Source organism: Aquimarina amphilecti, from assembly GCF_900109375.1.
Taxonomy (GTDB): domain Bacteria; phylum Bacteroidota; class Bacteroidia; order Flavobacteriales; family Flavobacteriaceae; genus Aquimarina; species Aquimarina amphilecti.
The window spans coordinates 633,648-691,318 of sequence record NZ_FOAB01000002.1; the positions used below are offsets into that span (position 1 = coordinate 633,648).

Genomic DNA, 57,671 nt, shown 5'->3' on the forward strand with positions numbered 1-57,671 from the left:
GAAAGCAATAAGCTTTCTTTAGAATAACATTCAGGACAATTGTTGTTAAGAACAGTTTCCTTTAAAACAATATACTCGGTTTTCACTTTATAAGGTTTGTAATCTATAACGGATATAAGAGAATTATGTTATAGAGGAGGTGTCGGATTTAATTAATGTAATCTGAAAAGTAGTACCCTTGCCTATTTCTGATCTTAAAACTCTAATTTTACCTGAATGATAATCTTCAATGATTCTTTTTGCAAGCGAAAGACCAAGTCCCCAGCCTCTAGTCTTAGAAGTATAGCCAGGTTCAAAAATTTTAGTAAACTTACTTTTAGGAATTCCTTTTCCAGTATCTGTAATTCTAATAAACACACGTTTCGTATCCTGAGATAAATCAACATTTAAATCTCCTTTTCCGCGCATAGCGTCAATAGCGTTTTTCACCAAATTTTCAATAGTCCAGCTATATAATTGAGAGTTTAAATGGACAGGAATAGGCTCTTCAAGTAAATTGATTGAAAAATTAATCAACTTAGAACTTCTGGATTGTAAATATGTATAAGCTTCACTTGTTTCTTGAACAATATCCACTTCTTCTAATTTAGGAATAGATCCTATTTTAGAAAAACGCTCAGTTATTACTTTTAATCTAGAAATATCTTTCTCTATTTCTACTATATATTCTGGATTTACATTTTCTACTTTTAAAATTTCGTTCCATCCAACCAAAGAAGAGAGCGGAGTTCCAATTTGGTGTGCAGTTTCTTTGGCCATACCCGCCCAGAGTTTGTTTTGCTCACTCGCTTTAGAAGTGGTAAAAAAGAAATAAATAACACCAATTAATAAAAATATAATTAGTGCAATTGCTATTGGGTAGTATTTTAATTTATTAAGAATAGAAGAGTTTCCGTAATACACATATTGAACTGTTCCTTTAAGATCTAGAACTATTGGTTCGTTTTCGGATTTCATACGTTCTAAATAATCTACTAGATCTTCTTCAGTAGTATTATCGGGCAAGTTGAGTGTCGTGCTTGCTATGTTTATTTCCCCAGACGGACTTTTGATAAAATCACCTTCAGAATTTGTTATTATTGTAGGGATAGTAGTGTTGGTACGATTAATAAGGTTAGATAATTCTAAATATTCGTCTAGACTAAGATCACTAGTTCCATCTATTCCCGAGCTACTTAAGGCCTTAAAAGATTGCGCCCAAACTTGCATTTTAATATTTTCATCCTTTTTTAATCGTTGAAGAAATAAAGATGTATTCCATAATACAAGACCTGTAATTACAAGAACCGCAAATATTATAAAGTAACTGGCTAGATTACGTTCGTCGGAAAAATTCATAAAAAATGTGTTACCAAACTCTAAATATAAACGTTTTAAAACTAATTTATTGTTTCTAAACTAAGGTAAGTAAAACCAATTGATTGAACTCTAAGAGCTATAAAGTTTAAGTATCTTTGTATAATAGTTTTTATTTATGATACGTATAGACCCCTCAGAAGTTTCCACAGGAAAATTACACGGAATGATGCTTGGAGCAATTGGTCCTAGGCCTATAGCTTTTGCTAGCACTATTGATGAAGAAGGTAATCCTAACCTTTCTCCATTTAGTTTTTTTAATGTTTTTAGCGCTAATCCTCCAATTCTTATTTTTTCGCCGGCAAGAAGAGTTAGAGACAATTCTACTAAGCATACCTTAGAAAATGCAATAACTACAAAGGAAGTAGTTATCAATATTGTTAATTATGATATTGTTCAGCAAATGTCATTGTCTAGCACGGAATACCCAGATGAAGTAAATGAATTTGACAAAGCTGGTTTAACAATGTTACCTTCCGAGAAGATAAATTCTTTTAGAGTAGCGGAAGCTCCTGTTCAGTTTGAATGTAAAGTGAACGAAATAGTCTCCTTAGGTAACGAAGGAGGAGCGGGTAATCTTGTTATTTGTGAAGTATTACTAATGCATGTAAAAAAAGAGATACTCGATGATGATGGTAAAATTGATCAATATAAAATTGATCAAGTAGCACGTATGGGAGGTAATTGGTATACAAGAGCGAATATGGGTATGTTCGAAGTTCCAAAACCATTAAGTACGATCGGTATTGGTATAGATGCTCTACCGGAGGACATAAAAAATAGTACTGTGTTTACAGGAAACGATTTAGGAAAATTAGGTAATGTAGAAAGAATACCTACGAATACTGAAGTCGGAGATTTTGTTAATAACAATAGTGATATTAAGGGTAAAATTCAGGATGCTAACCTAATAGAAATTCATAAATTTGCACAGCAGTATTTGGATAAGGATGATATTAATACTGCTTGGAATATTTTAGCAGCAATACAATAATTAAAAAGATGGAAGTACAAGGTAAAGTAAAAATGGTCGGTGAGACACAAACTTTTGGAAACAATGGTTTCAGAAAACGTGAGGTAGTTGTTACTACAGAAGAACAATATCCGCAACATATAATGGTAGAGTTTGTTCAGGATAAGTGTGATTTATTAAACAGCTTTCAAGTAGGTCAAGATGTGAAAATTAGTATTAATTTACGTGGTCGCGAATGGGTGAATCCTCAAGGAGAGACTAAATATTTTAATTCAATCCAAGGGTGGAGAATAGAAAATTTACAAGCAGCTGCTCCTTCTGGTTCAGCGCCAATGCCACCAGCAGATGCATTTGAGCCTGCTACAAATCTAAAAGAAGAAGATCATGATGATTTACCATTTTAGGTAAATAATAATTATAGATATAGCACTAAACCCTTATGTAAATGGAGGTTTTGTCAAAGTGCAAAAGCAAAAAGTCCGATACTTATGTATCGGACTTTTCATATTGTGGTTTTAGGTTAACCTTTTAATAAAACTCAAAAAAGCAATGATGAACAAAATTTATCTTAAAAGGTTCTAACAAATATTGCGATTTTTTTGGTCAATTCAAACAACTAATTGATATTTAACGTTGTAGAAACGTTAGAGCATTCAGATTTGTATATACTTAATGATTCCATAAATTTTCCACCCGTATCTGCCGCTAATAAAGACGGGTTGTTAGCAATAGGAGGAGATCTTTCCATCCCTAGATTATTACTTGCATATTATAGTGGTATTTTTCCTTGGTATGATGATGATCAGCCAATTTTATGGTTTAGTCCTGATCCTAGGATGGTACTTTTTCCTGAAGATCTTAGAGTAAGTAAAAGTATGAGGAAACTACTTCGAAAAAATTCTTTCGAAGTAACCTTTAACAAAGATTTTGAACAAGTCATTAATAACTGTGCTACTATTAGTCGCTCTGATCAATTAGGTACTTGGATAACATCAGATATGAAACGTGCTTATACCGTGCTTCATAATAAAGGATATGCAGTTTCTGTAGAAGTATGGGAAGGATCAGAATTGGTTGGAGGTTTATATGGGATATGGCTGAGTGATAAAAAAATATTTTGTGGTGAGAGTATGTTTTCTAAAGTTAGTAATGCATCTAAATATGGATTTATTAAGTTAATTGAGTTTTTAAAAATAAAGGGAGTACGATTAATTGATTGTCAGGTTTATACAGATCATTTGGCAAGTTTAGGAGCGAAAGAGATCTCAAGAGATGCTTTTATGAAATATTTAAAGTAGTTTTATATCTATTTAAATTTTACTCTGTATGATTATTCATAATCTTGAAACTGAAAACTCTATTTTAAATCAATTTATTAGTGAAATTAGAGATCAGGTAATTCAAAAAGATACGATGCGTTTTAGAAAAAATATAGAACGCATTGGAGAAGTTTTGGGTTATGAGCTTAGTAAGACTTTGGAGTACACTAAAAAAACGGTTCAGACACCTTTAGGAGTAAAAGAAATTTTTCAACCAGAAAAAGCACTTGTTTTGTGTTCAATATTAAGAGCAGGTCTGCCACTGCATCAAGGACTTCTTAATTATTTTGATACTGCTGAGAACGCATTTATATCGGCGTATAGAGATCATTCTGATAATAGTGATGATTTTGAAGTGGTTGTCAATTATTTAGCATCACCTTCTTTAGCAAATAAAATACTGTTATTGGCTGACCCTATGCTTGCTACAGGAAAAACTTTAGAGAATACTATAAATGCTATGAAAAGCCATGGAGAACCAAAACAAATTCATATTATATCTGTTATTGGCTCTCGTAAAGGTGTCGAATATATTGAAGATGTTTTTCCAAAAAACACCCATCTTTGGATAGCTGCTATAGATGAAGAATTAAATAGTAAAGGTTATATTATTCCTGGATTGGGTGATTCAGGAGATTTATCATATGGGATAAAATTATAAAACTATTACCTTCTATTAGGATAGCTTTGTGATAGTTTTTTAAGAACCTTAATAGTTTTTTCACTATACTCCGTATTAACAAAAATATGATCATGATAATAACCTGCGACGACATTGCAACTTATTTCATTAGCTGCTAATTCCGATGAAAATATTGCAGTAAGACCAACTGCATCCAGAGAAGAATGAATTTTTAGTGTAATCCAAGAAGCAATAAACTCGTATTCTAAGTTAAGGTTATCAGCTTTTTCACGTTTTAGAATTAGTGTAATTCCTTCAGGTTCTTTAAATTCACAAATAATGTCTTTCCTATCAATTAAATCGGTCGTTTTGACTGTGGTAAATACATACTCTCCATCATGTAGTTCAGGAGACATTTTTTGAATGAGTGTAGTTAAATTTTTTTCTCCAGTCATTTTCTACACTTCTTTATATCTAAAACAATCAACTGTATGATCGTTTACCATTCCGATAGCCTGCATAAATGCATAGATTACAGTAGATCCAACAAATTTAAAACCACGTTTTTTTAGGTCTTTACTAATAAGATCAGAAGTTTCCGTATTCGCAGGGCATTCTTTATGATGCTTCCAAGTATTTACAATAGGTTTCTGATCTACAAATCCCCAGATGTAAGAATCAAAACTTCCGAATTCTTCTTGGATTTTTATAAAATTTTGAGCATTTGTAATTGCAGAATTTACCTTTAATTTATTTCTGATAATACCTGCATTTTGAAGTAATTCTTCTTTTTTATTTTCATTGTATTGAGCTACAATTTTATAATCGAAATTATCAAAAGCAAGTCTAAAATTGTCACGTTTTTTTAGAATAGTGATCCAACTTAATCCAGCTTGAAACGTTTCCAAAACTAAGAATTCAAATAAAAGTTGTTCATTATGTAAAGGAACTCCCCATTCGTTATCGTGATAGAACTCATATAAAGAATCTCCCATACACCATCCGCATTTATGCTTTTCCATGATTTCCGTTTTTATCATTTAATTTTTTAAAAATACATTATTCTCGTAAATGTTTGCAATTGGTACCGAATTGTTTTTCTGTTAAATTAAGATTGTCATTTAGAAGAAAAGGAAAATCTTATTTAAAAATAAAATAAAGGATGATGTGTGTTTTTGAAAAGCTATTCGGTTATTTGTTGTAAAATAATATGTGTAAGTTTTATGCTTTTATATCGTCTTATTGGATAAGATATAAGTAAAATTATGGAGACAACTACAATGACAATACATGAATTAATAGAAGAGGGAATACACAATTCATATTCCTATCAAGAATACAGAAATATAGTAAGTAATTTGTTAGCTGAGGGGAAATCTACAGGACATGAACAGTCTGATGCACTTACTAATTATAGTATGTTAAATGATCGTAGAATGAAGCGATTAGATAAAACTATAAAAATTAGTGAAGCTATTGCAGATACAGTTTCAAAAGCTGAAACTAACATTACTTGGTTAGTGTTAACAGAAGGTTGGTGTGGTGATGCAGCGCAATCTTTACCAGTAATCAATAAGCTTTCTGAAATGAATGAAGGGATTGATTTTAGAGTTGTATCCAGAGATGATAACGATGCGCTAATGAATAACTTTTTGACTAATGGAGGGAAGTCTATCCCTAAGTTAATAGCATATAATAAGGATACGCAAGAAGTAATTAATACTTGGGGGCCAAGACCATCAGTAGCTACTAAAATGGTAAATGATTATAAAGAGATACATGGAGGTTTAGATCCACAATTTAAACAAGATTTACAGGTTTGGTATAATAAAGACAAAGGACAAAATGTAGCGGAAGATTTGGTAAAATTATTATAGTTTACCCTCCATAATTGAAATAGTAGGTAATAAAACCTTTTTGTTCTTTTAAATCTGAGGATGAAAATAAAGCATCTTGCGCATAATCTAACGCATTGTCAAAAAGACATTCATTCCTAGTAGTAGATTTCTTTTTGTCAATTTTAGCGTCAATTACGTAGCCATTTTGGTTCACTTCAATTTTCACAACAACTTTTCCACTTCCATTACAGGTGTAAATGGGATTAGGAATATCTTTCTTTTCTCTTCCTTTTAAGGTAAATGTAACTGAACTGTTTCGGTTGTTGACCTCTTCAGTAATTGGTTTCTCTTCTTTTTTTGCTTCAGGAACTTCTTCTGTTGTGATGTCTTCTTCGATTGCTTCTTGGCCTTCGGTAAGTTGATCACTATTAGAGGTTTCTTCTGTTGCCTTGGCAGTCTCAGTGAGGGATTTTATTCTTTGTTCGAAATCTTCAGAATCTTCAAAATCTTCATTAAAGGCATCGTGAGTTCTTTTAGAAGCGATTAATTGTCGATCTTCTTCTTGTGGAATTTCCGGTTCTTCTTCTTTAGTAAGTTCTTCCATTAATTCTTCTGGAATTTCCATAAGAATCTCAGATTGTTCCTTTTTTTTGTTGACCATGTTAATGTTATAGAGCGTTAAAACGAAAATACCCATCAGCATTGATGTGATTATTAAGGCTTTATGTTTTTCTATAAATTCCATAGGTATCTATAACTACTTTTTTTCTACTATATTTTACGCAGTTTCAATTTCTGCACGTATCTGTTTCTCAAATGTTTCTGGACTAATGGCATCGTTTACTGAGAATTCACCTATTTTAGTTCTTCTTAAAATACTTAGATGACCACCACTATTTAATGCTTTTCCAAAATCGTGCGCTAATGATCTAATATAGGTTCCTTTTCCGCAAACTACTTTAAAATCTACTTCCGGCAATTCTATTCTTGTTATTACAAATTCCGAAATTGTAATCTTTCTGGACGCTATTGTTACTTCTTCTCCCTCACGAGCATATTCGTATAATCTTTTTCCATCTTTTTTTAAAGCAGAAAAGACAGGAGGATATTGATCAATTTCACCAATAAATTGTTTGGTGGTGGTATGTATAATTTCATTCGAAATATGATCTATAGGAAAAGTTTTATCCACTTCTGTTTCTAAATCATAAGAAGGAGTTGTCGCTCCCAGAGTAATTGTTCCTGTGTATTCTTTGGTTTGTCCCATAAACTCTTGTATTCTTTTTGTGAATTTACCGGTACATATAATTAGTAATCCAGAAGCAAGAGGATCTAAGGTTCCTGCATGCCCTACTTTTATTTTCTTAATCCCGAAGTTTTTACGAATAAGCCAACGTAGTTTGTTAACAACCTGAAAGGATGTCCATTGTAAAGGTTTGTCGATCAGTAGGACTTGACCGTCTTTATAATCTTGTTCGGTTAACATTATTGGGGACTATTTAATAAAACCAAAAATGATGGCTACAACGCCAACAATAATACAATATAAGGCAAAATATGATAATTTACTCTTTTTTACTAAAGAAATCATCCAAGTACAAGCAAAAAGACCTGATATAAATGCAGCAATGAACCCAAGAATTAAAGGTGTGTTGTTTTCTGTAGAAAAATTTAAATCTCCACTCAATAAGTCTTTACCAATTTTACCAAAAATTAGAGGAATTACCATTAAGAAAGAGAATCTAGCCGCTTTTGTTTTATCATTACCGAGTAATACAGAGGTAGAGATAGTAGCTCCACTTCTAGATATTCCTGGCAACATAGCAATGGCTTGAGCAATTCCTATAATAAATGCATTAGGAGCAGTAACTATTTTGTTAGTGTCCTTTGCTTTATCCGCTAGCCACAATAAAATAGCTGTAATAATAAGCATAAAACCTACTAAAAGTATATTTCCATCAAAAAGCTGTTCTAGCTGTTCTTCAAAAAATAATCCAACTAATACTGCAGGAATCATTGAAACGATGATCCTTATGGAAAACATGGTTTCGTCATTCTTTTTGAACTGTAGAAGACCTTTGATAATTTGAAAAATATCTTTTCTAAATATAACAATAGTACTAAGTGCAGTTGCAAAATGTAAGACTACTGTAAATAGTAATGATTCTTCAGGAACACTTTCGTTACCTAAAATGGCTTTTCCAAGCTCTAAATGACCACTAGAAGAAACAGGCAAGAATTCTGTGAGTCCTTGAATAACGCCTAAAATAATTGCATCAATAGTTTCCATAAGGAACAATTTGTAAAATTCGATGCAAATATATAATTACCAGAAGAGAAATTGTTTGTTTGTTAGTTTTTCTTCTTATCAGGATTCAATAAAATAGCATATACCTCTATCCCAAAACCAATTAAAACGACCATAGGAGCTAATCGGATTCTTCTGAAATTGTAAATATCAGGATTAAATACGTTAGGGTCATCACTTCCTCCTCCTGCCATAAGAATAAATCCTAATGCAATTACTGCAATACCTATTGCCATTACTACATAATTCTTTTTGCCAAAAACGAAATCTGGTTTATATGTTGAAGTATTATTAGAATGTTTGCTCATGAATATCGTTATTAATTTCATTAAAAATCACCTGATCGTCGATCATTAGTTTAGCTACGTGTCCCATGATCTTGTCAGGTGTAAATATAGTCCATCTGTGAATAGGATACAAAACGACTTTTTTATGCAGGATTTTATCCTGCAAATCTTCTATGTTCAATCCATATTCTAAACCACGATTGATGTAATAATAATGAGTGTCGTTTTCTAAAGTAATAGCGATATCAAAACCACTTTGTTCTTCTATTTTAGAAACAATTCCCGTAATTTTTATTACGTCATCTGGTTGTACGTTACGTATAGGTTTAAAAGTTTGAAAAGCAATTGTTATAAATGCTATAAAAAGAATAGAAGCGCAAGCAAACCATATTTTTCCTATTTTTTTCATAGATTTTAAGTTTTAGAAGGTGTTACCTTTATTTTCTTTGTTTTAAAAATAATTAATATCGCACCGGCAATAATAAAAGGAATACTAAGGATTTGTCCCATATTTAATGACATACTATCCTCAAAAGCTACTTGATTTTCTTTAGAAAATTCGATAATGAATCTAGCAGAAAACATTAACATTAGAAATATGCCGAAGACGACCCCATTTTGTTTAGAAAATATTTTCTTCTTATTGATAAACCAAAGAATTACAAATATAATTAGAAAAGAAAAAGCTTCATACAACTGAGTAGGATGCCTAGCGATTAAATCATCTTTCATAAAAATAACTCCGTAATTACTATTGGTTGGTTTACCATAGATTTCTGAATTCATAAAGTTTCCAAATCGAATAAAAGCACACCCAATAGGAATAACTATAGCCGTTTTGTCCATAATCCATAAAAAAGGTAGCTTAGTTTTTTTTATGAAAACCGTAATAGCAATTAAAATTCCAATTGCGCCGCCGTGACTCGCTAAACCTGTAAAACCGGTAAAAGTCCAACCGTCAGAAGATATTTTGAACGGAAGGAAAATTTCTAAAGGATGTTGTGAGAAATATTCAAAATCATAAAATAAGCAATGTCCCAGTCTTGCACCAACAAGAGTACCAATGAATATGTAGTTAGCAAGTGTATCTAAATTTTTTAAAGAAATGTTTTCCGAAATAAATATTTTCTTTAGAATTCGGTAGCTCAATAGTAGCCCAATTACAAATAACAATCCGTAATATTTTAGTGGAAAAACACCAAAAAGGGTAGTGATTTCTGGGTCAACGTTCCAATAAATTGGTTCCATGAACTTTACTCTTTAATAATATAATTCATCAGTTCTCAGATTCAGAAAACGTTGTGTAGCAAAAAATGTACTAATCCAAGTAATTAAAATTCCAATACCAAAAACTCCTCCGAATAACCCAATCAAAAGTATCTTATCGCTAAGTAATGTTAGTTCTGGAAAAGCCTTATCCAAATAATATAAAACTACAGCAACTCCAATCAGGGCAACAATAGCACCTATCATTCCTAAACGAACACTTTTCCAAACAAAAGGTTTGCGAATAAATCTTTTAGTTGCGCCTACCATTTGCATCGTTTTAATAATAAATCGCTTGGAATAAACAGAAAGTCTGATCGAACTATTGATAAGAAGTACTGCGATAAAAGTAAAAATCCCGCTAATCAATAATACCCAAAAACTTATTTTCTTGATATTATCGTTTAATAAAGAAATTAAAGGTTTATCATATGTTACTTCGTCAACAAAATCTTTTTTGGTTATGGCAGTAGTAATTTCATCAATTTTCACTTGATCAACAAAATCAGCTTTTAAGTACACATCTATGGAGTTTTGTAATGGGTTATATCCTAGAAAATCCATAAAATTTTCTCCAATATCTTTACTGTGTTCTTCGGCAGCTTCATCCTTTGAGATATAAGTAGTTGATTTGGTATACTCTGCGAGTGCTAAACTTTTCTCCATCTGTTTAATCTCTACTTCTTTGGCAGTATCCTTTAAATAAATAGTAAGTGCAATTTTTTCTTTAAAATGATCTGCCACCTTTTTGGTGTTTAGTACCAAAAGTCCTAATAGCCCAAGTAGAAAAAGTACCAGAGAAATACTAATAACCACAGAGAAGTAAGAGGATATTAGTCTTCGTTTCTGATATTTTTCAAAAGATGAGCTCATAGAGATTTGTTTTGCAGGTAAAAATAATAAATTAATCCTGTTACGGAAACAGGATTTCAGTATTAAGAGGTATAATTAATTTTTACTATTTAGATAACGAATAATAAGAGTAAAAATTTTTCAATTTCAGGTATATTTTGTCTTAAATATCTTTTAACTACTAAAACTCTGTCAGGTTATTTGATTTTGTTTCGTAATTCCACAGATTTAAGTAGAACTACAACATTAAATGAACCAAAATACTCAGTTGTTAAGCTGCGATAAGAGAGGGTGTTAAATTTATAATTCATTAAAACTTAAAACCATTATGAAAAAAAACATCAAAACGTTAAAGCTTAAAAAAACAAAGATTTCTTTACTTAATTTAAATAAGATTAAAGGAGGAGGAATTAGTCTAGCAAGTCGCAGAGCACTCTGCCATACTACTGCTACTCAACTTTGCTAAAGTAAAGATTTTTATTAAGTGATAAAATGGCGATAATTGATATTATCGCCATTTTCTTTTTTTTGAAATCTTAATAAAGAGTATATTCCATACAAAGGAATTTTTAATAATGGTCTAATGTTTAAATTGAAGATTGACCTATTTAATCAAATAATCTATAAATATGCATACAGTAGTCATAGGTCTTGGGGGTGTTGGAGGATATTTTGGAGGTAAAATATCTCATTCTGGACAAAAAGTATCCATGATTGCTAGAGGAAACCACTTCAAAATAATACTTAAGAATGGATTAAAGGTTAAAAGTATTGACGGGAATTTCGAAACTAAGCCTTTTTTAGTAACGGATGATATCAAAAAAGTTGATAAGGCGGATCTGATATTAATCTGTACTAAATCTTGGCAGGTTATAGAAGCTGCAGAACTTATTAAGCCAATTCTGAAAGAAAATACAGTTATAATTCCTTTGCAAAATGGCGCTGATAATGCTGAGAAAGTGATGTCTGTAATTGATAAAAAACATGTATTAGGCGGATTATGTAAAATTTATAGCAAAATAGAATTTCCAGGAATTATTTCGCATTTTGGTCATACTCCAGAGGTTGTTTTTGGAGAATTGAATAAAAATAGGTCAGATCGTTTATTAAGAGTAAAAGAAGTTTTTGATAAAGCAGGGTTTAAGAGTAAGATTTCAGAGAATATTCAAGTAGATATATGGAGTAAATTTATGTTCATTGCTACTGTTAGTGGTTTAGGAGCATTGACTAGAGCTACCATAGGAGAAATGTATGCGCATCCAGAATTGAATAAAATGCTTAGGGATACAGCTTCAGAGATATATCAAGTTGCTCTAAAAAAAGAAGTTGCAATGCCTCCAAACATAGTAGATGGGATCATGAATTTTATTGGTAAACAACCATATATGGCAACAGCTTCTGCGCAACGTGATATTATGGAGAGTAGACCTTCTGAGTTAGATAATTTTAATGGGTTTATTGTAAAAGAAGGCGAGAAACTACAAATTAAAACACCTACGAACACATTTGTTTATAGTTGTTTACAGCCAATGGAGGCAAAAGCTAGAAAGGCTAAAAACTAAAGTAAAAAAGTGTACTTAACTCGCATAAAATCGTAAATTTGCGGTCTTAATTTCAGATCATGAGTTACGATTTTAATACGATTGAAGCCAGATGGCAAGCCTATTGGGCAGAGAATGGAACGTTTAAAGCTGAAAATAACAGTAGTAAGCCAAAATATTATGTGCTTGATATGTTCCCTTATCCGTCAGGAGCTGGACTACACGTTGGTCACCCATTAGGATATATTGCTAGTGATATCTATGCACGATATAAACGTCACAAAGGTTTTAATGTATTGCATCCGCAAGGATATGACTCATTTGGATTACCAGCAGAACAATATGCTATCCAGACTGGTCAGCACCCTGCAATTACAACCAGAGAAAATATTGCTCGCTATCGCCAACAATTAGATAAAATTGGTTTTTCTTTTGATTGGAGTCGAGAAGTAAAAACCAGTGATCCTACATTTTATAAGTGGACACAGTGGATCTTTATTCAACTTTTTAATTCCTGGTATGATAATAATGATGATAAAGCAAGGTCTATTTCTGAATTAGAAAAACTGTTTTCTGAAGAAGGGAATATAAATGTGAATGCAGTTTGTGATGAAGATGTTATTGCATTTACGCCTGATGAATGGAATAGTTTTTCTTCTAAGGAAAAGCAAGAAATATTGCTGAAATATAGATTAACCTATCTTGCAGAAACAGAGGTAAACTGGTGCCCACAACTGGGAACAGTTTTGGCAAATGATGAAATTGTAAATGGAGTTTCTGAGCGTGGAGGTTATCCTGTGATTCGTAAAAAAATGACACAGTGGAGTATGCGAATTTCTGCATATGCACAACGTTTGTTGGATGGATTAAATACTATTGATTGGCCACAACCTTTAAAGGATTCTCAAACGAATTGGATTGGTCGTTCAGAAGGAGCAAGTGTGACTTTTAAGGTAAAAAATCATGATGAGGTGATTGATGTGTTTACCACACGTCCTGATACTATTTTTGGGGTTAGTTTTATGACATTGGCTCCAGAACATGAATTGGTAGCTAAAGTTACTACTTCAGAACAAAAAGAAGCGATAAAGACATATATAGAAGCTACAGCAAAACGCAGTGAACGTGAGCGTATGGCTGATGTAAAAACAATCAGTGGGGTTTTTACAGGAGCGTATGCAGAGCATCCATTTACCAAAGAACCTGTGCCGATTTGGATTGGCGATTACGTGCTAGCGGGATACGGAACTGGAGCAGTTATGGCGGTACCTTGCGGAGATCAACGAGATTATGATTTTGCAAAACATTTTGGTATTGAAATTCCTAATATTTTTGAAGGTGTAGATATTACTGAGGAAGCCTTTGCGGATAAAGACAATACGATTATTGCTAATTCTGATTTCTTAAATGGATTGAAATATAAGAAAGCAGTAAAAACTGCGATTTACGAATTAGAGAAATTAGGTCAAGGAGAAGGTAAAATTAATTATAGATTACGTGATGCGGTGTTTAGTCGTCAGCGCTATTGGGGAGAACCGTTTCCTGTATATTATGTAGACGGAATGCCACAGATGATTGAGCTAAAACATTTACCAATAGAATTACCTGAAGTAGAAAAATATTTACCCACAGAAACCGGAGAACCGCCATTAGGTCGTGCGGATGTTTGGGCTTGGAATACTGAAAGTAATACCGTTGTTTCTAATGACCTAATAGATCACACTAGTGTGTTTCCTTTAGAATTAAATACCATGCCGGGTTGGGCGGGAAGTTCGTATTATTTTAATAGATATATGGACCCTAATAATGAAGAAGAGGTATTCTCTCAGGATGCTATAGAGTATTGGAAAGAAGTAGATCTTTATATAGGTGGAAGTGAGCATGCAACCGGTCATTTATTATATGCGCGTTTTTGGCAGAAATTTTTATTTGATAGAGGAATTGTTCCTGTGGATGAATTTGCAAAGAAGTTGATCAATCAAGGAATGATTTTGGGTACTAGTGCTATAATTTATAGAGTTAGCGGTACTAATAAATATGTTTCCAAAGGATTAAAAGATCAATATAATGTAGAAGAACTTAGGGTAGATGTAAATATGATAAATGCCTCTGATGAATTACTGCCTGAAGATTTAAAGAATTGGCAGCCGCAGTTTAAGGATGCTGAGTTTGAATTGGAAGATGGTAAATACATTGTTGGTAGAGAAGTTGAAAAAATGTCTAAGAGGTGGTTTAATGTAGTAAACCCAGACGGTATTTGTGATCAGTATGGAGCCGATAGCTTACGATTATATGAAATGTTTTTGGGGCCATTGGAACAAGCAAAACCTTGGAATACAGCAGGAATCACTGGTGTACACGGGTTCCTAAAAAGGTTATGGAAACTATACCATAATGGAGATGTGTTTGGTGTGACTGATTCAGAACCCACAAAGGATAGCTTAAAGACGTTACATAAAACAATTAAAAAAGTAGAAGAAGATATAGAGAACTTCTCTTTTAATACTTCGGTGAGCACCTTTATGATTGCAGTAAATGAGCTAACAGCTCAGAAATGTAATGCAAAGGCAATTTTAGAACCATTATTGGTTTTAGTTTCTCCCTATGCTCCGCATATAGCAGAAGAGTTATGGTCAAAATTAGGAAATACAAGTTCTATTGCTACAGCTTCATTTCCAATTTTTGAAGAAAAGCATTTGGTAGAAAGCACAAAAAAATACCCTATCTCCTTTAATGGTAAGATGCGTTTTACGATGGAACTTCCATTAGATATGAGTAAAGATGATATTGAAGCTGCAGTAATGGCTCATGAAAAAACACAACAACAATTGGATGGACGAACACCTAAAAAAGTGATCGTAGTGCCAGGTAAGATTGTGAATGTGGTTGGGTAAAAAAGAATAGAGAGTATTAGTAAAAGAGAAAAGATAAAATTGTAATCATTTTATCTTTTTTTCTATTCTGCTAAAAATGAAATATGATTGACTCAGTAGAAATTCTTGGATTTGTTGCAGCAACTTTGACTACAGCTGCTTTTTTGCCACAGGTGTATAAAACTTGGAAAACTAAATCTGCTGAAAGTTTATCCCTATCGATGCTGTTAATTTTTGTGACTGGAGTGTCATGTTGGTTAGGTTATGGCCTTTTGATAAAAAGTTTACCTATAATTTTATGCAACCTGATTACTTTAATATCTGGCTTTTTATTGCTCTATTTTAAAATTCGCTATAAAAACTAAGGAAAACTACCAATCCTGATTGTTTTTTAACAAGTTTTGCTAAGTTTTATTAAATTACGGATAAGATATTTTTTAAGTGTATTTTATTGGTTTATTTCAAGAAAACTTCTATTTTCGACCCAAAAATAAGAATATGATAATTGGTGTTCCTAAGGAAATCAAGAATAACGAGAACAGAGTAGGTGTTACACCTGCAGGTACGATGGCACTCGTTGGACATGGTCACACTGTTTTCATTCAGCAAAATGCTGGTCTTCAGAGTGGTTTTAGTGACGAAGAATATATAGGTGCTGGCGCAAAAATATTACCTACGATAGAGGAGGTATATGCAATTGCAGAAATGATTATAAAGGTAAAAGAGCCTATAGAGCCAGAATATAAATTGATCAAGAAAGATCAGTTATTATTCACTTATTTTCATTTCGCGTCAAGTGAGCCTTTGACTAATGCGATGATCGAGAGTGGGTCGGTTTGTATCTCTTATGAAACAGTAGAAGATCCTGATCGCAGCTTACCTTTATTAACTCCAATGAGTGAGGTAGCAGGACGTATGTCGATCCAGCAAGGAGCTAAATATTTAGAAAAACCTTTAAAAGGAAGAGGAATTCTTCTTGGAGGTGTACCTGGAGTTGCTCCAGCTAAAGTATTAGTGCTTGGTGGTGGTGTTGTTGGTACGCAAGCTGCAAAGATGGCAGCGGGAATGGGAGCTGATGTTACTATTCTTGATATTAGTATGAAAAGATTGCGTTATCTTGATGATGTAATGCCTGCTAATGTAAATACTGAATTTTCTAACGAATATACGGTTCGTAATCACATAAAAACTTCTGATTTAATTATCGGAGGCGTATTGATACCTGGAGCAAAAGCACCTAAGCTGATCACTCGTGATATGCTTAAAGATATGCGCGCTGGGACTGTATTAGTAGATGTTGCTGTGGATCAAGGTGGTTGTTTTGAGACAACAAAACCTACAACACATCAAGATCCTGTATATATTATTGACGATGTAGTACATTATTCTGTGGCAAATATGCCAGGAGCAGTACCTTATACATCAACTTTGGCACTTACGAATGTTACTTTGTCATATGCAATTCAATTGGCAAATAAAGGTTGGAAAGCTGCCTGTGCAGAGAATGAGCCACTTAAAAAAGGATTGAATGTGATCAATGGAGATGTGGTGTATCCTGCTATTTCAGAAGCATTTAACCTTCCTCTGGAAGATGTAAATAACTATTTAAGTTAAACTCGACTTATTGGCTAACTCAAGTTTATTTAACTGAAAACCTCGTCTTTATGGCGAGGTTTTTGCTTTTATTATTGTAAATTTAATAACAAAAAAGTTTTAATTATGATGGGATATTATGTCATAGCGGGAATTATCTTCTTGGTTAGTTCATTTGTAAGTAGCAAGCTAAAAAGCAAATTCAAACATTACTCCAAGGTACACCTTCAGAATGGAATGAGTGGAGCGGAGATTGCAACGAAAATGTTACAAGATAATGGGATACGAGATGTAAAAGTAATTTCTACACCAGGAATGCTAACAGATCACTATAATCCAAGAAATAAAACCGTTAATTTAAGTGAAGGAGTCTATAATCAGAGAAACGCAGCAGCAGCAGCAGTAGCGGCTCATGAAGTTGGACATGCCGTTCAACATGCAACTGCTTATGGATGGTTAACGATGAGATCTAAGATTGTTCCAGCGGTTGGTATTGCCAGTAAGCTATCAAACCTTGTTATTATGGGAGGTTTGGTTTTGTCTGCTACTGGTTCCTTGCTTGGAAACACAATTTTTCTAGTAGGGATTATTTTGTTTGCAGTGACTACCTTATTTGCCTTTATAACATTGCCAGTGGAATATGATGCAAGTAATCGTGCTTTAGCTTGGTTAGAAGATAATAGAATGGTAAATCAAGAAGAATATAATGGGGCAAAAGATGCGTTAAAATGGGCTGCGAGAACATATGTTGTAGCTGCTTTAGGTTCTCTTGCGACGTTGTTGTATTTTATTTCAATTTTTATGGGTAGAAGGGATTAGGTAATATAGAAAGATATTACACTTGGTCTTGTTTTTATTTCTGTATCTTTTGGCACTAATTTTAGATGTAAAATAAATTGGCGAAGAAGGTAATTGTCATTGGTGCTGGGCCAGCAGGATTAAGTGCTGCTTATACGCTTAGCAAAAATGATATAGATGTAGAAGTTTTTGAAGCATCTTCCAATATAGGGGGAATGTCTAGAAGTTTTGATCTTTGGGGTCAAAGAGTAGATTTGGGACCTCATAGATTCTTTTCTAAAGAACCTAAAATCAACAACTTCTTTGATGAAATAGTAAAAGATGATTATACATTGGTAAATCGTCTTACACGTATATATTACAAAAAACGGTTTTTTGATTACCCTCTTAAATTACTAAATGTATTGGGGAACCTATCTATCGCTACTATTTTTAGTATTTTATTTTATTACGGGAAACAACGTTTATTTCCTGTAAGAAATCCAGAAACCTTTGAAAAATGGGTTACTAATCGTTTTGGGAAAAAGTTGTATACTATTTTTTTTAAATATTATACAGAAAAACTGTGGGGTATACCTTGTTCTAAAATTGATGCCGATTGGGCTGCACAGCGAATAAAAGGACTTTCTTTATTTGAAGCAGTGTGGAATGCCTTTAAAGGAAATAAAGGAAATAAACATAAAACTTTGGTGGATGAGTTTTCATATCCCAAAAATGGTACAGGTACTCTATATGAACGTTCAGCTATTTATGTCGAGGAGAATGATGGCGTTATACATAAAAATAAACCTGTTCAGAGTATTGTTATAGAGAATAATCAGTGTAAAGGAATAATAACAATAGATGGAGAGAAACATGAAGCTGATTATGTAATATCATCTATGCCGCTAACCTCTTTGCTTAAAGGAATGGATTCTGTTCCAAAAGCGGTTTTAGGTGCTTCTAATAAGTTGTATTTTAGAAATACAATTTTGGTGTATTTAGAGATAGATAGGGATGATTTATTTGAAGATAATTGGATTTATGTACATTCACCAGAAGTTAAGCACGGGAGAATTACTAATTTTAGAAATTGGTGTCCAAGTTTAAATAAAGGAAAAAAAAGCACTATTCTTTGTTTAGAATTTTGGGCGTTTGATTCGGATTCAATATGGAGTGCAGATGATAAATACTTAAGTGATTTAGCGATTAGAGAGTTGAAAGTTTTAAAGTTGATCAATGAATCAGAGGTTGTAAATAATGCCAAAATTGTGAGGGTTCCTAAATGTTATCCTGTGTATGAAATTGGGTATAGGAATCATTTAGATGTTATTGAAAATTATTTAGATAATATAGAAAAGCTTATTCCAATAGGTCGGTATGGAGCTTTTAAATATAATAATCAGGATCATTCTATTTTAATGGGAATTCTTGCTGCAGAAAATATTATCAATAATACAAATGTTGATTTGTGGAAAATTAATACGGATACAGAATATCAGGAAGATGGTGATGTTAAAGATGTGCTAATTCAATGATTTATTTCTTCTTTTCTCAATGTAGTGAGTTTTTAGGGAAGTTGTTAAATCGCTAAAACCCAATGCAGATATAATTAAATAACTTGGAAGAATAGGCACGAAAAACCGTGAAGCTCCTAAAGGACCTGTTAGTGCAACGATGTATAAAATAATAAATAAGACTGTGCCTAATATGAAATTTATTTTACGATAATTCTTAACCCAAAACCAAATAAACCCAATACCTTTTAAAAGGTTAAAAATTAAAATAATACTCAAGATAAAAAGAAGCAGTACGGGTTGTTTACTTAGAAACATTATTGCTCCTTTAATACCATTGCTGTTAATATGATGGAGCAGTCCGACTTCAGGATTTTCTGAATGCATTTTAAAAAAATTGAATAGATCAAATCTTCCTGGGTCAATAAATATTCTTATGCATCCTTTCATGTGAAATATGCTATAGCTTATGATGTCGCCTTTAATGTGAGAGATTACCTCTTTTTTAATAAAATTTTGTTGCCTGCTATAGTCATCAATTACTAATGCTTCTTGTTTGATTTGATCCGAAATTATTTTAGCTTTTTCCGCGCCAAATTTATTTTCGTGAAAATATTTTAGATTCCACTCCAGTAAGTTAATATTCTGAATGCTAGAGAAGTCAGAGCTTCCTGTTCTTTTGAAATTCCAAGAAGAGTATAAAATAAAAATTAGAATTGGTAATATAGCACTAAGCGTGCTAAATCTGATTTTGCTTTTCTTGTACAATAAGTATGTGATTAAAATATTAGGAATTATAAATAAGTAAAAAACAGGTTTTGTTAAAAACAATAATATTATAACTATTTGGTACCAAAGAATGTTTTTCCAAGAAGGATTCTTTATGGAATGATGTAATCTATAGATGAGCAGAACTATAATGAATTGAAAAAATATCTCACTCATTATAAGGTTGCTATAAATGAATTGATTTATAGATGTGATGATAAAAAAGAAAAAGAGACCTTTATTTATTTTAAAATTATTTTCTTCAAATACCCGTTTGATTAATAGAATACTACATATGGAAATAATATTTTGACATAGTAATATTCCTATTTTTGTTTTTAAGAATAAAGAAGAAATAATAATAAATATACTATATAAAGGAGGTCTTTTGGTGTAATGTCGGTAATCTATAGTGCCATTTAAATCTTTTGAATAAAATTCAAAATCAGTTAAAACATTTTTAGCTAATTCGTAATATTCATAAGAGTCCATTAAGAAGAAATCTCCAATAAAAATTTTTGTAATGAAGAATAAAAGATGAAATCCTATTAATCCTATAGTAAAAGGACTGGTCCTGATTATCATATCTTTATCTGTCGGCTAATTTGTTGATCTAAAGATATGAATGTTTCAGTTCTAGAAACACCTTCGATAGCCTGTATCTCTTTATTTAATACGTTCATTAGGTGTTCATTATCTTTGCAAAGTATTTTAATAAATATAGACCAGTTCCCAGTGGTGTAGTGGCATTCAATAACTTCGGGAATATCTTTTAACTGTTTTACTGCTTTTGGGTTGCTAACTGCTTTGTCCAAATATACACCAACAAAAGCCATGGTTTTATATCCTAATACTTTTGGGTCAATGATAAATTTAGAGCCTGCGATAAGACCAGAGGCTTCTAGCTTTCTTAATCGTTGATGAATAGCTGCGCCAGAAATTCCTATTTTTCTTGCGATTTCTAAGATAGGTCTTCGAGCATCTTCCATAAGATTACGAAGAATCTCTTTGTCTATACCATCTATTTTTAAATTACCATATTGGCTTTTCATAAAGAAATATGATTACAATTATCAATCAAAAATAGAGGATAAGATTTAAAATCAGAACATTTTTTAGAATTATCCTTTAACACCATCAGGATTATACCCGAGGTATTCGCGTTCTTTTTCGTTAAATATTATTCCATATTCTTCTAGTTCTTTTAGAATAGGAGCATATACTTCCTCTGTAATAGGTATTTGCACTCCGGTAGATGTGATTTCTTTATTTAAAATTTTTAGGGTCGCCATTGCAACAGGAAGTCCAACGGTTTTTGCCATGGAGGTGTATTTTTGATCTTCGCCAATACTAACCATTGTTGCATCTATTTGTTTGCGTTCTCCGTTAAGTTCGTATCCAAACTTGTGGTACATCACAATCATATCTTTGTCTCCTTCATTCAATGTCCATTTGTCCATTAAAATTTTCTGTAGGATCTGCGCAGGGGTTGCATTAGGAATCCCAACTTTCTTATGATTGTTAAAAATATCAAGTTCTAACAGTTTATCCCAGATAATATCATCTTGATCAATTTTTAGATAATGACGAAGCTTTAGTTCTACAGAATCAGTTGGAGAATAAGCAAGAAATGAGTTTGTAAAATCACGATAACTCATATGCTCTGAGTTTGCTAAGGTGTAATCATCAGCAGTCATTCCTAATTGAACAAAAATATTCCAAGCTTTAGAAAAACCGACTCTTCTTATTGTTCCCCGATATAGGGTTAAAATATCCTCTAAACCATAAATACTTTGATATTTTAGAGAGTTTCTGTTAGCGTAAGCTTCAAATCTACCGTAATTTTCTACTTCTAAAAATTCAGTTCTTCTAAATAATTTATGATAAGGGATGTATTTATAAGCTCCTTCCTGAAGAAATTCAGCGGCACCGCCTTGTCCTGCTACAACTACATTTCGTGGGTTCCAAGTAAATTTATAATTCCAAAGATTTGTATCGCTTTCTGGAGCTACAAGTCCTCCTGTAAAAGATTCAAATAAAATTATTTTTCCACCTTGATTTCTGATTCTATCGATTACCTGCATAGCACTCATATGATCAATACCAGGATCTACTCCAATCTCATTCATGAAAATAAGTCCTTTTTTCTTAACCTCTTCATCAAGTTCTTTCATTTCCTTACTTACATAAGAAGCTGTTACCATTGACTTTCCTAATCTTAGGCAGTCTTTTGCTACTTCGATATGAAATCTAGCAGGAAGCATAGATACAATGATGTCTGCATTTTTGATAGCTTCTTTTCTAGAGTTTTGATCAAAAACATCTAATGTGATGGCAATAGTTTTGGGATGATCAGCAGCTAATGTTTTTGCATTTGCAAGAGAAATATCTCCAATTGTTATATGTAAATCTTCAGAAATAGATTTATCCTGAAAATATTTGATTAAAACTGCTGTTGATTTACCTGCGCCAATGACTAGTATCTTTCGCATATCTAAATATTATTTTGATAACTTTGATGCGAATGTAGTAAATACATCAAAAAGTAAGTTCTCAATTTTGACGTATTCATTATATATTGAAACAAAATTTGTCTAAAATTCATTTTTTATTTAAAAAAATGATCAATTATTACTGAAAAAGGAATGAATAAAACAATTTTGATTACCGGAGGATTTGCGGCCTTATTGGCTGTGCTATTTGGAGCATTTGGAGCTCACGGATTAGAGAAACTTGTGGATAAGGCTAGTATTGATTCTTTTGAAACAGGTGTTCGTTATCAAATGTATCACGCGATTATTTTAATAATTTTAGGAAACATGGATGTTATACAGGATGTTGCTAAAAAACGTATTTTTTATTTCTTCTTGGCAGGGATGATTCTTTTTTCTGGATCAATTTACCTTTTGGTTATGGATGAAGTATTAGGAATTTCTCTATCAAGTATTGGCTTTATTACACCTTTAGGAGGGTTATTGTTAATTTTTGGCTGGATTTTCTTTATAATTTCTCTTGTTAAGATTAAGTGATTTTTTTGACGGTTGGTGTAGTTTTTATTTATAATTTTGTCAAACATAACAAACACAACATATTTTTATGGAACCACTGTATCCAATTACGAAAACGATTTCGTTAAAGCATTACGGTATTGAAAATGCGACAATACGCTACCAGTTATCTCCAGATGAGCTTCAGGAAGAAACGGTGCAAAAGGGACAAGGAAAACTTACAAAAAATGAGACGCTTGCTGTTAATACAGGCGAGTTTACTGGTCGTTCACCAATGGATCGTTTTATTGTAAAAGATCAAATCACTGCCGAAAAAATATGGTGGGGTGATATCAATATTCCTTTTGAGCCTAATGCTTTTGATGCATTATATGATAAAGTTATCTCATATCTTTCTGGTAAAGAAATATTTGTTAGAGATAGCTACGCTTGTGCTGATTCTGATTATAAATTAAACATACGAGTGATTAATGAATATCCTTGGTCTAATATGTTTGCTTATAATATGTTTCTTAGGCCAACGGAAGAGGAGTTAAAAGGATTTGACCCAGAATGGACTGTAATTAATGCTCCAGGGTTTATGGCGGATGCATCTGTCGATGGTACACGCCAGCATAATTTTGCGATATTAAATTTCACTAAAAAAATTGCACTTATTGGAGGAACCGGATATACTGGTGAGATCAAAAAAGGTATTTTTTCTGCGTTAAATTTTATATTGCCAGTATATAAAGAGACACTTCCTATGCATTGCTCAGCTAATGTGGGAGAAGAAGGAGATACAGCTATCTTTTTTGGACTTTCTGGAACAGGGAAAACAACTCTGTCTACGGATCCAAATCGTAAATTGATCGGAGATGATGAACATGGTTGGACTAAAGAAAATACTATCTTTAATTTTGAAGGTGGTTGTTATGCTAAAGTAATTGATCTTTCTGCAGAAAAGGAGCCAGAAATTTTTGGAGCTATTAAAAAGGGAGCGATTCTGGAAAATATAGTAATGGATGACAATGGGGAAGTTGATTATGCAGATACTTCCATAACTCAAAATACTAGGGTAAGTTATCCTATTTATCATATTGATAATATTCAAGAGTCTTCTATTGGTAAAAATCCAAAGAATATATTCTTTTTAACTGCTGATGCGTTTGGTGTGATGCCTCCTATTTCTAAGTTAACTCCTAGTCAGGCTGCATATCATTTCATATCGGGGTATACTGCTAAGGTTGCAGGAACTGAAGCTGGAGTTGTTGAGCCTACACCTTCTTTTTCAGCTTGTTTTGGTGCACCATTTATGCCGTTACACCCTGCTAAGTATGCAGAAATGTTAGTTAAAAAAATGAAAGATACCGGAGTGAACGTATGGTTAGTAAATACGGGATGGACCGGTGGACCTTATGGTGTTGGGACTAGAATTAAGTTGAAATATACTCGTGCTATGATTCAGGCTGTTCTTAATGGTGATCTAGGATTATATTCTTATGATAACTATCATATTCATTCTGTGTTTGGAGTTGCGCAACCAAGAGAGTGTCCAGGAGTTCCGACTAAATTACTTAGTCCTAGAGCTACTTGGGATAATGATGAAAAGTACTATAAAACCGCATTTAAACTAACAAATGCATTTAGAGAAAATTTCAAAAAATTTGAGTCATACGCTAATGAGGAAATCCGCAGAGGAGGACCACAACGATATGGTCTTTAATAAAAACGAAAAATAATTTTCGAAATAAAAAAGCCTGGAATTTAAATTCCAGGCTTTTTTATTTTAACTACCTGCTTTGGTAGTATATGAATTATGTTTATTTCTTATTCGCTTCTTTAATGTATTTCTGCAATGCCATTGTCATTGAAGGTGTTTCTGGAGTTGGAGCTTGTATATTCACTTCCAAATTATGTTCTTTAGCAGCTTTTACTGTAGAATTTCCAAAAACGGCAATACGGGTATCATTTTGTTTAAAGTCTGGGAAGTTTTCAAATAATGATTTTATACCTGAAGGGCTAAAAAACACTAAAATATCATAAAATACATCCCTTAGGTTAGAAAGGTCGCTAACTACTGTTTTGTAAAAAATAGCTTGCTTCCATTGTACCTTTAAATTGTCTAAAGTATCCGGAATTTCTGGCTTTAACTTATCAGAAGATGGTAATAAAAACTTCTCGTTTTTATATTTCTTAATCAAAGGAGTTAATTCTTGAAAAGTACGTTTACCTACATAAATCTTCCTTTTTCTATAAACTACATACTTTTGCAAGTAATAAGCAACAGCTTCACTCTGACAGAAATATTTAAGAGCATCAGGAACTTTGAAACGCATTTCTTCAGCGATTCTAAAAAAATGATCTACAGAGTTTCTACTGGTAAGTATAATCGCAGTGTATTGCGATAAATCTACTTTTTGTTGTCTCACTTCCTTAGCATCTACGCCCTCTACGTGAATAAACGGTATAAAGTCAATTTTTACCTTTTCTTTCTCCTCAAGTTCGAAATAAGGCGAATTTTCTACTTTAGGCTCTGGCTGTGAGACCAAAATCGTTTTCACTTTCATATATAGTCTTTATTTCTAAACGTCTTCCTAAATTATATAATTAGCTTGTACAGCATAAAATAGGGCGCGATTTCAAGAGCGCAAAGATACAAAATAAAATAAAACAAGTTGTTTAAAATGACGTTTTCATTCCTTCTGTATACAGAAAAAAGTATGATTAGGTTTAATATCAACAGAGAAACTATCAATACAATCACAACAATTTTTGAAGGTTTCACACTATAAACGAATAATAAATTAAGAGGTAATAAAATAACCCCTAAAAAATTACGATATGAAATTTTATAAAATAAGTAATCTTCAATTAAAGTTTCTATGGAAAATATAGTGGAAATGATTTTTTCTACTAAAATTTTACATATAACTACGAATAGGTAAAGAGCAGCAATTTTAAAATAGAGCATCATATCTATATGATCTCCTTGCCACTGGAATGCTTCTACACTTAAATAAGCAAATAGTGATATAGAAAGAATTTGAACTAGCATCAGAACCCCATTAAAAAATGTAGATAGTTTGTTGCCTTTTTGATTTATAACTACGTACTTATTGGTGTTAAAAAGCATTATAAATTCAGAAAAACGAACAGAATTCATAAGTCTAGCGGATGCTAGCAATATAATTGAGGTCATAATTACTATGGTGATCCAATCTGTTGCTATAATTTCTCTAACAATAACTTTCATACTCTTTTGAAAGGGATAAAATTAAGTCATACGTATTACATAATAAAATAAAGTGTTGTAAATAAAGATGCAACACTAATTTTTAGAGATAGTTATATAAATAAACAATAATAATAGCGTTAAAAACTGAAAATAATCTAGTGATTATTTAGTTATATTTGCCTGAAAACAGCTTAGATGGTGGATGCCGTAGTAATTATTCCTACCTATAATGAGATTGAAAATGTGGAGCGCATTATAAAAAATGTGCTTGCACTCCAACGTGATTTTGATATTCTGATTGTAGACGATAACTCTCCAGATGGCACAGCTGCAAAAGTTAAGGTACTACAAGAGGAGTATCCGGAACATTTGTTTCTATTAGAAAGAGAAGGAAAGTTAGGGTTGGGAACAGCTTACATTACAGGGTTTAAATGGGCTTTAGAGAGGTCTTATGAATACATTTTTGAAATGGATGCGGATTTCTCACATAATCCAAATGATTTGATAAGATTGTATAATGCTTGTGCTAAGGGGACATCACAGGTTGCGGTTGGGTCACGATATGTAACAGGTGTAAATGTTGTTAATTGGCCTATGAGTAGAGTACTTTTATCTTGGTTAGCATCAAAATATGTGCGATTTATTACAGGGATGGATGTGCATGACACTACAGCGGGTTTTATTTGTTATAAAAGAGAAGTTTTAGAGAAAATTAATCTGAATAAAATCAAATTTGTAGGATATGCTTTTCAGATAGAAATGAAATATAAAGCGTATTTGTCAAAATTTAAAATAAAGGAAATACCCGTAATATTTACGGACAGAACACGTGGTACTTCAAAAATGAGTAAAGGAATTATTTCTGAAGCTGTTTTCGGAGTTTTACGTATGAAATTAAAGAGTATGTTTAATAGTTATGAAATATGATCATGAATAGTGTATTGATTAAGAATGCAAATATTGTTAATGAGGGAAAGATTTTTAATGGAGATGTATACATAGAGAATGGTTTCTTTAAAGAAATTGCATCGCAGATTAGCGCTAAATCCCCGGATGTACAGGTGTTTGATGCAGAAGGAAAATATCTTTTACCAGGAGTTATTGATGATCAAGTTCATTTTAGAGAACCAGGGTTAACACATAAGGCTACCATAGAAACTGAATCTAGAGCAGCTATAGCAGGTGGTATAACATCTTTTATTGAGATGCCAAATACAAACCCACAAACTACTACTATAGAGAAACTTGAAGAAAAGTTTAATATAGCTGCTGAAACCAGTTATGCTAACTATTCTTTTATGTTTGGCGGAACGAATGATAATCTTGAAGAGATATTAAAAGTAGATCCAAGTAATGTAGCAGGACTTAAACTGTTTTTAGGTTCTTCTACAGGAAATATGCTGGTTGATAATCCAGAAGTTTTAGAGAAGATTTTTTCATCTACTGATTTGTTAATTTCGGTGCATTGCGAGGATGAAGAGACGATAAAAAAGAATACTGCGAAATACAAAGATGAGTACGGAGATGATATACCTATCGAGATGCATCCGGTCATTAGGAGTGAAGAAGCTTGTTACTTATCATCCTCTAGAGCAGTTGCTCTAGCAAAAAAAACAGGTGCTAGATTGCATGTTTTTCACCTTTCTACAGCAAAGGAGTTAGAATTGTTTACAAATAAAATTCCTCTAAAAGATAAAAAAATTACTGCAGAGGTATGTATCCATCATCTTTGGTTCTCTAATGAAGACTATAAACAAAAAGGGACTTTGATAAAGTGGAATCCTGCAGTAAAAACGCCAAAGGATAGGGATGCTTTATTTAAGGCTTTGCTTGAAGATAAGTTAGATGTAATTGCTACGGATCATGCACCTCATACAAAAGAGGAAAAAGATAATGTATATACCAAGGCTCCATCAGGAGGTCCGTTAGTGCAACATGCATTACCAGCGATGTTAGAATTTTACCATAGAGACAAGATTTCCTTAGAAAAAATTGTAGAGAAAATGTGTCATAATCCTGCAATCTTATTTCAGGTTGAGAAAAGAGGGTATATTAAAGAAGGATATTGTGCAGATGCAGTTTTGGTAGATCTTAATGCTCCCTGGACGGTAAATACAGATAATATAGCATATAAATGTGGTTGGTCACCATTTGAAGGAACTACCTTTAAATCAAGAATTACTCATACTTTTGTTAATGGTAGTTTAGTGTATAAGAATTTTAAATTCTACGATGTTAAAAATGCCCAACGATTAACTTTTGATAGATGAAAAAGAATATAGTTTATAGTGTTTTTATAATCGTTCTTGTTGGTTTCTCCTGCCAAAACCTAAATAAGGTTAGTAAACCTGAAAATCTAATTGCAGAAGATAAGATGATTGAAATACTTACGGATATTGCCTTTGTAAAGGCAGCGAAGGGGAGTTATAAAAAGGTTTTTGATATTGAAAAAATAAATCCGGAGGCTTACATTTTAGAGAAACACGGGATTGATAGTTTGGTTTTTGCTGATAATAATAATTGGTATACAAGTCAATTGGATAAATATGAAGAGATTTTCACGAAAGTGAAAAGCAACTTAGAGGTTTCAAAAGTAAAATTCGAAAAATTAAAAAAAGAAGAAGATTCTCTAAAAAAGATAGAAGATTCTATTAAGAGAGCAAAAAACAATCTTAAAGACGATAAAATATTACCAGAAGATTTGGATGAACTTGAATCAATTAGAAAAGAACTAATAGATGTAGAAAAGGAAAATGCAGTTAAGAAAAGAAGTAGTTCTAATTCTCTTTCTGGAAAAAAGAAGCAGTAGTTTCAATAGCTTTTTCTACAGGAGTGAAACTATAAGTAAGTTCTTTTTTTATTTTATCATTTTCATAAAAGGAATTTGAGAATGCGCTTTTTATAGAGGATTTAAATATTGTTCTTTTTGTTCGAAAAAATAGATGGCTAAACCGTTGTATATAATAGGCAACTTTCATCAAAAAAGGTGATATTTTCTTTTTTGGGGTAGATTTGTTAAGTGCTTTAGCAATCATGGTAAACGCACTTTTAAAACTTAGATTTTCTGAAACTAAGATGTATCGTTGATTTTTTATTTCACTATTCATAAGACGACACATTATTTTTACTACATCGTCTACAGCAACATATCCAGTAGTTCCGGTCGTGTAGTATTTCATTCCTCTATTTATTTTCTTAAATAAATATCCACTTCCTGAATTATAAAAACCCCGACCAATAATAATTCCTGGATTTACAATTACAGTGTCTAGGCCTTCTTGGGTACCTCGCCATACTTCCATTTCTGCACCATATTTTGTAATGGCATAAACAGAATCGGAAATTTCTGGATTCCATTCTGAAGTTTCATTAATTGGTTTTTGCGAATTATTCTCACTTATGGTGGCTATTGAGCTTACATAACAAAGCTTTTGCACGTTATGAATTAATGATAAATTTACAATGTTAGCAGTACCTTGTATATTGGTTTTGCGTAACATTTTATAATGAGAAGGATTAAATGATATCATTGCTGCACAATGGTATACATGAGTTATTCCCTCAAAAGCAGTTGTTAGTGTTGGGATGTCAGTAAGATCACCTTGAATCCATTCTATAGTTTCGAATGTGTCTTGATCCTCAGATTTACAGCATTGAATAAATACACTTTTTGCATATTCTTTTTTACTAATTGTTCTGTATAAAGCACGTACTTGATGCTTTTCTTCTAACAGTTTAATTAATAAATGGGTGCCTACTAGACCAGTGGCTCCGGTAACTAATATCATAGTTTTTGTTCTATAATACTAATGTAAACAATTAGCAATTAATATTAAGTTTTGATAGTTAAAAAGTTAATGGATAGTAATGATCTGTGTATATTTCTTGAAGGGTTTCGCGACCTTTATTATTGTAAGTATACTTTGTTTTTTATGTTGACTTTCTTTTTTTGTACCAAAGAAAAATCAGGGCAAATATGGCAAGTATAGAAACTCCTATAATTGACCAATACCAAGCATAGTAATTATTGAATTTAATTGGAGTGGTGTCTCCTATTAAATAAAAACCTCCCCAATAAAAAGGATGTATTCGGTTTATATTAGCTCTGTTTAAGTATTGAAGTTTTGCTTGTTGTAGTGCTTCTCCTTTACTCATTCCTTCCTTTAAATTAGTGTAGAAATATTTCATTAAATCTGGAGTAGTCTGATCAGATACATCCCAGCTACTCAGTAATAAACTTTTTGCACCAGCATATTGGAATGCTGTACCTAAACTCATAATTCCTTCTCCTTTAGCAATTTTTCCCGTTCCAGTATTACAAGCACTAAGGACAGTAAGTTCTGCGGGGATATTTAACGCGAATAATTCATGACTATGTAAAAGATCATCTTCTATCGAGTCATTGCTTTGGGTAAAAAAGAGCTTAGAGTTTTCTGGTCTTTCATTATCTACTTCGCCGTGCAGTGCAAGGTGTAAAATGTTATATTCACTTACATTCTTTTTAAAATTCTTTTCTACAGCTTCTAATCCATAGAAATAATTTCCATCGATAATCTTTGCGATTGATTTGATTTCTTTACGAGTTCCTGGAAGATCATTTTCATATTCAGTAAGAGCAGATAAACTGATAGTGTTTGAATTTTGTTGATCAATATTATTAGAGAAAGAAAATGCTAAACATTCTTTTTGCATTTGAGTAAAATCGAAAGCACTTTTTTCATCTGAACCTACTAATAGGTTAGCGGAATTTGCATAAGAAACTATATATTCTTTCAATAAATAAGATAATTCTTTTGGATTGTTTGTGTTATCTTTTCTAGTTAATAACAAATCAAAATTAAGATGCCATAAAGCTCCATCCGGAACAATTACTAATTCTGAACCAGTAAAAAAATCTTTTAACGGAGCTATTAAATCTTGATACAGTTGGTGCGCAATAGTTTTGTATGTAATTGTGTTTTTATCAGTGATAGCTAACCGGAATTCCTGGATCTTTTCATTTAATTTAGGGATTTTTAGTTCTTTTACTTCAATTCTATTTTTAGTAATAATAAAGGCATAAATAGTCTGATCTGATACAAAGAACTCTAATAAGCTAGATTTGTCTTTTAGCATTTTTTGAATGTCATCAACTAAAACTATTGTGTTTTTATATTTTAATTTATGATATTTAGGGTAGTTGTTTTTTATAATTGTGGTTAGGGAATCTTCTGTTTTTTTTAGGCGTGATAACTTGTTTTCATATTCCTGAACTCTTGAATTGTTAACAGTAGATTTCGATCTTTCTTCAATGATTCTAGATTGATAAAATGCTCTGTTAATTCTTTGGCTTTTCTCTAACTCTAGTAATTCTTTAGATAATCCTGCAAATTCTTTTGTCTTTGATTCATTGATTAAATCCTTAAGAGCGTTAGCTTTACTTTTTTCTATATAGTAAATTATCTTTTCGATAGTTTGTTGTTCTTGTACTTCTTTGTGAAATAGGAATTGAGCTTCTATTGCATCTCCATAGACTTCTCTCGCGCTTGAGGCGAATATAATTTTGTCTTGATAATTCTGGTAAGATTTTCTGATATAATCGATTAGGATATCTACTTCTTCATATATTTTTAAACTGATACACAAATCCCCAAGATCTTCATTTTCTATATATTTTGATTGTAATGTTTTTGCTTTTCCATGAAGTACGGTTAGCAATAGTTTTAAATCATAATATTCACTAGGATCAAAGAGGCCTCTGCCAATACTAGTATGATTAATTTTCCTGTTAGCGATTACTGCTTTGTCATAAAAAGAAATAGCCTTGTTAAAATCTTTTTTTCTGTCGTAAACCTTTGCAATATTATAATAGAAATCAGAAGTTCTTAAATGATTTTCTCCAAGTGTTCTTTGAAAAGTGCTTAAGCCTGTTTCATAATATTTAAGAGCTTCATCGTATTTCTTTTTTCTGATATAAATACTTGCTATTTGTAGATTTAGATTTACAATTTTGGGATCATTTTTGTCTAAAACACTTGTATAGGATTTTAGAGAATTTTGATAATAATCTAGTGCTAAATCATACTCTTCTTTATTCCTGTAAATATCCCCTATGTCAGAATATAACTGGGCTACCGTTAAGTTATTTTCTCCGTAAGCATTGATATGTATTTTTATACTTTTTTGATAGTAAGAAAGCGATTTTTCATATTCTTTTTTATCATTATAAAGAATACCTATGTTTTGGTAGCTTTTTGCATTTTTTATGTAATTTTCACCAAATAATTTAGTTCCTATTTTTATACTCTTATTATAATATTCTATTGCTTTAGTGTTTTCTCCATTCTTAGTAAAAACCTCTCCTATATTGTCATATATAAAGGCAGTCATATCTTTTTTTCTAAGATATTCATAGGTCATTAAGGATTTTTGGTAATTTTCTAAGGCTAAGTCATATCGGAATAAATTTTTATAGGTTACTCCGATGTTTAAGAATCCAGATCCAGCATAAAAATGATACCTCCCGTACCTTTTGATAGAAAGATTTAAAAAAGTTTTAAAATAGTCAAGAGCAATTTCATGTTGACCAAGATTTTTATAGATTAGACCGATTCGGTCATAATAAATGATGGTTCTTTCATGATTCTGACCATATATTTTTAGCTCAACATCTAGTGCTTTTTTAAAATAGATGACAGAGCGATCTAATTTCTTTTCAGCTAATAAAGATTCTGCCTTTCTTAGATACTGCGCAGCTAAAATACTATCTTGTGCCGATTGCGCAATAATCCTATTAAAAGGAATGAGAAGAATAAAAAAGCATAAAATCTTTATATCAAAAAGATATTCTAGTCGTTCCATAAATTACAAGATAGGCAAACTGTGATTAACTTATTTCACCCCTTTGTACAATAACTGATTATTTTTAAGTTAAGAAAAGAGGTTGTTTTTAAAAAATTGTATTAAAATTGTTTTTTATAAGATTTAAATCAAAAATAGATAACGTTATCTATTTATTTATAGCAAAGAAGGCAAAAATGTTACTTTTGTCAAGAAAATAAATTCACAATAAAAGGTAACAGATTACTGTTTGATGACATTAACCTATGAGTATTAATGAAGAACGAAAAATTTTAGAAGGAATTGCAGCAGGAGATGCTAAGGTTATAAAGTCTTTTTACAAGGATAATTATAACTATATAAAAGGGTATATCCTCAAAAATTCTGGAGATGATGTAGATGTAGAAGATGTGTTTCAGGATGCGATGATAGTTATTTATCAAAAACTTAAATCAGGTACCTTAGAGATGAATGTTTCAATACGCACATATCTTTATGCGGTATGTAAGAATATTTGGAGAAGTAGGTTACGGAAGAATAAAAAAATAATTATTGATAATGATGCAATAGAAGCTAATGAGGAGATAGAAGCGTCTATAGCAGAGGAAATAGAAAATAAAGAGCGTGAACATGTGTACAGGAAATATTTTCTTAAATTAAGTGATACTTGTAAAGATTTATTAAATCTGGTTTTCGACGGGAATAGTATGAAAGAGATTGCAAATATCACAGGGTATTCTGAAGGATATACAAGAAAGAAGAAATTTGAATGTAAAAAATCACTTCTTGAAAAAATAGAAAAGGATCCCATGTATAAGGAGTTAAAGATAACTTCGTTAAAAGAATAATGGTATGGAAAGGACTGAGGAATTATTTGAAAAAATAGAAAGATATTTAGATAAAACATTATCCGAAGAAGTGACAATTGCCTTTGAAAAAGAAATGTCTACTAATCCAGAACTTAAACTCGAAGTAGATAAACATCGAGAATTGCATAATGTTCTGAGTAATAAAGATGTGTTAGATTTTAAAGAGAAATTACAAAAAATTGGTGAAGAAGTAAAGAAGGAAAAATTAGAAGAAACTAAAACATCATTTTTTCCATATTTAAAAATTGCGGCTTCTGTAGTTATTCTTATTGGAGCAGGAACTTTGTTGTGGAATACTTTTAACTCGTCTAATGATTTTTCTAACCTATATACTTCCTATTATGAGTTATATCCAGTAGAAGATGTTACAAGAGGTGATGTTTTAGATCAATTGGATATTGTTATGAAGAATTATGCTCAAGGTAATCACGATAAAGTTATTACAGAACTAGAAGAAAACGCCTCTTTAGTTTCTTCGGAGCAATTAGAACTGTATTTAGGTAATAGTTACCTCCAGGTAGGTAAGGAAAAAAAAGCATTATTACAGTTTGAAAAAATAAATGATAATAGTCAATACTATGAAGATGCTAATTGGTATCAAGCACTAACATATCTTAAGTTAGGAGAAACAAATACTTCTTTAGAAATCTTAGAGAGAATTATTCGATTTGACGGGATTTATAAGGAAAAAGCCATACAGCTGAAAGAAGATTTAGAATAATAATAGTAAAACTAGTTCATAACGATTTCTTAATTATTCATAGTAGTATATAATCCATATTTCTATCTTTGCCGGATAAATTGAATACTACTAAAATGGCCGTAAATTTTATAGAAGAACTGCGCTGGAGAGGAATGTTGCATGATGCCATGCCTGGAACAGAAGAATACCTAATGGAACAGATGAGAGCTGCATATGTTGGGTTTGATCCAACTGCAGATTCTTTACATATAGGTAATTTAGTTCCGATCATGTTATTAGCACATTATCAGAGAGCAGGTCATAAACCTTTTGCTTTAGTTGGAGGTGCTACGGGAATGATTGGAGACCCTTCTGGCAAATCAGCTGAACGTAACCTTTTAGACGAAAAGACATTACGTCATAATCAAGATTCAATAAAATCACAATTAGCACAGTTTTTAGACTTTGAAAGTAATGCTAAAAATGCTGCAGTTTTAGTGAATAACTATGATTGGATGAAAGATTTTTCATTCCTTGATTTTATTAGAGATGTTGGTAAGCATATTACAGTAAACTATATGATGGCAAAGGATTCTGTAAAGAATAGAATTTCTGCAGAATCTTCAGATGGAATGTCTTTTACTGAATTTACATATCAATTGGTACAAGGATATGACTTCCTGCATTTATATAAAGAACATGATTGTACACTTCAGATGGGAGGTAGTGATCAGTGGGGAAATATAACTACTGGAACTGAGCTTATAAGACGGATTGGTGGAGGGAAAGGATATGCTTTAACTTGCCCATTAATTACTAAATCAGATGGATCTAAGTTTGGTAAATCCGAAGGTGGAAATGTATGGTTAGATGCAAAAAGAACATCGCCTTATAAATTCTATCAATATTGGTTGAATACAAGTGATGAGGATGCTGAGAAGTATATTAAGATTTTTACATTTTTGACAAAAGAGGAAATCGAAAGTTTGATTTCTGAACATGCTGAGGTACCGCATCAAAGAATTCTTCAGAAAAAATTAGCTGACGAAATTACCATTATGGTGCATTCTCAGGAAGATCTTGATAATGCTATTAAAGCATCTAATATCCTTTTTGGTAAATCCACTTCTGAAGATTTAAAGGGATTGGATGAGGCTGCGTTTTTAGATGTTTTTGAAGGAGTTCCTCAAAAAGAACTTTCTAAAGATCTTATCAAAGACGGATTAGATATAATTGGTGCACTAGCGGAACATACTGGATTTTTAAAATCTAACGGAGAGGCAAGAAGAGCACTTAAAGAAAATTCTATTTCTGTAAATAAGGAAAAGATTAAGGAGGGATATTCAATAACTTCTAGTGATTTGATCAATAATAAATTTGTTTTATTACAAAGAGGGAAGAAAAACTATTTTGTGATTAGAGCTGTATAGCTTGTTTTATTCAATAAATTTAAGTTATCCTATTACAGCAAAGAATTCTATCATTAAATAGTATAAAAAACAAAGCCTACCAGAATTTCTTCTTAGTAGGCTTTGTCAACTAACCAATCAATTATTGAAAAAAACTTAACGATCTATATTTTATCGATTTTCTCGATTATTTTTTTGTTTTTATTTTTTGCCAATTCACATCAGCTTTCTCTTTTAATGCAGTAGCACCTTCTTCATTCCATTTTGTCAATGTATTTATTCCCCAGGAATTATAGAATAAGAATAATTTACCATCTCTAATTTCATATGTTTCAGGGTCAATGTCTACTTTTTCTGCTTTCGCTCCTATTGCATAAGCACAATAACCGCCATATTGTGGTATATACTTTTCTGGATTATTTTTAAATTTTTCCAGATTAGATTGACTTATGAATTTATATTTTGCATTGTCATGGGTTGTAGTATACTTACTATCACCTTTTTTTGCTTTATTATTAAAATATTCAGTAACATCATATCCTTCAGCGACAAATCCTTTTTTTACATTGTAATCCACTTGCTGTGCTGAGACCGTTGTGACTAATCCTAAAACCAATAAGATTATGAACTTTTTCATTTTATGCAATGTTTTTTTGTTGTTACATCCATTCAGTCGTTAAAAAAACAGAACATTACAATTTTAACATAATTATAAGTTTTTTAGCTTAATTGAATACAGGTTTAATATATTCTTAGTCTAAAGTTTCTTACACTTATAAATACGTTTCGGAAATATGAAAGTTGCATAAAAACAAAAGTTTTTCAGAAATTATCCTTCGTAAGCTTTTAAATAAATGATATATAAAAAGTAATGAGATTATAGCGCCATCAAATTACAACCTCTGATATCACTATTATCGAATCTACCAAGAATTTCGAAACTACCATCATCATAGGTTTTTCCAAGATCTTGTGTTGCGATAAATGAGCAAGAATTTATATTAGCTAAGTCAATAATATTGATTCCTCCTGTTTTGTTGGTTTCAAGATAGGTTAATGCATCTTCTGTATCACGAGTAGAGATTTTCATCCAAGGAGGACAATAGAAAATACCATTACCTTTAGAATATGCTTGAGATAGCAATTCTGTCATGCCGTATTCACTATGGATTTCCGAAATACCAAATCCTTTTTTTAGAATTTGATGCAGTTCTTCACGGATTATCTCTTTTCGCCTACCTTTCATTCCACCCGTTTCCATAACGATGGTATCTTTGTTTAGTTGAATACTGTTATTTTCGATTAGATCTAATAGGGCAAAAGAGACGCCAATAAGTATAATTTTTTTACGCTCTTTAGTAAGATGTTTTAGGGTCTCTATTAGTTTTGTTGTTTCATCAAGATAAAACCCACTATTTGATTGTTTACTGTCTTTGATTAACTTATCTGCCATATATACTAGAGAAGAGTTTTCGCGCTCTAGATATGATGGCAGTAGTGCTAGTATCGTATAGTCTTCTATATTTCCATAGAAATGTTGAAATCCTTTGAAGAAGCTGTTTTCATAAATATCTAAATTAGTAATATAGTGTTTGCTAGTAATACTGCCGGTGGTTCCACTGCTTGTAAAAACTTGTTGAATATTAGAAGATGAGCTAACAATTTTTTCCTGTTTAAAGAACTGTACTGGGAGGAAGGGGATTTCTTTAATTTTAGTAACAGCGCTTTTAGTAACTCCAAGAAGATTGCAAAAACGTTGATACACTTTACAATTAATGTACTGATGTTGAAATACTCTTATTGCCATTTTTTCAAAATCTGTATTATTTTGAATCGTAAAAATTGTCTCAGAGAGCATATAGAACGTTATGGAGGTTGTTTAGAGCAAAGGTATAAAAAAACACCCTACATAAATAGGATGTCTGTATGTTGTAAAATATGGTTTAACCAATATTTTTTAGTTACCTAAAATAAAAAGACAATATTATTGTCGGATTAGTTTTTTAGAAAAATCTTCTTCTCCGATTTTAATTTTTAAAACATAAACTCCAGGAGGTAATGAAGAAATATCTAATTGTTCTTTAGTTGTAATTACCTTAAATAATACAGTTCTACCTAAAACACTAAAAACTCTACAGGTCATTGATTTTCCTGACTTAGAAGTAATATTAAGAATGTTTCCAGAAACCGGATTTGGGAATACTTGAACTTCTTCTTGATCGTTTGTTTTTATAGTTGATTGTGCACTAGCTCCTGTAGAAAAGGAGAGTACAAAAACACCAGTAAGTATGAGTAATAAGTAGATTTTTTTCATAAAACTTTATTTTGGGACTATAAAAGTACAATATTTTATTAATAATTGAGTTAGGGTTGTCATTTTTAAATGTTAAATCTCTACAAAAAAACGATTTTATTACCATAATTACGGTAATCCCTTTTTTAATTACCGGTTTTGGTTTTTGCAGTTTCATAAAAAAAGCAGATATTTGTTTATTATGAAGTTATAAGGAATTATGTACGACTTTTTGGAAATATCGGTCTCGGTATTATTTAGCTAGAGAATTCTTCTTAAGCTAGTTTCCAATTATTTCTTTTTTTTAAACGTAATTCTTTTATTTATGACACAAAATAAACTTACCCTCAGTAGACTTTTTTCCTATTTTAAATTAGCCGTTAGCGGCAAAGAACAACAATTTACATCCGGCAGTATTCGCAAGGCTGTTTTTATGCTTGCAATTCCTATGATCTTAGAGATGATGATGGAATCTATTTTTGCTTTAGTTGATGCGTACTGGGTTTCTAACTTAGGTGCAAATGCAATTGCTACTGTAGGTTTAACAGAATCCGTGATTACTTTAATTTATGCCGTGGCAATTGGACTCAGTATGGGTGTTACCGCAATAGTAGCTCGCAGAGTTGGAGAAAAGGATATTGAAGGAGCTTCACAAGCGGCAGTTCAATCTATCTTTTTAGGAATTTCTGTAGCTGTAATTATTAGTATAATAGGGATACTTTATCCGAAAGAAATTTTAGCGCTTATGGGCGCTGAGGTAGATTTAATAGCTGATGGGTATGGATATACTCAAGTTTTATTAGGCGGGAATATAACGATTATGCTATTGTTTTTGATTAATGCAGTTTTCCGAGGAGCAGGGGATGCATCAGTCGCTATGAAGGTACTAATAGTTTCCAACCTTTTGAATATCATTCTGGATCCACTTTTTATTTTTGGATTTGGACCAATTCCAGGTTTTGGTGTTCAAGGTGCTGCCATTGCTACAACAATCGGTAGAGGTAGTGCAGTGGTATTGCAAATGATGATTCTTTTTTTTGGATGGAGTAAAATCAAAGTGACTTACAGAGATATCGTGCTTAGGTCTAAAGTAATGATTAATTTAATAAAGGTATCTCTTGGAGGAATTGGTCAATTTATAATCGGTACATCTAGTTGGGTGTTCTTAATGCGTATCATGGCTGAGTTTGGTAGCGAGGTACTTGCGGGGTATACTATTGCAATCAGAGTATTGATGTTTACATTAATGCCATCATGGGGGATGAGTAATGCTGCCGCGACATTAGTAGGACAAAACCTAGGAGCAGGTAAACCAGAGAGAGCAGAACAATCAGTCTGGAAAACCGGAAAATACAATGCTTATTTTATGATTGTTGTATCTGTACTATATTTAATTTTTGCAGAGGTAATTATCAAAATTTTTAGCAGTGAACCTGAAGTGGTAAAATATGGAGCTTTAAGTTTACGAGTAATTGCTGCTGGTTATGTGTTTTATGCGTATGGAATGGTTATTATTCAATCCTTTAATGGCGCTGGAGATACTAAGACACCAACTGTTATTAACTTTTTTTGTTTTTGGGTATTTCAATTGCCTTTCGCTTATTTGGCCGCAATTGTTTTTGATTGGGGGGCTATGGGAGTTTTCTTGGCAATTACATTTGCAGAGGTGTTAATAGCAGTTGTAGGAATTATATGGTTTAGAAAAGGAACTTGGAAATCTGTGAAAGTGTAAAGTAATAAAAAAACACCCTCAAATTTGAGGGTGTTTTCTACATAAGTGAGATTTCATCTCTTTCTTTAATAATTTAGTTTATAACGAAGTAGCCCAAGCAAAATCTGCTGCTACTGTCGTAGAAGTACTATATGTTGTAGCTTCTGCGGCATCATTACCATCAGCTTGTAAATTAGAAGCAGGTGCACTATCTCTAAAATCAAACTGAGTATCAAATCCAGTTAAAGAAAGACCGGTAATAGTTGCTCCAGAGTTATTTTTGATTTGGATCCCTGTACCACCCATAGTAGAAACAGCAGTAAAGTTAACAAGTGTTGGGTTGTTATTTACACCATCAGCTTCAATAGCAGTAGAGAAATCAGCGATTGTGATGTTTACGAACGTATTGGTAAGTGTACCGTTCCATCCTTCAGTCCAGTCTACAGCATCATCTTCAAGGTTTTCTGCATAGAAGTTAGTCATGTTTACAGTTCCTCCGAAGAATTCAACTCCGTCATCAGAACCACCAATAACAGCAACGTTAGTAATTGTAGTTCCACTACCTACTGCATAAAGAGTTAAACCATTGAACTGAGAATCAGCGTTGATCTGAGCACCTGTGTTTTTAAGAACTAAGTAATTGATAGTACCAGAATTATCTGTATCGTTAGTACCACCGTAAACAAGACCACCCACTTCAGCGATAGCATCTACTCCTTCGGTAGTAGTGGCGTCACCACATATAAGTAATCCACCCCAAGCTTCACCATCATTTGACTCCATTACTACTGGATCAGCCATTGTTCCCTGGATATCTATAGAAGCTCCTTTTAATACAGCTAAGTAGTTTGCAGTTCCAGATTCAGAAGTAATTGTAGTTCCTGCTGGAATTGTTAAAGTAGCCCCATTACTTACTAATACAGGTCCACTTATTTCGTATGCTACAGATGCATCAAGCGTAAGATCGCTAGAAATAGTAGCAGGAAGTACGTTACCAGAACCAGTTCCTGCATCAATTACCCAAGCAAATAAACTAGCATTTGTAGAAGATGTACTAAATACAGCGTCAACAGCAGTATCTGCATCAGCTCCGTCAATTTGTAAGTTAGAAGCTGGAGCGCTATCTCTAAAATCGAAAGATGTATCAAATCCAGTTAAAGTTAAACCGTTGATAGTAGCACCAGAATCATTTTTGATTTGGATTGCAGTTCCTCCAGTAGAAGAGATTGCAGTAAAATTAACAAGTGTTGGGTTATTATTTGCACCGTCTGCTTCGATAGCAGTGGAGAAATTTGAGATAGTGTTTAAAACATACCCGTTAGTAAGTGTTCCATTCCAACCTTCTGTCCAGTCTACAGCATCATCTTCATTGTTTTGTAGGTATAAGTTACTTACATTTACGGTTCCTCCGAAAAATTCAACACCATCATCAGTACCATTGATGATACCTACGTTGTCGATAGTAGTTCCAGAACCTACAGCATATAACGTAAGACCATTGAATTGTGAAGTTGTAGTAATTTGTGCACCAGCATCTCTAATGATTAAATAATCAATATTTCCAGAACTATCAGTGTTATTATTTCCTCCATAAATAAGACCACCAACTTCCGCTATTGCGTCTGCTCCTTCTGTAGTCGTAGCATCACCACAGATTAATAAACCACCCCAAGCTCCTGCTGTACCATTAGAACGCATAATTACTGGATTAGTTGCTGTTCCTTGAATATCAATATCAGCGCCTTTTAATATTGCTAGGTAATTATCTACTCCTGGTTCTGATACGATTTCAGTACCTGCGGGTATGGTAAGAGTAACTCCTGATGCAACAGTTACAGTTCCTGTAATTGAGTATTCAACACTAGCGTCTAATGTAAGATTTTCACTGATAAGACCATTTAATATAGAATCATCAACAGGTGTTATAGGCCCACCATTGTCATCATCACTACCACAGGAAACTGAAAGTAACCCTGTGATTAGTGCAAAGCTTAATAATTTACTTAACGTTTTCATCATTGTTTATATTTAATTAAAATAAAGTTTTAAAATTTATAACTAACACTTAAAGAGGTGTTTATTCCTGTAGAATATGATAAGATGGTATCTTCAAACTGATCTCCACTTACAACCTCTTGAATAAATTGTGTTCTCTCTATAGTAGGGTTTAATAAGTTTTTAGCAGTTAATCCGATACTCCAATGGTCATTTATCTGTTTGTTAGCTATAAAGTCTAATGTTACAAACCCCTTTTCTATAATTTCGCCATTGAAGAAAATATCTGGTTGCTGTTGGTTTCTTGGAGCCCCCAAAGCAAAAATCTTATCTGATGTATAGTTTCCTGTAAGTGTAAATTCATATGGAAACTTTTCGCCAGAATTAAAGGTTAGTGATAAGTTAGAGATCCAGTCAGACGCACCTTCTAATCCAATTTCAGTTCTGTTACCATACTTGAAAGTTTGTTGAAGTGTTCCATCTTCTCTAATTACATCTTTTAAATCCTGTACGTGATCCAAATAAGAAATATTACCACTAAGTCTCAAGTTTGGATTTGATTCTCTCTTTTTTATTATGTAAACTCTCCCTTCAAGTTCGAACCCTAAAATACGAGCTCTATCACCTGTATTGAAGTAAGAGAAAATATCTTCTCCTCCTCTTTGCAAACCACGGTTTATTGGGTCTTCGATTCTCTTGTAGAAGGCGCTGAAAGATATTAACTCGTCATTTTCTGGAAAAAATTCTACTTTAAAATCTACGTTATAGTTCTGAGATCTTTCAACATTAGGATTTCCTTGAAATACCTGACCAACTTGAGATACGTACTGGAAAGGTGCAATTTCTTTAAATTCAGGTAATGTTTGTCCTAAACTTCCTGAAAGACGTAATGTTAATTTTTCGTTTACTGAATACTTTAAGTTCAAGTATGGGTAGAAATTATCGTATTCTTTATTTGAAGATCCAATTCTTGCCTGTCCTGTAAGAGGGTTTACAAAGTTTCCTACGTCAAAGTTAACATCGATTTCATCTTTCTGATAACGAATACCAACTTGTGCTGTGAACTTGTTAAATGTTCCTGTAAAGTTTGCATTTCCAGAGTAAGAAAGAAGTTCTGCGTCATAAGTATCTATTGGTTGCGTATTAAGTTGCAGTGCACCAGTGTCAAAATTTTGTTGAGTGAAGATATCACCTAAAGCATCTATTGATGTAGGGTTGATTTCTACATTACCTTCTTCAACTCCGAAAAATTGTGATAAGAAATCTCTAGTTTTGTTTCTAAAATCTCCACCAATATTTAATACAAAAATACCTTCTTCATCTTGATTTTGCTTAAGAATCCATTTGTCAGAGATTCTAGCGTTAATTTCTTGATCGTTAATTTCTTGAACAGATTTTCTTTGCTGAAACCCTCCTGTAAATCCAAGTTCTATAATACCATCTTCGTTCTCTGGTGTATTTGGATTGTCATTTAGGATATTTACTTCATTACGAATTCTATTAGGCTCATTAGCTACTAAATAATTGAATCCAGCTGCCCACTCTAAATTATTTTTTTTGGATAGAGTATGCTCTCCGATAAGTTGTGTTGCGGATAGAAAAGTATTCTTTATATTTTGATCTCTAAGAAATTGAGTTCCTTCTTCAATATTATCTAATTCTTCAAAAAACTCAGTAGTACGTTCACGCCCAGCTTCTAAGGTCTCTTCAAAAACTTTGTTAATGACAAAACTGTTAAAGGATAATTTATGATCATCACTAATCTTATATTGACTGTGCAACATTGCTGTGGAGTTAACAGTACGTAACCAACGTCTTAAATCATCTTCTGGTACTACGTCTCTTAGGTTTCCTTGATCATATTCTCTAAACAAACCTTCTCTATATTCGTGATCGACTGATTGGCCTCCACTGAAATAAAGTTTAAAGTTTCTAGCTTCACCTAATATTCCGCCAATATTAAATCCAAATCCATAGTTAATAGGTGTGGCTGCTTCTGTTGTATTCCAAGGCTGTTGAGTTAAGGCGTTTACAAGATTGTTAGCTTCAAATTCACGACTATATATTCCTAAAGAAATATCATTGTTATTAGCAGTGGTCTTAAAATTGTTAAAGATATCGTTATCTGTAACATTAGAATTAACTCCTGCGCTAATACTTATACCGATGTCTTTTGTTTTTGTAACTTGTTTAGAAACGATGTCGATATTTCCAGAGGCAAGATCTGCTGAGTTAGAAGGAGCAAAAGTTTTGCTTATTGAAACATTACCTATAAATCTCGTTGGAAATAGTTCTAGGTCTATATTTTTTTTGTCGATATTATCTGAAGGTATAGGTAATCCATTAAGAGTAGTACTTAGATACCGATCACCTAAACCACGTACATAAATATCTCCAGATCCTTCTGCTTTAGAAACTCCAGATATTTTTGTGGTAGCGGCAGAGGCGTTAGAAACACCAAGTCTTGTTAGTTGTTCTGCACCAATACTTTCTTTTATTTGAACTGCATTTTTTTGTTCTAATAAAAGTGCCTCTTCTCTTTCTCTGTTTGTTTGTACTTTAATAACTACTTCTTCTAACGCTGCGGCAGTAGCACCAAGTGCTGTGTCAATAACGGTTACCTTATCAGGTTCTACAATAACCTCTGGGATACGTAAAGTTTCATAACCTGTAAAACTAAATTCTAATGTATATGTGCCAGGAGGGATGTTCGTAAGCTCATACTTTCCATCAAAATCAGATGAAGTTCCCATTGTAGTGCCAGTAATTACAATATTAGCAAAAGGTAGGGGTTGGTTATTTACTTCCTTGTCTAGAAGTTTTCCGGCGATGGATCCGGTTTCTTGTGCAAAATTTAATCCAAGATAAAACAGTGCAATTACTGTAAAAAGTTTTTTCATTTCGTATTCGTAAAATTCTGTTACAAATAAATACGGTTTTACAGTAAGAAATCTTACCCTATTATTATCCTTAGTTTAAGGGATTGTAATTTGGTGTAGGCGAAGGAAAAGTTGTTTTATTACTCTTTTTTTGTTTTGTTTTAGCGTTCAAGTTTTGATTTTAAAATATTGATAATCAAACATTTAAAATATAAATTACTTTGCCTGCTAAAATTGATTTTGTTTTTTGAATATCAGAGGAGCAGATTTTGCTAATTCGTATAAAACTTTACAAAAAGATTATCTTAGTGTTAAATGGGGACTATTTAAAATATTTGTCTTAACAATCAGATAAACTCATGCTAAGGATACTTAATATATTTTTGTATTTTTTTAGGAATTATCTGAAGATTTGCTCTTGTGTCTGCTAGTTTTGTGTGCAAACCCTTAAAAATATTAATTTTTGGATTTTACTAAAAAGAGAAGGCTGAAGAGAAACATTATTGTTGTTGGATAATAATGATCTTCCAGCCTTCTACGAACACGTCTCTTTATATATTATAATTAACTACAGTTTAGTGTAAGTTAAAAAGAGTAATATGATATGCTTATATTTTGGTTGAGTGTTATCTTAAAAAGTGAATACAAATAAATGAGCTTTTGTGATCAATTGTTTTAACCTAGTATTATTCTTGGATTATGAGAATGTAATGTTAGCGCTAAGAATAAAAAGAAAAGGTTAAGAAGCGTTACGTTATGGTATAAAAATAATCCAATATTATAATTGTATTAATACGTTTAAGTTTTATGTATTCTAGTTTTTTTTAATAAACTCTAGAATTCAAATAGGAGTAAAATATAAATAAGCTGTTTGAAAAAGTATGTCAATATTTTTCAAACAGCTTATTATTAATAGAATTTTTATTTCGTATTATTAGTTACGAGTCCATCCAGAATTCCATGAGTTGTAATCTGCACCGGTTCCATTACCAATGCCAGTGATTACATCTGCTTCTCCAAAAGTCGCTCCAGTATCATTTTTAAGAGTAAGAGTAATATCATCAAAAGTGATATCTGTAACAGAAGTTTCATCGCTTAGTACACCATTTCCAGTCTCGTTATCATCAAGATCAAAACCTTCTGCAAAACCTTCCAATAACACATTGGTAAATACAGCTCTTGTCCCAGCACGTAATCTGATAGCTTCATTCTCATTAGAAGATCCAAGTCCATTAATGGTTAGGTTTGTAACTGTAGGAGCAGACCAAAATACAGGATTAGAGTTATTTCCGATATCTGTATTAAAACCATCACCTTCTATTCCTTTGTCATGAGATTGTCTATGCTCGATATAAACATTTGTTAAGGTTCCTGTAAATCCTTCAGTCCAGTCTACAGAATCATCCTGCGCTCCTACTACAGATATGTAAGAAGCATCAACAGTTCCTCCAAAAAATTCTACTCCATCATCTGCTCCTTCAAAAGCTTGTATAAACTCTATAGTTGTTCCATTTCCTATTGCGTAGAATGAAAATCCATTATTTTCTGAAGCTGCATCTGCCGCACCACCAGAATATTCGATACGAACGTATCTAAGAATACCTGAGTTATCATCTACCGCACTACCACCATAAGGTAATCCTCCAATTTCAGAAGTTGAGGTAGCATCACCACCTACAACAGAGTTTATTGGTGCTCTACCTAATAAGATTAAACCTCCCCAGTCTCCAGGATTAGGAGTTGAGGTAGCAGAAGTAAATACAATTGGGTTAGAAGAAGTTCCTTCTGCGTTAATTATTCCTCCTTGTAATACAGCGATGTATACATCAGATCCGGTTGCTGCTCTTACTACTACTCCTGGCTCTACAGTTAGAGTAAAACCTTCAGGAACAATAAGAGCGCTAGTAAGGGAATACTCTGTGTTTGATTCAAGAGTAAGATCCTCCGTAAGAGTACCTCCTATTACTTCACCGGTAGGATCAACAGGAGAACCGTCACCATCAATGTTAATTGTTATATCTGCTGTGTCATCACTTGCGCATCCTACAAAAAGCGTAGTAACGGCAAATAATCCGATAAGAAATATGTTTGCTTTCATGATCTTTAGTTTAATTAATTTTTTTCGTGTTCGTTTTAATTGGGTTAAAATGTATATTTAAATTGTAATCCGATATTCACTCCTCTTTTATAACTAGACAGCGCAAATTCATCTATTGGATTTATTTCATTAGTTGCATTTCTACTAAATGGAATGCCTAAAGTGGTAAGTACATCTTCAGATATTGTAGCGTTTTCTCGAACTCTTTCAATCGTTGGGTTCAACAGGTTTTTAACACTAAGGTTAATTTCAAAGTTGTCACGTACTTTGTTTTTCCAAACGAAATCTAATGTCGGCACTCCCTTTTCAACTATGTTTCCTAATTGTCCTGCTCCCAATGCATCGATACGATCAGAAAAATAAGAGAACACAAGGTTTGCTACAGGCTTATAATCTCCAAAAGTTGGCGTATAACTTACATCAGCATTGATCAAAAATGGTGATGCACCTTGTAGTTGATCAGAGTCTCTATTAAAATTGGTATTGAAGGTTCCTGAAACAGTTTTTAAATCTTGTTTTGTAGCCGTATACGTAACGTTTAGACCTGCAGAAAGAAGACTTTCTTCTTCAGTATTTAATAACAATGCTTTACGCGCTTCTAATTCAACTCCAAAAACTTCTGCTTTATCTCCTGTTCTAAAGAAACGTTGTGTTCCTGTAGCATCATTCGCAGATACTAAGTTTACAGGATCATTAATTTGTTTTGCAAAAGCCGCAATAGAAAATATCTGGCCTCTATTAAAGAACCATTCGTATTTTAAATCTAGATTGATAATAGAAGAGAATGCAGGGTCATTTAATAGGTCTGGATTACCACCGATACGATCAGTTACATTTTCATATACAAATGGAGCAACCTCTTTAAATTCTGGATTAGAAACGGTTCTACTCACAGAAAAACGTAAATTTTGATCCTCGTTTAATGCATATTTTACATTTAAACTAGGTAATAAAAAGGTTTCTGTTGCCTCATTACGCCCAGGATTGTTAAATGCAAGGTTGATTACATCGTATTCAATGCTTTGTTTGAATGATTCTACACGCAATCCCGGAACAAATGTCCACTTTTCTCCGTATTTATAAATTGCATTAGCATATAAGGCGTGTATATCTAAGTTACCGGTATAGGTGTTTTCTGGAAGTCCCGGAAGGTTTGTGTTTCCTAATCCAGCTGAAGGATCTATAGCATTTATCACTACTGTGTTATAGGTAACACCTAGGTTATCAATATTAAAAATTGAATTGAAATCATTAACATCAGTAACTTCTGTTCTTGGTTCAATAATACTCAATCCAAAACGTTGATTATCAAAATCACGTTGTTTTATACGTCCATTGTACCCAAAATTAAAGGACAGATTTTCTGATTGCTCGTACGCTACATTTATACGACCGTTCCATTCTTGGTCTTCAATATTTTGAAAATAACGCTGGTTGTCAAAATCTACATTACGGAAAAGAACTGGGTTTGTACTAGGATCATTATCTAATGCTAGGTCAAACTGTTCTATAGCGATTCGTTTTCTGTCTGGTTGACGAGCAAGAACACTGTTAAAACCAATTCCGTAATCTACTTTTATCTTTTCATTAATATTACTAACTCCAGATAGTTGATTCACATAAATCATATCTTGTTCGAATTGCACATTCTGTGTAAAAAAACCAAAATCATCAATATCTGCAATAGTGTTTCGGTTAAATCCATTACCGTCAATTCCAAAACGACCTACTTCGTCTTTAGCATCGTTAATAAATAAAGAAGTAAACTTTATTCTATGATCTGGATTAATTCGATATACAATATTTGCCATTGCAGTAGTAGTTCGGCTATATTCGAAAATTTCGGTATCTCTGAATATTTGATTTTCTGCAGCAGTTACATTTGCTGCTTGTCCTCTTGCGTATTCATAATTACTACCAAAAGAGGCAGTTCCGAAGATGCTTAATTTTGATTCTTCGCCTATTTCCCAAGATTTTCCTGCCGCAATCGATCCCGAAAGTCCAACTGGTCCCTCTGATGAAATCGGATCGACACTGTGAGATAAAACAACAGCAAAAGGATCGTTTTTATATCTATTGTAAAATCCAAAGAATCCTGTTCCTTCGCTTTTCAAAAACCTTTGTCCTATCGAAGCGGTGTTTATGTTGTTTCCTAAATCTACATCGATATATGCTTTTCCTACATGTTCTTTTGCTTTAATATCGACATTACCAGCAGCAAAATCACCATAAAAATTAGCAGCGTAGGTTTTGCTTACACCAATGTTTTGAATAACATCAGATGAGAAGAGACCAAGATCTATATTTTTCTTGTCTACATTATTTGCTGGTAGAGATAAACCATTGAACGTAGTATTTAGGTATCGATCTCCGAGACCTCTAACATAAACATTACCACCACCTTCTTGTTTTGATATTCCAGAAATTTTGGTAACAGCTCCTGCAGCGTTACTCACACCTTTGTTCGAAAGTTCCTGAGCTCCAATACTCTGTTTCTGGACTACGGCACCTTTTTGATCTAAAAGAAGTGCTTGCACACTTTCTTTTTTTCTACTAGTTGTCTTAATAACAACTTCATCTAAGGCTGCTGCACTAGCACCAATTGATGCGTTAACAGTAGTAGTTTCATTTGGTTTTACGATAACTTCTTTTTCAAGTGTTTCGTATCCAACAAAACTAAATTCTACAACGTATGTTCCGGGTTCTAAATTTTCAATAGTATATAAACCATCAAAATCTGTAGTAGTACCTTTGCTAGTTCCTTTGATTAAAACATTAGCAAAGGGTAATGGTTGACTGTTTGCTTCTTTATCAAGCAAAGTACCGGCTATAGAGCCAGTTTCCTGCGCACTAACTATTCCAACAACGAATAGTGCACAGAGAGTAACAATATTTCTCATAACGTGTTCTAAATTCGGTGCAAATAACGATAGCTATTGTTACCTGTGCGTTACTTAGAAATTAAATAAGAGTGATTATAGTGTTATGTAATTGTTATCTAAAGAGTGTAATAAAACTATATTTCTTGTTTTTTTGGAAGAGGGTATTTTGTGTAAGGTTTTAATTTATAAGATGTTTTGAGGTTTTTTTTCAATGTTTACCTAATTGTTAAGAAGTCTACTGTTTGTGGTTCGTGTAAATTTATTTTTAATAAATGATTTCTTGGTTTTGTCAATAAATTTAGAAAAAAGAACCGTTTTTTGAAGTTATATATAATAAAAAAACGCTCAGAATTTCTGAACGTTTCGCATTAATTATATTAGCAAATTTATTTATTGTTCATAATTAACAACTACGTCGCTTTTATTAGACCAAGTTGTTACGGATGCAATACTATTATCGGAATAATTTACTTCTGAAAGTTTTTCACCTTTCCAAAAAAACCATTTTCCAGTTTTAGCTCCATTATTATATTGACCCATAGCGATTTTCTTTCCAGATAAATCATAAGACTTCCATTCTCCGTGTAATTTTCCTTCTTTATTGTAAAATCCTTGTTGACGAATTTCACCATTTTCATAAAAGTACGTTCCTTTAATTGAATTTCCTTCTTTTTCGAAAGTAGGTTTCGCGTCTTGAGCCATCATTACTCCTGAAAAAAGGATAGCAAGTGTTAATAATAGATTCTTCATAATATATTTTTTAATTGGGGATTCTTAATGATTACATTACAAATGTAACATTTATTTTACTTTTAAGCAACATTTGCATAACATTAAGTTAACATTAAATCTACAAACAACTGTTTATTAAGATTTTACAATGTAAATAATAATGTTTTTGATAACATGAGGAGTTATGAATTGTGAAAAAAGAGGGGATTTGTTAGGCTAAATACTGTTTGAATGTATTAGGTTAAATTTTGATAGTTTGTGGTTTTTATGATGTTAATTAATATCATAACTTCTTAAAAGCATTATAATATATGGCATGAAAAAACAATGTTCTAAAATTTGTAATATATAAATGAATTATGATTTTTTTAAAGTCATCAAAAAAGTTGATTTATGAGAACTAAATTCATTCTATGGCAATTATGAGTTTAAGCATATTATAGGACTAAATCATTTTTAGAATAGATAAAAAAGATAACATTTCAATAACATACGGCTAGATTATTAGTAACATTTTTGTGGTTTATAAGATTGTAAGAAAAATATGAACGACATTTATATTTTAATGATTGTTGCGTTGGCTATTTTAGCGATCGCTGATTTGGTAGTTGGAGTTAGTAATGATGCAGTTAATTTTTTAAATTCTGCCATAGGATCTAAGGCAGTTTCCTTTAGAACTATTATGATTGTTGCCAGCTTAGGTATTGCTGCAGGAGCTATATTTTCAAGCGGATTAATGGAAGTTGCTCGTAAAGGTATTTTTGTTCCTAGCGAGTTTTATTTTGATGAAATCATGATCATTTTTATGGCGGTTATGATCACTGATATTTTGTTGCTGGATTTTTTCAATACACTCGGTATGCCAACATCTACAACTGTTTCGATAGTATTTGAGTTATTGGGAGCAGCCGTTTGTGTTGCTTTGATTAAAATAGCTGCAGATGCAGATCTATCCTTCGGAGATTTAGGAGATTACATAAATACTAAAAAAGCAGGTGAAATTATTGCCGGAATTTTACTCTCTGTGGTAGTTGCATTTTCCATAGGTGCAATTGTTCAATACGTCTCTCGATTATTATTGTCTTTTAACTTTGATAAGAAAGCAAAATGGGTAGGAGCTTTGTTTGGAGGAATTGCATTGACAGCGATACTTTATTTTATTTTTATTAAAGGTATTAAAGGAACTAATTACGCCAAGTTAGTGGTGGATACATTATCTAATGATACTGGTTTAGGATTTTTAGAATGGGCCAACTTGTATTTCGAAAGTTCTTATGAAACGGTTAAAGAATTAGCGAAAGCAAAGAAAGATTTGTTTGTAATAAATGTGGAAGCAGGTACTATATCTACCACACTTAGAGGGTTTTTAGAAACCAATGTTTTAGCAATAGTAATAGCTGGCTTTGGAATGTTATCCTTAATCTCTTTTGTGTTTATGAACTTTTTAAAAGTTAATATATATAAGTTGATTATTATAGTAGGAACTTTTGCATTGGCACTTGCTTTTGCGGGGAATGACCTAGTGAATTTCATTGGTGTTCCAATTGCAGCTTGGGAAGGGTATCAAATGTGGAGCGCTTCGGGAACTCCTGCTGATGAATTTTTGATGTCTTCACTAAGTGGTAAGGCAGAAACACCAACTTTACTATTATTAGGAGCAGGACTTATTATGGTATTAACGCTTTGGTTTTCTTCAAAAGCGAAAAATGTTGTTAAGACTTCTATTGATTTATCTCGTCAAGGTGAAGGAGATGAAAAGTTTAGCCCTAATTTTCTTTCTAGAGGTGTAGTAAGAGGAACTGTTTTTATTTCTGAAGTTTTATCTTCAATTACGCCAACTTCATTTAAGAAGTTTTCAGGAAAACAGTTTGAAGAGTCTTCTACTCCTATTACTACAAGAAAAGAAGATCTTCCGGCATTTGATATGGTAAGAGCTGCTGTAAATCTTATGGTCGCAGGAGTGCTGATTTCTATAGCAACTTCTATGAAACTACCGCTGTCCACAACCTATGTTACATTTATGGTAGCAATGGGTACCTCATTAGCAGATAGAGCTTGGGGAACGGAAAGTGCCGTGTATCGTGTAGCAGGAGTATTAAATGTAATTGGAGGTTGGTTTTTTACAGCAATCAGTGCATTTTTGGCAGCTGCTTTAATAGCATTTTTGATCAACTTTAATCAGCCGATTATGACTGGTGTTTTATTGTTGGTAGCAATTATACTGTTAGTAAGAAATACTATTAGATATCGTAATAAAACTAGAGCAGATAAAGCAGAAGATAGTCTTAAAAAATCAGAGAGTAGTTCTATCCAAGGAGTGATTGAAGAAAGTGCTGGTAATATTAAATCTTTTGTAAATAGAGGAAATAAAATTTACAGTAGTACAGTAGATAGTTTGGCAAAATATGATCTAGCATCTCTTAAAAAGAGTAGGAAAGGTATTGCTAAATTGGAAACCGAAGTTGAAGAATTGAGAGATAGTATTTTCTATTTTATTAAAAATCTCGATGAATCAAGTGTTGGAGCTAGTAGCTTTTATATTTCTATTTTAGGACATCTGGAAGACATTACTCAGTCTTTGGATTATATTTCTAAAAATAGCCATAAACACGTAAATAATAATCACAAAAAATTACGATTTAATCAAATTAAGGACCTCAAAGAAATCGAAGACCAGTTACAAGAATTTTTTATTAGTATTAAGAATGTTTTTGACAGTAGAGATTTTAATGGTTTAAATAGTATTATAGAGGAAAAGCAAGGATTATTTACTTTAGTAAATGATAAGATCAATAAACAGGTAGAACGAACAAGAACAGAAGAAAGTAGTCCTAAAAACACAACGCTTTATTTTGGACTTCTTATGGAGACAAAGGATCTTATAACAGCTACTATGAATTTGCTAACTACATATAGAGATCATCAGAATTAATTGTCAAACAGATTTTATTAAGTTAACTTAACGTTATCCTTATGAAATTTTTATGTTAGTTTATCGTTTCCTGGATAAATGTTTATCCATACTTCATTTTAACCTAGTATATTTACGAATAGTGATGTAATTCAAAAAAAATGAACAAAAAAGATATTACGATTTTACTAGTAGATGATGAGCCGGACATTTTAGAAATTGTTGGCTATAATTTAACTGCCGAAGGCTATAATGTTTTAACTGCTGAGAATGGTAACGAAGCTGTTAAAATTGCAAAAAAGAGAAAACCACATTTAATCATCTTGGATGTAATGATGCCAGAAATGGATGGAATAGAAGCTTGTGAACAGATTCGAAAAATACCAGATTTACAAAATACAATTATCACTTTTTTAACTGCTCGTGGAGAAGATTATTCTCAAGTAGCTGGATTTGATGCTGGAGCGGATGATTATATTACAAAACCAATTAGACCTAAGGTGTTGGTTAGTAAGGTGAAAGCATTATTGCGTAGGTTAAAAGAAGACGATGCTAATGATAATGTCGTTAAGATAGGAAATCTCGTTATTAATAGAGATGAGTATAAAATTGTAAAAGATAAAAAAGAAATAATATTACCAAGAAAAGAGTTTGAATTATTATCTTTATTAGCCTCTAAACCTGGTAAAGTCTTTAAAAGAGAAGATATACTTGATAAGGTTTGGGGTAATGAGGTAATTGTAGGCGGACGTACCATTGACGTTCATATCCGGAAATTGAGAGAGAAATTAGGAGATGAAAGTTTTAAAACAATAAAAGGTGTCGGCTATAAGTTTGTAGTATAATGGCAGAAAATTTTAAGAGATCGTATAGGTTTGCATATCTATCATCTTTATATATAACGTTATTATTAACGCTCTTAATGAGCGTTTTTTTTTATATCCAAAATCAGTTTAATCCATTGTTTATAATAGGGTTCATTATTCTATGTTATGGGATATGTTTTCTTATCATTCAATATCGTGTTCAGAAATTTATTTATCGTAGAGTAAGAAAGATATACGATGATATTGAAATGTTGGATATGGATACTTTAGGTGAAAGTCCAGTTACGACGGATATGAAAACGTTAATTAAGGAAGTCGAAAAATTTGCTCAAAAACGAAAAACAGAAATAGAAAGTCTAAAGGTTAGAGAAGATTATCGTAAAGAGTTTATGGGTAATGTTTCTCATGAGCTTAAAACTCCATTATTTACAGTGCAAGGATATATTCTAACACTGATTGATGGAGCGATGAATGATCCTGCGATTCTGGATAAATACTTAAATCGTGCTAATAAAGGAGTAGAACGACTTATTTATATAGTCAAAGATTTGGATATGATCACCAAATTAGAAGTGGGAGATTTAAATCTTAACTATACTAATTTTGATATTATAGAATTGGTGCAAAGTGTTTTTGATCTATTCGAAATGAAGGCATCAAAAAAGAACATTGCTTTGACTTTTGATATGAATTATCAAGATCCAATAATTGTTCATGCAGATAAGGAAAGAATCCAACAGGTACTGTCCAATCTGATCGTTAATTCTATTAAGTATGGAAAAGAAGATGGTACAACAGAAGTAAGTATAGAAAATCTAATTAAAAATAAAGTAATAGTTAGAGTAACGGATAATGGCGAGGGTATTGCCCAAGCGCATATTCCAAGATTGTTCGAGCGTTTTTATCGAGTAGATAAAAGTGGATCTCGTAAAGAAGGAGGTTCAGGGCTCGGATTAGCTATCGTTAAGCATATTATTGAAGCACATCATGAACGAATATATGTAGAAAGTGACTATCGCATAGGGAGTGAATTCTCATTTACTTTGGAAAAAGTGAAAAAGTTCCCTGTAGTCGATGTCGGTACTAAAACTACTTAATCCTTTATAAGCGTTTAAGTCATATAATTTCTTTAGCGTAAATTCATTCTGTTTGCAACTAGGAACTAGCTTATTGTTAGTAAGACGTTCTGCTAGATATTCTTGTTCAAATTGACCAGGTGTAGGTATAAAAAAGGCCTTTTTCTTTAATTTGGCAAGATCCATTACAGTAGTATATCCCGATCTGGAAATGATGATGTTACTGCTGTTAATGGTGTTTTCTAGTGCTAAACCTGTAAGATAATTGTGTATAGTAATATTATTTTTGATATAAGTTTTCTGATCTTCTTCGATAATACCTCTAACGAAAACAATTTTTTTATCACTACGTTCGAATTCTTGAAACAGTTTTTCTTCTAACATGGTTCGCTGAGGTTCTGGTCCAGACAATAGTACCATAATATCATATTTCTTCGGGAGATTTTGATAATTGAACCTGCTTAAAGGGCCTAGGTAGGTAACCGGAATATTACTGTGTTTAGGATGACCAAGTTCACCACTTAAACTTGGGTCATCAGCCATGTCAGGAACCCAACAAACATCAAATTTTTTAATGTATTTATTATGAATTTTTGTACTGATTGATGTTGTTTTTCCACTTAGAACAGTAAGCTGATGTGTTATAAATACTGAAGGCAAACTTTTATGCCTAACTCCCATTCTATTATCTGAGATAATACCATAAAAATCATCTGATTCTATAATACGTTTTGTTGCTTTTTTTTCAGCTGTAATAGCATGTGCAATTTTGGGGCTATTAAGTAACATCTTAATTTTGAAGTTACTAGCCTTTTTTGAGTATTCTATATTATACGAAGGGATTTCTTCCTTTGTTAAATATGGAAATTCTTTCTTTAATAATGCCAGTGCTGCTCCATCGGATGCAATAACAGGTTCAAAACCTTCATCAATTAGGGCATTAATGATAGGAATACAACGAGTTGCGTGACCTAAACCCCAGTTAAGTGGTGCTACAAGTACTTTTTTACTCAAAATCTATAGTTTTGTAAGTTAATCATTCAAAAAATGCTAGTCCTATTTTTAAAATTAATAGTATTCTTCTAAGTATATATTTCCTTAATTTTACCAAAAAATTATGTTTAGGTTAGTCAGAAAATATTAATGACATATAAGGTTTACAATACCAATAATATTATTGCATTGATATTATATTGTTTATGTTTTTAAGAAAGTGGAGTTGATTTTATTTGATAAAAACCAAGAATTTGAGACTTACATGTAACATAAAAGGAGTTAAAGAGTCAAATACATATAGAAGCAAATAAATAGGTGGGAAGCAAGAATAAGTTAAAACGGTTTAATGAGAATAAAAGTTTTCAGAATGTAGTAGAGCCTACAAGAGATGAAGTACTTAACAATTCTTTGGGACTTAAAGGGAAATGGAGAGAAAAATTCTTCAAAAATGAAAATCCGATTGTATTAGAATTAGGTTGTGGTAAAGGAGAATATACGGTAGGATTAGCGGAAAAATATCCTAATAAAAATTTTATTGGTATAGATATAAAGGGAGCTAGATTCTGGAGAGGAGCCAAAACAGCTATTGAGAAAGGAATGACCAATGTAGCTTTTATTCGAACTCAAATAGAATTAGCTGATCACATTTTTGATACTGATGAAGTCGATGAGATATGGATTACTTTTCCTGACCCGCAGATTAAATATAAGCGAACAAAGCATCGAATGACAAATCACGAGTTTTTGCAGCGTTATAAAAAAATTCTTAAACCTGATGGGATAATGCACCTAAAAACGGATAGTGAATTTATGCATGGATATACATTAGGCTTATTACACGGAGAAGGTCATGAAGTATTGTATGCCAATCATAACGTATATCATCAGGAAGGATCCCCAGAAGCAGTAACTTCCATTCAAACTTTTTATGAAAAACAATATTTGGAAGAAAATAAACCTATAACTTACATCCAGTTTAAAATTACCTAATTGCGTCATCGATTTGGAAACTACTAAACTCTTTCTCGTCACTTTTTTTGCATCCTTGGTAGGAGTTATTCCGCCTGGATTAATTAACATGACTGTTGCTAAGACATGTTTAGAAAGAGGTAAGAAAAATGGAATCTTAGTGGCAGTTGGTGCCTCGGCAGTTGTTTTTATACAGGCTTTATTGGCGATCTTACTTGCAAAGTATATTTTTTTTAATCCTTATGTAAAAAATATGCTACTAAGAACAGGAGCGGTAATATTTTTCTTAATGGCGATTTATTTTTTTGTAAAAGCGAAACAAAGAAAAACCAAAATCAAAGTATATAAACACGCAGGTTCACGTAGTCTTTTTAAGGGAATGATGATGTCCATCGTCAATGTATTACC

Annotated in this window: 52 protein-coding genes (2 of these 52 cut by a window edge); 25 read left to right on the plus strand and 27 right to left on the minus strand. The window is 32.3% G+C overall.

All coding sequences use genetic code 11. The features are described 5' to 3' along the window. Together BMY33_RS07105 and BMY33_RS07110 are read right to left on the minus strand one after the other, a co-directional pair. Window positions 1-86: the start of a hypothetical protein gene (locus BMY33_RS07105; protein WP_091407037.1), read on the minus strand. 277 nt of this gene lie to the left of the window's left edge; only the first 86 of its 363 coding nucleotides appear in the window; the start codon lies at window positions 84-86; its stop codon lies off the left edge, out of view. Window positions 87-123: 37 nt separating this feature from the next. Further along, window positions 124-1,338, minus strand: coding sequence for a sensor histidine kinase (locus BMY33_RS07110; RefSeq protein ID WP_091407039.1), 1,215 nt, complete (start codon window positions 1,336-1,338; stop codon window positions 124-126). Between the two features lie 136 nt (window positions 1,339-1,474). Here BMY33_RS07110 and BMY33_RS07115 point away from each other — a divergent pair, with 136 nt between their 5' ends. From BMY33_RS07115 to upp, 4 genes are all read left to right on the plus strand, one after another. Then, complete coding sequence (locus tag BMY33_RS07115) at window positions 1,475-2,350, plus strand: flavin reductase family protein (RefSeq protein ID WP_091407040.1); 876 nt, start codon at window positions 1,475-1,477, stop codon at window positions 2,348-2,350. A gap of 8 nt (window positions 2,351-2,358) precedes the next feature. After that, window positions 2,359-2,733, plus strand: coding sequence for a DUF3127 domain-containing protein (locus tag BMY33_RS07120; RefSeq protein WP_091407042.1), 375 nt, complete (start codon window positions 2,359-2,361; stop codon window positions 2,731-2,733). 255 nt (window positions 2,734-2,988) lie between these two features. After that, complete coding sequence (gene aat, locus BMY33_RS07125; protein WP_091407224.1) at window positions 2,989-3,627, plus strand: leucyl/phenylalanyl-tRNA--protein transferase; 639 nt, start codon at window positions 2,989-2,991, stop codon at window positions 3,625-3,627. 28 nt (window positions 3,628-3,655) lie between these two features. Next, window positions 3,656-4,309, plus strand: coding sequence for a uracil phosphoribosyltransferase (upp, locus tag BMY33_RS07130; protein WP_091407043.1), 654 nt, complete (start codon window positions 3,656-3,658; stop codon window positions 4,307-4,309). A 5-nt stretch (window positions 4,310-4,314) separates the two neighbouring features. Here the strand turns inward: upp and BMY33_RS07135 are convergent, their stop codons facing one another. Both BMY33_RS07135 and BMY33_RS07140 read right to left on the minus strand, forming a co-directional pair. Further along, window positions 4,315-4,725, minus strand: coding sequence for an ACT domain-containing protein (locus BMY33_RS07135; RefSeq protein ID WP_091407045.1), 411 nt, complete (start codon window positions 4,723-4,725; stop codon window positions 4,315-4,317). 3 nt (window positions 4,726-4,728) lie between these two features. Further along, complete coding sequence (locus BMY33_RS07140) at window positions 4,729-5,292, minus strand: DNA-3-methyladenine glycosylase I (RefSeq protein WP_091407047.1); 564 nt, start codon at window positions 5,290-5,292, stop codon at window positions 4,729-4,731. A 243-nt stretch (window positions 5,293-5,535) separates the two neighbouring features. On the opposite strand from BMY33_RS07140, the gene BMY33_RS07145 reads away from it, so the two are divergent. Continuing rightward, window positions 5,536-6,147, plus strand: a complete 612-nt coding sequence (locus tag BMY33_RS07145) for a thioredoxin family protein (protein WP_170837032.1) — start codon at window positions 5,536-5,538, stop codon at window positions 6,145-6,147. 1 nt (window position 6,148) lies between these two features. On the opposite strand, the gene BMY33_RS07150 is transcribed toward BMY33_RS07145, so the two are convergent. The 7 genes from BMY33_RS07150 to BMY33_RS07180 form a co-directional block, all read right to left on the minus strand. Then, on the minus strand, window positions 6,149-6,769 hold the full coding sequence (locus BMY33_RS07150; protein WP_139195606.1) for a hypothetical protein: 621 nt from the start codon (window positions 6,767-6,769) through the stop codon (window positions 6,149-6,151). 117 nt (window positions 6,770-6,886) lie between these two features. Beyond that, window positions 6,887-7,594 (minus strand): tRNA pseudouridine(55) synthase TruB, encoded by a 708-nt coding sequence (truB, locus tag BMY33_RS07155; protein ID WP_091407051.1) that lies wholly within the window; start codon window positions 7,592-7,594, stop codon window positions 6,887-6,889. A gap of 9 nt (window positions 7,595-7,603) precedes the next feature. Next, window positions 7,604-8,398, minus strand: coding sequence for an undecaprenyl-diphosphate phosphatase (locus BMY33_RS07160; protein ID WP_091407053.1), 795 nt, complete (start codon window positions 8,396-8,398; stop codon window positions 7,604-7,606). Between the two features lie 62 nt (window positions 8,399-8,460). Then, entirely contained in the window at window positions 8,461-8,724 is a 264-nt protein-coding gene (locus tag BMY33_RS07165; protein WP_091407055.1) for a DUF3098 domain-containing protein, read from the minus strand. Continuing rightward, window positions 8,708-9,112: a hypothetical protein gene (locus BMY33_RS07170; RefSeq protein ID WP_091407056.1), complete on the minus strand. Its 405-nt coding sequence runs from the start codon at window positions 9,110-9,112 to the stop codon at window positions 8,708-8,710. Before BMY33_RS07170 ends, BMY33_RS07165 begins: the two co-directional genes overlap by 17 nt. Before the next feature lie 5 nt (window positions 9,113-9,117). After that, window positions 9,118-9,951: a prolipoprotein diacylglyceryl transferase gene (gene lgt / locus BMY33_RS07175; protein WP_091407058.1), complete on the minus strand. Its 834-nt coding sequence runs from the start codon at window positions 9,949-9,951 to the stop codon at window positions 9,118-9,120. 12 nt (window positions 9,952-9,963) lie between these two features. Further along, on the minus strand, window positions 9,964-10,842 hold the full coding sequence (locus tag BMY33_RS07180; RefSeq protein WP_091407059.1) for a cell division protein FtsX: 879 nt from the start codon (window positions 10,840-10,842) through the stop codon (window positions 9,964-9,966). 608 nt (window positions 10,843-11,450) lie between these two features. Here BMY33_RS07180 and BMY33_RS07185 point away from each other — a divergent pair. From BMY33_RS07185 to BMY33_RS07210, 6 genes are all read left to right on the plus strand, one after another. Continuing rightward, window positions 11,451-12,383, plus strand: coding sequence for a ketopantoate reductase family protein (locus BMY33_RS07185; protein ID WP_091407061.1), 933 nt, complete (start codon window positions 11,451-11,453; stop codon window positions 12,381-12,383). 59 nt (window positions 12,384-12,442) lie between these two features. Further along, the gene (gene leuS, locus BMY33_RS07190) at window positions 12,443-15,256 is read left to right on the plus strand and encodes a leucine--tRNA ligase (RefSeq protein WP_091407062.1); all 2,814 of its coding nucleotides are present in this window, start codon (window positions 12,443-12,445) and stop codon (window positions 15,254-15,256) included. Window positions 15,257-15,339: 83 nt separating this feature from the next. Next, window positions 15,340-15,600: a SemiSWEET transporter gene (locus tag BMY33_RS07195; protein WP_211482378.1), complete on the plus strand. Its 261-nt coding sequence runs from the start codon at window positions 15,340-15,342 to the stop codon at window positions 15,598-15,600. A gap of 133 nt (window positions 15,601-15,733) precedes the next feature. After that, window positions 15,734-16,849 (plus strand): alanine dehydrogenase, encoded by a 1,116-nt coding sequence (gene ald, locus BMY33_RS07200; protein WP_091407064.1) that lies wholly within the window; start codon window positions 15,734-15,736, stop codon window positions 16,847-16,849. Window positions 16,850-16,954: 105 nt separating this feature from the next. Then, on the plus strand, window positions 16,955-17,647 hold the full coding sequence (locus BMY33_RS07205; protein ID WP_091407066.1) for a zinc metallopeptidase: 693 nt from the start codon (window positions 16,955-16,957) through the stop codon (window positions 17,645-17,647). A 77-nt stretch (window positions 17,648-17,724) separates the two neighbouring features. Next, window positions 17,725-19,143, plus strand: a complete 1,419-nt coding sequence (locus BMY33_RS07210) for an NAD(P)/FAD-dependent oxidoreductase (RefSeq protein ID WP_091407067.1) — start codon at window positions 17,725-17,727, stop codon at window positions 19,141-19,143. Here the strand turns inward: BMY33_RS07210 and BMY33_RS07215 are convergent. The 3 genes from BMY33_RS07215 to BMY33_RS07225 all read right to left on the minus strand — a co-directional run bounded on the left by BMY33_RS07215 (window position 19,132) and on the right by BMY33_RS07225 (window position 22,382). Further along, window positions 19,132-20,382 (minus strand): glycosyltransferase family 39 protein, encoded by a 1,251-nt coding sequence (locus tag BMY33_RS07215; RefSeq protein WP_170837033.1) that lies wholly within the window; start codon window positions 20,380-20,382, stop codon window positions 19,132-19,134. The genes BMY33_RS07210 and BMY33_RS07215 overlap by 12 nt on opposite strands. An 89-nt stretch (window positions 20,383-20,471) precedes the next feature. Then, window positions 20,472-20,942 (minus strand): Lrp/AsnC ligand binding domain-containing protein, encoded by a 471-nt coding sequence (locus BMY33_RS07220; RefSeq protein ID WP_091407071.1) that lies wholly within the window; start codon window positions 20,940-20,942, stop codon window positions 20,472-20,474. A 69-nt stretch (window positions 20,943-21,011) separates the two neighbouring features. After that, window positions 21,012-22,382, minus strand: coding sequence for a saccharopine dehydrogenase family protein (locus BMY33_RS07225; protein WP_091407073.1), 1,371 nt, complete (start codon window positions 22,380-22,382; stop codon window positions 21,012-21,014). A 153-nt stretch (window positions 22,383-22,535) separates the two neighbouring features. On the opposite strand from BMY33_RS07225, the gene BMY33_RS07230 reads away from it, so the two are divergent. Then, window positions 22,536-22,919, plus strand: a complete 384-nt coding sequence (locus tag BMY33_RS07230; RefSeq protein ID WP_091407074.1) for a DUF423 domain-containing protein — start codon at window positions 22,536-22,538, stop codon at window positions 22,917-22,919. A 67-nt stretch (window positions 22,920-22,986) separates the two neighbouring features. Continuing rightward, complete coding sequence (gene pckA, locus BMY33_RS07235) at window positions 22,987-24,603, plus strand: phosphoenolpyruvate carboxykinase (ATP) (RefSeq protein WP_091407076.1); 1,617 nt, start codon at window positions 22,987-22,989, stop codon at window positions 24,601-24,603. 97 nt (window positions 24,604-24,700) lie between these two features. On the opposite strand, the gene BMY33_RS07240 is transcribed toward pckA, so the two are convergent. Together BMY33_RS07240 and BMY33_RS07245 are read right to left on the minus strand one after the other, a co-directional pair. Continuing rightward, window positions 24,701-25,447, minus strand: coding sequence for a uroporphyrinogen-III synthase (locus tag BMY33_RS07240; protein WP_027394855.1), 747 nt, complete (start codon window positions 25,445-25,447; stop codon window positions 24,701-24,703). A gap of 32 nt (window positions 25,448-25,479) precedes the next feature. Beyond that, a complete protein-coding gene (locus BMY33_RS07245; RefSeq protein WP_091407078.1) occupies window positions 25,480-26,133 on the minus strand; it encodes a DUF4271 domain-containing protein in 654 nt (217 codons plus the stop codon). A gap of 177 nt (window positions 26,134-26,310) precedes the next feature. On the opposite strand from BMY33_RS07245, the gene BMY33_RS07250 reads away from it, so the two are divergent. The 3 genes from BMY33_RS07250 to BMY33_RS07260 are packed head-to-tail and all read left to right on the plus strand — an operon-like array spanning window position 26,311 to window position 28,924. Next, window positions 26,311-27,042: a polyprenol monophosphomannose synthase gene (locus tag BMY33_RS07250; protein WP_091407080.1), complete on the plus strand. Its 732-nt coding sequence runs from the start codon at window positions 26,311-26,313 to the stop codon at window positions 27,040-27,042. 2 nt (window positions 27,043-27,044) lie between these two features. Next, entirely contained in the window at window positions 27,045-28,385 is a 1,341-nt protein-coding gene (locus BMY33_RS07255) for a dihydroorotase (protein WP_091407081.1), read from the plus strand. Then, a complete protein-coding gene (locus BMY33_RS07260) occupies window positions 28,382-28,924 on the plus strand; it encodes a DUF4296 domain-containing protein (protein WP_091407083.1) in 543 nt (180 codons plus the stop codon). The genes BMY33_RS07255 and BMY33_RS07260 overlap by 4 nt, the downstream gene beginning before the upstream one ends. Here BMY33_RS07260 and BMY33_RS07265 read toward each other — a convergent pair. Together BMY33_RS07265 and BMY33_RS07270 are read right to left on the minus strand one after the other, a co-directional pair. After that, on the minus strand, window positions 28,893-29,903 hold the full coding sequence (locus tag BMY33_RS07265; protein WP_091407084.1) for an NAD-dependent epimerase/dehydratase family protein: 1,011 nt from the start codon (window positions 29,901-29,903) through the stop codon (window positions 28,893-28,895). The genes BMY33_RS07260 and BMY33_RS07265 overlap by 32 nt on opposite strands. A gap of 142 nt (window positions 29,904-30,045) precedes the next feature. After that, window positions 30,046-32,955, minus strand: coding sequence for a CHAT domain-containing protein (locus BMY33_RS07270; RefSeq protein WP_091407086.1), 2,910 nt, complete (start codon window positions 32,953-32,955; stop codon window positions 30,046-30,048). A gap of 245 nt (window positions 32,956-33,200) precedes the next feature. Between BMY33_RS07270 and BMY33_RS07275 the strand changes: the two genes are divergently transcribed. The 3 genes from BMY33_RS07275 (at window position 33,201) to tyrS (ending at window position 35,915) form a co-directional block, all read left to right on the plus strand. Beyond that, entirely contained in the window at window positions 33,201-33,782 is a 582-nt protein-coding gene (locus tag BMY33_RS07275) for an RNA polymerase sigma factor (protein WP_091407088.1), read from the plus strand. A 4-nt stretch (window positions 33,783-33,786) separates the two neighbouring features. Continuing rightward, entirely contained in the window at window positions 33,787-34,524 is a 738-nt protein-coding gene (locus BMY33_RS07280) for a tetratricopeptide repeat protein (protein ID WP_091407089.1), read from the plus strand. Window positions 34,525-34,619: 95 nt separating this feature from the next. After that, entirely contained in the window at window positions 34,620-35,915 is a 1,296-nt protein-coding gene (tyrS, locus tag BMY33_RS07285; protein ID WP_091407091.1) for a tyrosine--tRNA ligase, read from the plus strand. Window positions 35,916-36,081: 166 nt separating this feature from the next. Here tyrS and BMY33_RS07290 read toward each other — a convergent pair whose 3' ends face one another. The 3 genes from BMY33_RS07290 to BMY33_RS07300 form a co-directional block, all read right to left on the minus strand. Then, a complete protein-coding gene (locus tag BMY33_RS07290; RefSeq protein WP_091407093.1) occupies window positions 36,082-36,531 on the minus strand; it encodes a YHS domain-containing (seleno)protein in 450 nt (149 codons plus the stop codon). A 240-nt stretch (window positions 36,532-36,771) separates the two neighbouring features. After that, window positions 36,772-37,752 carry a LuxE/PaaK family acyltransferase gene (locus BMY33_RS07295; protein WP_091407094.1) on the minus strand — a complete coding sequence of 327 codons (981 nt, stop codon included), beginning with the start codon at window positions 37,750-37,752 and terminating at the stop codon, window positions 36,772-36,774. A gap of 126 nt (window positions 37,753-37,878) precedes the next feature. Next, entirely contained in the window at window positions 37,879-38,208 is a 330-nt protein-coding gene (locus BMY33_RS07300) for a T9SS type A sorting domain-containing protein (RefSeq protein WP_091407096.1), read from the minus strand. Between the two features lie 304 nt (window positions 38,209-38,512). On the opposite strand from BMY33_RS07300, the gene BMY33_RS07305 reads away from it, so the two are divergent. Beyond that, complete coding sequence (locus BMY33_RS07305) at window positions 38,513-39,919, plus strand: MATE family efflux transporter (protein WP_091407097.1); 1,407 nt, start codon at window positions 38,513-38,515, stop codon at window positions 39,917-39,919. A 78-nt stretch (window positions 39,920-39,997) separates the two neighbouring features. Here BMY33_RS07305 and BMY33_RS07310 read toward each other — a convergent pair whose 3' ends face one another. The 5 genes from BMY33_RS07310 to BMY33_RS07330 all read right to left on the minus strand — a co-directional run bounded on the left by BMY33_RS07310 (window position 39,998) and on the right by BMY33_RS07330 (window position 50,502). After that, window positions 39,998-41,917 (minus strand): beta strand repeat-containing protein, encoded by a 1,920-nt coding sequence (locus BMY33_RS07310; RefSeq protein WP_091407099.1) that lies wholly within the window; start codon window positions 41,915-41,917, stop codon window positions 39,998-40,000. Window positions 41,918-41,943: 26 nt separating this feature from the next. Next, window positions 41,944-44,793, minus strand: coding sequence for a TonB-dependent receptor (locus BMY33_RS07315; protein WP_091407100.1), 2,850 nt, complete (start codon window positions 44,791-44,793; stop codon window positions 41,944-41,946). A gap of 913 nt (window positions 44,794-45,706) precedes the next feature. Beyond that, window positions 45,707-46,870: a multidrug transporter gene (locus BMY33_RS07320; protein ID WP_091407102.1), complete on the minus strand. Its 1,164-nt coding sequence runs from the start codon at window positions 46,868-46,870 to the stop codon at window positions 45,707-45,709. Window positions 46,871-46,914: 44 nt separating this feature from the next. Next, on the minus strand, window positions 46,915-49,770 hold the full coding sequence (locus BMY33_RS07325) for a TonB-dependent receptor (protein WP_091407104.1): 2,856 nt from the start codon (window positions 49,768-49,770) through the stop codon (window positions 46,915-46,917). A gap of 372 nt (window positions 49,771-50,142) precedes the next feature. Further along, window positions 50,143-50,502: a toxin-antitoxin system YwqK family antitoxin gene (locus BMY33_RS07330; protein WP_091407105.1), complete on the minus strand. Its 360-nt coding sequence runs from the start codon at window positions 50,500-50,502 to the stop codon at window positions 50,143-50,145. Between the two features lie 526 nt (window positions 50,503-51,028). On the opposite strand from BMY33_RS07330, the gene BMY33_RS07335 reads away from it, so the two are divergent. From BMY33_RS07335 to BMY33_RS07345, 3 genes are all read left to right on the plus strand, one after another. Next, complete coding sequence (locus tag BMY33_RS07335; RefSeq protein WP_091407107.1) at window positions 51,029-53,416, plus strand: inorganic phosphate transporter; 2,388 nt, start codon at window positions 51,029-51,031, stop codon at window positions 53,414-53,416. 140 nt (window positions 53,417-53,556) lie between these two features. Beyond that, a complete protein-coding gene (locus tag BMY33_RS07340) occupies window positions 53,557-54,240 on the plus strand; it encodes a response regulator transcription factor (RefSeq protein WP_091407108.1) in 684 nt (227 codons plus the stop codon). Further along, window positions 54,240-55,319, plus strand: coding sequence for a sensor histidine kinase (locus BMY33_RS07345; RefSeq protein WP_091407110.1), 1,080 nt, complete (start codon window positions 54,240-54,242; stop codon window positions 55,317-55,319). The genes BMY33_RS07340 and BMY33_RS07345 overlap by 1 nt, the downstream gene beginning before the upstream one ends. Here BMY33_RS07345 and BMY33_RS07350 read toward each other — a convergent pair. Beyond that, a complete protein-coding gene (locus tag BMY33_RS07350; protein WP_091407111.1) occupies window positions 55,257-56,312 on the minus strand; it encodes a glycosyltransferase in 1,056 nt (351 codons plus the stop codon). The genes BMY33_RS07345 and BMY33_RS07350 overlap by 63 nt on opposite strands. A 297-nt stretch (window positions 56,313-56,609) precedes the next feature. Between BMY33_RS07350 and trmB the strand changes: the two genes are divergently transcribed. Next, entirely contained in the window at window positions 56,610-57,284 is a 675-nt protein-coding gene (gene trmB, locus BMY33_RS07355; RefSeq protein ID WP_091407112.1) for a tRNA (guanosine(46)-N7)-methyltransferase TrmB, read from the plus strand. A 13-nt stretch (window positions 57,285-57,297) separates the two neighbouring features. Further along, window positions 57,298-57,671 carry the 5' portion of a LysE family translocator gene (locus BMY33_RS07360; protein WP_091407114.1) on the plus strand. It continues 262 nt past the right edge of the window, so only the first 374 of its 636 coding nucleotides appear in the window; its start codon is at window positions 57,298-57,300; its stop codon lies beyond the right edge, outside the window.

Bases quoted from the DNA above. Each gene is read 5' to 3' on its own strand.
- BMY33_RS07110 (WP_091407039.1), bottom strand. From the start codon at position 1,338: ATGAATTTTTCCGACGAACGTAATCTAGCCAGTTACTTTATAATATTT.
- BMY33_RS07115 (WP_091407040.1), top strand. From the start codon at position 1,475: ATGATACGTATAGACCCCTCAGAAGTTTCCACAGGAAAATTACACGGA.
- BMY33_RS07120 (WP_091407042.1), top strand. From the start codon at position 2,359: ATGGAAGTACAAGGTAAAGTAAAAATGGTCGGTGAGACACAAACTTTT.
- upp (WP_091407043.1), top strand. From the start codon at position 3,656: ATGATTATTCATAATCTTGAAACTGAAAACTCTATTTTAAATCAATTT.
- BMY33_RS07135 (WP_091407045.1), bottom strand. From the start codon at position 4,725: ATGACTGGAGAAAAAAATTTAACTACACTCATTCAAAAAATGTCTCCT.
- BMY33_RS07140 (WP_091407047.1), bottom strand. From the start codon at position 5,292: ATGGAAAAGCATAAATGCGGATGGTGTATGGGAGATTCTTTATATGAG.
- BMY33_RS07145 (WP_170837032.1), top strand. From the start codon at position 5,536: ATGGAGACAACTACAATGACAATACATGAATTAATAGAAGAGGGAATA.
- BMY33_RS07150 (WP_139195606.1), bottom strand. From the start codon at position 6,769: ATGGTCAACAAAAAAAAGGAACAATCTGAGATTCTTATGGAAATTCCA.
- truB (WP_091407051.1), bottom strand. From the start codon at position 7,594: ATGTTAACCGAACAAGATTATAAAGACGGTCAAGTCCTACTGATCGAC.
- BMY33_RS07160 (WP_091407053.1), bottom strand. From the start codon at position 8,398: ATGGAAACTATTGATGCAATTATTTTAGGCGTTATTCAAGGACTCACA.
- BMY33_RS07165 (WP_091407055.1), bottom strand. From the start codon at position 8,724: ATGAGCAAACATTCTAATAATACTTCAACATATAAACCAGATTTCGTT.
- BMY33_RS07170 (WP_091407056.1), bottom strand. From the start codon at position 9,112: ATGAAAAAAATAGGAAAAATATGGTTTGCTTGCGCTTCTATTCTTTTT.
- lgt (WP_091407058.1), bottom strand. From the start codon at position 9,951: ATGGAACCAATTTATTGGAACGTTGACCCAGAAATCACTACCCTTTTT.
- BMY33_RS07180 (WP_091407059.1), bottom strand. From the start codon at position 10,842: ATGAGCTCATCTTTTGAAAAATATCAGAAACGAAGACTAATATCCTCT.
- BMY33_RS07185 (WP_091407061.1), top strand. From the start codon at position 11,451: ATGCATACAGTAGTCATAGGTCTTGGGGGTGTTGGAGGATATTTTGGA.
- leuS (WP_091407062.1), top strand. From the start codon at position 12,443: ATGAGTTACGATTTTAATACGATTGAAGCCAGATGGCAAGCCTATTGG.
- BMY33_RS07195 (WP_211482378.1), top strand. From the start codon at position 15,340: ATGATTGACTCAGTAGAAATTCTTGGATTTGTTGCAGCAACTTTGACT.
- ald (WP_091407064.1), top strand. From the start codon at position 15,734: ATGATAATTGGTGTTCCTAAGGAAATCAAGAATAACGAGAACAGAGTA.
- BMY33_RS07205 (WP_091407066.1), top strand. From the start codon at position 16,955: ATGATGGGATATTATGTCATAGCGGGAATTATCTTCTTGGTTAGTTCA.
- BMY33_RS07215 (WP_170837033.1), bottom strand. From the start codon at position 20,382: ATGGACTCTTATGAATATTACGAATTAGCTAAAAATGTTTTAACTGAT.
- BMY33_RS07220 (WP_091407071.1), bottom strand. From the start codon at position 20,942: ATGAAAAGCCAATATGGTAATTTAAAAATAGATGGTATAGACAAAGAG.
- BMY33_RS07225 (WP_091407073.1), bottom strand. From the start codon at position 22,382: ATGCGAAAGATACTAGTCATTGGCGCAGGTAAATCAACAGCAGTTTTA.
- BMY33_RS07230 (WP_091407074.1), top strand. From the start codon at position 22,536: ATGAATAAAACAATTTTGATTACCGGAGGATTTGCGGCCTTATTGGCT.
- pckA (WP_091407076.1), top strand. From the start codon at position 22,987: ATGGAACCACTGTATCCAATTACGAAAACGATTTCGTTAAAGCATTAC.
- BMY33_RS07240 (WP_027394855.1), bottom strand. From the start codon at position 25,447: ATGAAAGTGAAAACGATTTTGGTCTCACAGCCAGAGCCTAAAGTAGAA.
- BMY33_RS07245 (WP_091407078.1), bottom strand. From the start codon at position 26,133: ATGAAAGTTATTGTTAGAGAAATTATAGCAACAGATTGGATCACCATA.
- BMY33_RS07250 (WP_091407080.1), top strand. From the start codon at position 26,311: ATGGTGGATGCCGTAGTAATTATTCCTACCTATAATGAGATTGAAAAT.
- BMY33_RS07255 (WP_091407081.1), top strand. From the start codon at position 27,045: ATGAATAGTGTATTGATTAAGAATGCAAATATTGTTAATGAGGGAAAG.
- BMY33_RS07260 (WP_091407083.1), top strand. From the start codon at position 28,382: ATGAAAAAGAATATAGTTTATAGTGTTTTTATAATCGTTCTTGTTGGT.
- BMY33_RS07265 (WP_091407084.1), bottom strand. From the start codon at position 29,903: ATGATATTAGTTACCGGAGCCACTGGTCTAGTAGGCACCCATTTATTA.
- BMY33_RS07270 (WP_091407086.1), bottom strand. From the start codon at position 32,955: ATGGAACGACTAGAATATCTTTTTGATATAAAGATTTTATGCTTTTTT.
- BMY33_RS07275 (WP_091407088.1), top strand. From the start codon at position 33,201: ATGAGTATTAATGAAGAACGAAAAATTTTAGAAGGAATTGCAGCAGGA.
- BMY33_RS07280 (WP_091407089.1), top strand. From the start codon at position 33,787: ATGGAAAGGACTGAGGAATTATTTGAAAAAATAGAAAGATATTTAGAT.
- tyrS (WP_091407091.1), top strand. From the start codon at position 34,620: ATGGCCGTAAATTTTATAGAAGAACTGCGCTGGAGAGGAATGTTGCAT.
- BMY33_RS07290 (WP_091407093.1), bottom strand. From the start codon at position 36,531: ATGAAAAAGTTCATAATCTTATTGGTTTTAGGATTAGTCACAACGGTC.
- BMY33_RS07295 (WP_091407094.1), bottom strand. From the start codon at position 37,752: ATGCTCTCTGAGACAATTTTTACGATTCAAAATAATACAGATTTTGAA.
- BMY33_RS07300 (WP_091407096.1), bottom strand. From the start codon at position 38,208: ATGAAAAAAATCTACTTATTACTCATACTTACTGGTGTTTTTGTACTC.
- BMY33_RS07305 (WP_091407097.1), top strand. From the start codon at position 38,513: ATGACACAAAATAAACTTACCCTCAGTAGACTTTTTTCCTATTTTAAA.
- BMY33_RS07310 (WP_091407099.1), bottom strand. From the start codon at position 41,917: ATGATGAAAACGTTAAGTAAATTATTAAGCTTTGCACTAATCACAGGG.
- BMY33_RS07315 (WP_091407100.1), bottom strand. From the start codon at position 44,793: ATGAAAAAACTTTTTACAGTAATTGCACTGTTTTATCTTGGATTAAAT.
- BMY33_RS07320 (WP_091407102.1), bottom strand. From the start codon at position 46,870: ATGAAAGCAAACATATTTCTTATCGGATTATTTGCCGTTACTACGCTT.
- BMY33_RS07325 (WP_091407104.1), bottom strand. From the start codon at position 49,770: ATGAGAAATATTGTTACTCTCTGTGCACTATTCGTTGTTGGAATAGTT.
- BMY33_RS07330 (WP_091407105.1), bottom strand. From the start codon at position 50,502: ATGAAGAATCTATTATTAACACTTGCTATCCTTTTTTCAGGAGTAATG.
- BMY33_RS07335 (WP_091407107.1), top strand. From the start codon at position 51,029: ATGAACGACATTTATATTTTAATGATTGTTGCGTTGGCTATTTTAGCG.
- BMY33_RS07340 (WP_091407108.1), top strand. From the start codon at position 53,557: ATGAACAAAAAAGATATTACGATTTTACTAGTAGATGATGAGCCGGAC.
- BMY33_RS07345 (WP_091407110.1), top strand. From the start codon at position 54,240: ATGGCAGAAAATTTTAAGAGATCGTATAGGTTTGCATATCTATCATCT.